This is a genomic window from Altericroceibacterium endophyticum, assembly GCF_009827595.1.
Lineage (GTDB): Bacteria > Pseudomonadota > Alphaproteobacteria > Sphingomonadales > Sphingomonadaceae > Altericroceibacterium > Altericroceibacterium endophyticum.
Window position 1 is genome coordinate 115,344 of sequence record NZ_WTYT01000007.1, and the last position, 57,671, is coordinate 173,014.

Here is a 57,671-nt window from a genome sequence, read left to right on the forward strand (position 1 = left end):
ATCGAAGGCCTATGTGCACAATGTGAACCCTGGATTTGCCCGTTACGCTGCCGGTGTACGGATTAAAATCTGACGCATTTTCATGTATCAGGCGGCCGAAGTGATGCACTGTGTGTCACTTCGGCCTAACCTCCTTCTTTCCTATGCCGGAGCCAGAGATGACAAACCATGCCGTGCTTGATCCGCAGGTGCATCGCGCGCTCAGGATCGACGCGCGAAAGTCGGTCATCGGCCTTGGCCGAAACACCATGCTCAGCATGGTTGTGCCGTCCGAATTTCCTGTTCTTGCCAGCGATTACCCGCTCTTGTTTCAGCGATCACCGAGCAGCGGGCGCCTTCAGGCCGTGGCCGTGTTCGGATTTGAGGCGCAGGAGAATCTCTATCTCACAGAGGAGGGGTGGGATGCTCCGGTGCTGCCACTGGCCATTGCCGTGGAGCCATTTCTGATCGCCGCACCAGCCCCCGGCCAGCACAGCGGTCGGGTCGCGCTTGATCTCGACGATCCAAGAGTGCTGAGCCCAGAGGATGCCGGGCATGGCGAAGCCCTGTTCGGCGCAGACGGAACACCATCGCCCTTCTTGCGCCAGCAGATCGACCGTCTGACACAGCTTGATCGCGGTCATCACCAGGCCCGGAGTTTTTACGAGGCACTGGAAGATTATGAGCTGATCGAGCCCCTGACGGTTTCCTCCACTTTCGAAGATGGTCTGTCACGCGATCTGGTCGGGTTTCATACTATTGCAGAGGAAGCGGTTGAGCGCATCGACCAGACGACGCGCGACTGGCTGGAGGAGCGTGGTTACTGGCGAGCTATCACGGCAGCGGCGGCCTCTCTCTCCACCTTTCCCGCTCTGGCCGCGCGCCGCAACGCCAGGCTCACCCATGCTTGATCGGCCAGCAGATCAGGGGCAGCGGGTCGACCAAATGGCTGACATCGCCCCGGTTCGCGAGATTCAAATTTCCGGAAGTGAAGAGCTGGATGCCTTGCTGCGCATGCAGCGTGAGCCCTTCGTGCTGCGCGGTCTGGTATCGGATTGGCCGCTTGTCGCCGCGGGGCGCAGTTCGGATGACGAGGCGCGCTCCTATTTGCTGGCGCATCATCGGGAGCGGCCCGTGACCTATTCGGTCGGCAAGGCCGGCAGTGGAGGGCGGCTGTTCTATGATGAGAATATGGAGGTTGATTTTGCGACCGGGCGAGGGTGGCTTGACGACATTTTTGACCAGATGGCGCAGGCCGGGTCCGATCAGGATGCAGGCGCGGTCTATCTCGCGTCGATCGATTTGCATGATTATTTCGACGGATTGCATGAGGCCAACCATGTCGATCTGGGCGAGCGCAAGCTGATGTCCAGCCTGTGGGTGAGCAGCAGAAGCAGGGTTGCCGCCCATAGTGATTTTCCGGATAATCTCGCTTGCGTGGTCGCGGGGAAACGGCGCTTTATCCTTTTCCCGCCCGACCAGTTCGGCAATCTCTATCCAGGACCGCTCGACAACACACCGGCGGGCCGCCCGATCAGCATGGTCGATTTCCATAATGTGGATTTCGAACGCTTCCCACGCTTTGCCGAGGCGCTCGAACAGGCGCAGATGGTGGAGCTGGAGCCGGGCGATGCCTTATATGTGCCGTCGATGTGGTGGCATCATGTGGAATCGCTCTCTTCCTTTAACGCTATGATCAATTATTGGTGGCGTGACAGTGGCCGCTGGCATGACCAACCGCAAAACGCCTTATTCATGGCATTGCTCACCATTCGCGATCTTCCGCCGGAAGAGCGCGAGCATTGGCGAGCCCAATTCGACCATTACATATTCGATCCCGATCCTGAGCTCGCTGCGCATGTGCCGGCGTCGGCGCGCGGAATTCTTGATCCGCTCACCGATGATACGGCTATGCGTCTGCGCAGTTTTCTATTGCGGCAACTCGGCCGTTGACGTTTTTCTACCTCCGGTTCTCCGGTGCCAAGTTGGAAGGTAAGTAGTCATGTCCAGACGGCGTCAGTCCGTGACGATCCGCCATGTCGCCGCCGATGCCGGTGTCTCGCTGCAAACGGTGAGCCGGGTGATCAACAAGGAAGCGGGCGTCCGGCCCGAGATGCAGCAGCGCGTTCAGGCATCCATCGAGAAGCTGGGCTATGTACCTTCGCTGGCGGCGCAGCGGATGAGCGGATCGCGCTCTTATCTGATTCTGGCCTTGAATGACCGCGAACGCACGATCAGCGATTGGCAAAAGCGTGAGGGCGGCGACTGGGTTGGTCAGATGATGCTGGGGGGATGCACGGCCTGCGCCGAGCATGGCTACCGGATGATTGTCGAACTGATCGATACGAACAGTGCGAATATAGAGCGCGAACTTGCCGGAGCGATTGCGGCCCTGCAGCCCGATGGCGCCATTCTGACACCGCCGCATTCGCAGAATCAGGATATTCTCGATTATCTGCACAAGGCCGGGATCAAGATTGCCCGGATCGGGTCGCAAACACCTGGCCCCGGATTTTGCATCACGATGGATGATGAAGGCGGTGCGCGGCGCGCGACGGAACATTTGCTGACGCTGGGACATCGCCGGATCGGCTTTATCGCCGGGCCGGAGGATTATGAATTGAGCGCCTGGCGTGTGGCGGGGTGGAAGGCCGCGATGGCTGCGGCCGGGCTACCGACCGATGATTTGCTGGTCACTGGGGATTTCACCTATGCCTCCGGCTTGGAAGCGGCCCGCAATCTGCTCGATCATGCGCGGCCCAGCGCAATCATCGCCAGCAATGATCAGATGGCTATTGCCAGTCTGGCGGTGGTGCGCGGACGCGGGCAATCGGTGCCGCAAGATCTCTCGATCGTGAGCTTTGATGATACGCCGATCATTCGCTATGCCACACCGCCCATAACAGCCGTGGCGCAACCCATCGCTGCCGCCACCGAAAAGGCGGCCCGGCTGATCATAGCGGCGTGCGCCAGTAATGCGAAAGGTGATTCCTCGGAATTGGAAATGGCCAATGTGGCGAGCGACCTTGTGCTGCGTGAATCGACCAGAGCGGTGAAAAACTGACGTCACGGCAGCATTCCCGATATTTAACATAAGATATATTATCGGTTTTCAAGGAGTGTAAGCGCCGGTTTGAAAGGAGGCTCCTTCCCGCCCTGATGGGCCAATCGGAGGAGACAAATGGGTCAGAGCGATGTCGACAAAGTTCGGCCCTCGGGAACAAAACCCCGGCCGTGATCGGGGCATGCCCCCAATAGGATTGTTGCCATCACGCCCAACGACGGGCACCAAATCGGTTCAGGGCTCTAACCGTATCTGGTGGAAAGTTCGCCCTCAGACCAGCCCCTATAAAACGGAAGCCCTGTTTCCTTATGTTTTCAGCTCTCATTTTGCCAATAGCCCTGGCGGCAGTGCCTGACCCGACCGCTCAGCAGCATGGGCTCCAAGAGACCGAAGGTACAGCGCAGTCGCAAGAAGCGGCCGGGCCGGAAGGCACCTATCGCGCGGCGGTTAGAGGCACCTCCCGACCGGGCGGATGATCTACCAAGCATCGAACTGAAAACTGACGGCAGCTTTGTGCTCACGCTCGGCGACATGTCGGAATGCGCGAGCTTTTTTGGGACATGGCACCAGCAAGGCGATCGGGTCATTCTCGATACCATCCAAGCCGGACCGCCAATAACATTGGAACACGCATCCCCCCGGACCGACCAACGGCTAAGGCCCGGGCAGAATAATGTGGGCGCGATGGAGCCGACAACCACGGCTCTGTTCAAGCCCGAAAGGCCATGGCTCGCCGAAGCGATGTCGAGCTGGGAGGTCCGGTTTCAGTTCGAAGATGGCGAAACGGTAGACGCGGCGGTTAATCCGGCCACCTTCACGGCTACGGCATTCCGGGCGGGAAAACTGCTCGGGATCAGGGTGAAAGGGAGCATCGGTCATGGCGGCGGGGACGTGACCGATGGAAGGTTGTGTCGAAAGCTGCAGCTTAGAATCCAGCTGGTGAACGACTGGCTCGGGTCGAGAGGCGCCGCTGCGGAAGAATTAGAAGACGTGGCTGCAGCCGCCTGAGTAGCTGACCTTCAGAGCGCCTGATCGGGTCGCTGAAACCGGCCGTTTGTTTATGCGGAGGCTTTGACGGATCCTCGGGCCGTGAACTTTCCGAAAGCTGAGCCGAAAAGTCGACGTTGGGGATAGTGCTCAAAGATCCCAGCCAACGAGGCGCTTCGCCGCCCGAAACTCATTTCCTTGCTAGTCAGCGAGGCCTTGCCCTGCGTTTCGCCACATGCCTCTCCAGCGCCTGATAGAAGGCGTCGAGATCGTCGACGTCGACATCAAGCACTTCGTTCCAGTCGGTCAGGACTTCCTCGATATCCCGCCTAGTGTGGCCAACGGGTGCTGACGTATTGCCGGACTTGGGCAGTTCGACATGGTGCGGCCATTGGTGCCCCGTAAGGTTGTTATAGAACCAGCCCACGAAGGATAGCGCCAGGACATTTGCAAGGATCGGCCAGAGATGACCGAAGTCCCACCCCTGCGTGCTGGCGCCCAGCGCACACAGAAGTGCGCAGGCACCGCCCGGTGGATGCAGACACCGCGCATAAATCATCACGGCGATCGCAGTGCCGACAGCCAAGCTGGCGGCCAGTGCCGCTGAACCAAGCCCAAGCCCAAGGCCGAAGCCGATGCCTATTGCGGCCGATATCAGATTACCGCCGATCACCGACCATGGCTGTGCAAGCGGACTGGCAGGAACTGCAAAGACGAGTACCGCAGATGCGCCGAGCGGGGCCACCAACCATGGCAAACCGGCGGTGTTCGCCCCCAGCAGCAGCTGGGTGAACAGCGCTGCGACCCCGATACCGATCGTTGCTCCCAGCGCTCCCCGCAGCCACCCTAGGTGACCAAGCGCGGACTGTGGCAGGAGAGATGCCGAGCGGGCGATCAATGACTGAAACACTACGGACCTTGCACTGCTACTTTTAACTCGCGTGCGCTCTGGCTTTCCGTTGGAGATTACGCAGCAAAGATTTCATCGGCCGGGCCAAAGAATTCATAGTGAATGCGGGCCGCCGGCACGCCGGATCGTGACAGCGCGGCTACGGCTCCGCGCAGGAACGGCCTGGGCCCGCAGATATAGTAGTCTGCGGAAGCCGGATCGGTATTTGCGATCAGCCACTCATCGGTGATCAGACCAGGGTGATCGAAATCCACGCCCTCCGCCTCGTCATCCAGCGGAGTCTGGTGGAAGTCGGTGACGGTGATCGCCTTGCCTGTTTCGGCCAGATGCCGGACGTGATCGCGCATGGCGTGGGTCATGCGGTCATGCGTCCCGTGGATGTAGTGGACAGGCACCTCCGCCTCCTGCCCGGCGATCGATTCCAGCATCGCAACCATCGGAGTGAGGCCGACACCGCCTGACAACAGCACCACCGGTCGGTCCGGCTTTCCATCAAGGAAGAACTCACCCGCAGGCGGCGCGACCCTGAGGACCGTGCCGGGCGCCCCCTCGTCATGAAGCCAGTTCGAGGCAAGACCCCGGGGCTCACGTTTGACCGAGATGCGATAATTGCTGCCGTTCGGTGCGCAGGAAATCGAGTAGTTGCGTTTTACGGGCGCGGTGCCGGGAATATCGAGCCAGAAGGTCAGGTACTGACCGGGCTTGTGCCTCATGACAGAGCCGCCATCGGCGGGCTTCAGGATGAAAGAGCGAATGACGCTGCTTTCCTCGATCACCTCGTCCACCACGAAATCGCGCCAGCCTGTCCAGCCTCCCTCTGCCGCTTCCTGCTCGGTATAGATCCGCTCTTCGCGGGCGATCAGGATGTTGGCGAGAAACCAGTAGGCTTCGCCCCAGGCCGCGAGAACCTCCTCGGTCGCCGCATCGCCCAGAACGTGCTTGATGGCGCCAAGCAGCGCTTCGGCGACATAGGGATAGTGCTCGGGCAGGATCTGTAGCCCGACATGCTTCTGGGCGATACGTTCCACAGCCGGAGCAAGCGCGGCGAGGTTCTCGATATTGTTCGCATAGGCGAGGATGGCCGTCGCCAGCGCCTTGGGTTGCGAGCTATCTTCCCCGTGATGCGACTGGTTGAACAGGTCGCGGATTTCCGGGTTCTGGAACATCCGCGAATACATTTCGCGAACGATGGTCAGCCCGTGTTCTTCGAGGGCAGGAGCTGTGGCTTTGACGAGCGGGATCGTCCGCTCGCTGAGGTCCTTGGACATCGGCGGTTCCTTCAGGTCTGCATTGTGGTGGAGGTTCGGGTCAGGCGCCAGGCGGCGGCCTGTCGTAAAAATCTATCTGCATTTGCATGGGCCCGCGCAGAGTCACGAAATGCCATTGCTCGGGCTGGAGGACGCCGGCCTCCCCGGGGCGCAGAACGGTTTCGGAAGGAGGATCGAGTAAGGTCAGACCCAGCTCCCCCTCGATGACGCGCACCACGCCCCAGACGCCCGCTTTCGTATTGTGCTTTTTCTGCAGTGCCGCCGGAAGCGTTTCCTCGGTGAATACGGGCGTCGATTTATAGGGCGCGGCGTCCATGTCAGGCGGCCATCCGGATATCGTCGGCATGGTCCGGATAGGGCGCGATGACGGCGTCGGGATCGGCGGCGCCGGACAGTTCGTCGGCGAAACCGTGATTGACGTCGCGGTGATGTGCTTCGTCCGCCCGCACAACGAGGACCACGTCGCGCAAGGTCGCCTCTTGCCGCAGTTTCCAGTAGTGCTTCGCAATGTCCGGGGCTGCGACGTTGGGGCTGCGTCCCTCATCGAGCTCCTTCAGATACATCGTATAGCTGATGACCGCCTCTTCCTCGAAATAGCCGACGACGCGGTGCGCAGTCTTCGCGCTGACGAGATAGAGTGCGAAGAAAGCGAGATAGAACACCCACTGAACGCCAAGGATCACAAGCCGCTCGAAAACGGTGGGCTGGGCGACCTTGATGAAGGTCATCAGGTGCATCCGCTCATTCTCTGCCTCTTCCATCAGCGTGCGGATCCAGTTCCGGTCGTCGCACATGCGGCGAAGGCATTTCAGGTGATTAATCGTCGCTCCCACCATGCCCGGCACGGCCGCCACCGTCTCCAGCACGATGGCGCGGTGCCCGTAGCGCTTGGCAAAGAAAGTGTCCGCGCAGAAACGCAGCGCCTTGGTGAAGCCGAATGCAATCCGGTCCGAAAAGCCCTGCGGCCGGTGGTGGATGGAAAGGTCGACCTTCGGAATATCGCCCATGGTCAGGCTCCCTGAGTTGCGAGCCGGTCATGCCCATTGGCGGGCGCGGCAGGCTCATGAATGACGGATGGAAGTTTGAAGAACAGTGCCAGCTTAAGGCTCTCGGCAATGCGGTTCGCTTTTTCCTGCATCGCCCGGGCCGCCGGCCGCTCGAGCAATTCGGACGTCGTCTGTGCCCAGAGCGCCAGCCAGCGATCGAACATTGCCGGATCGATCCGGTCCGCATGCTTGCGGTGGGCAGGCACCGGCTGCCCCTTATAGCGACCCGTGGTCAGCATCACGGAGGACCAGAAGGCGCATAACTTGTCGAGATGCAGCGGCCAGTCCCCGATCGCGTCGTTGAAGAGCGGACCAAGCACCTCGTCGGCGCGAACTCTCTCGTAAAAACGGTGAACGACCATTTCGATGTCGCTCTCGTCTGGCTGGCTCGTCATTGTTCTGCGACTCCAATCATGCATCTGATGTGCATGTATAACTGGCGCTGGAAAGATGCAAGAGGAATGCATATATAATTCGAGACGCCGCCAGAGGAGCCACGATGCGACTGACGCGATACACAGACTACGCCATGCGCACGCTGCTCTTCTTGGCCGCGAGGCAGGACCGGTTATGCTCTATTGCCGAGATCGCCGCGGCGTATCGGATATCTAAGAACAACCTGATGAAGGTTGTGAACGACCTTACCAGTGCGGGCTATCTGGAAACGGTGAGAGGGCGCCACGGCGGCGTTCGCCTTGCCGGGCCAAGCGCTCAGATAATTGTAGGCGAGGTGATCCGTTATACCGAGGAGGATTTCGACCTCGCTGATTGCGCAAGTTGCGTGATCGCACCGGCCTGCGGATTGACCGGCGCTCTCAACCACGCGGTCGAGGCATTCCTGTCCGTGCTCGATGGCTACACGCTCGAAGACCTGACCCAGAGCAGCGGTAATCTGAGCAAGCTGTTCCTACGACCGGAAGATGGCGAACCGGCTCGGCCCAGCGCGCCCACCGGTTAGCCACTTGGCTTAGCCGTTACCCAGACATGGACGTGAAGGTGGTTGGCCACTGGGGCGGTGGCATACTCCGCCTGAATAGCCGTCATTCTCGTGCAAAACCGCGCCCACTGAAACCTGCCGCACGTTCACGGGGCGGATTGTGGATGAAACTGGGCCGATTGCGGACTGTCCGATTCTGGGATTGAAACAGTTTAAAACCGCCATTCGACGGTCGGCTTTCATCGCCTGGCTCTTAATTCACAACTCAGCGAAGATCCTAGAATAACGTTGATCGCCCCGTTGGTAGGCTGGTCGTTCGCACTCAAACGATTTGCTTTGCACCTCGATCGCCGCCATTTCATCGAGCAAATAGAGACGAAAATCTTCCCCACTCCCACCAGAGATTTGCCATGCGCTCAAGCTCTCATTCCCGTTATGCTGAACGCCGTAAGTATGGGGCTCAACTACTCGCGTTTTGCCCTTGTAATTGAAGGTCAGGAGTAGCCGTTCTTCTATCGCATTGATAATCGTCTGATTCATAAGTCTTCCCTCTTCCAGTCGGAGAATAGCCTTGCAGTTGAAACGAATCAGGGTCCAGAACTTCCGATCATTGAAAGACGTGACGATTGATGTGTGTGCCCACACCGCTCTGATCGGTGGGAACGGCGCTGGTAAGTCCAGTGTCCTAAAAGCTTTGCAAGCCTTCTATTCGACATCGAAGAAGTTGCCTGTAGACGATTTCTACGGCCGCGATGAAGATCTAGAGGTTAGAATTGAGCTGACCTACAACCAGCTCACGCCTCTTGAGGCCGAAAGCTTTGCGAGTAGGGTGCGCAATGACGAGCTGGTCGTTACACGCATTTTTGACCAAACTGCATCGTCGGGGCGATACCATGGCTCGGTTCTTCAAAACCCCGATTTCGTTCCAATCCGAGGACACATCCAAGCAGGTCCTCGCCGGGACGCTTACAGAGATCTGCGCAACAACAACCCAGCTTATGCAGAACTGCCTGCCGTAACGAGCGCAACTCAAGCCGATGAGGCTATGTCAGCGTGGGAGACAAACAATCCCGAAGCCCTACAGTTCCGTTTGGACGATGGTCAGTTTTTCGGGTTCCAAAATGCTAGTAGAGGGGCTTTGCAGCGCCATACCAGCTTCGTATTCGTTTCGGCAGTTAGGGACGCTGCCGTAGATGCGACTGACGGAAAGAGTTCTGCTGTTGGACAGCTTCTTGAGTTGCTCGTCAGGAGTGCGATCCAACAGCGCCAAGAAATACAGGCGTTCAAGCAAGAGATGACGGAGCGCTATCAGGAGCTGGTTTCACCAGAGAATATGCCAGAACTTGGCGTTCTCGCGGAGAATCTCACCCGCGATCTGCGCAATCTCTATCAGGATGCAGCAGTTGGCATGGATTGGCGAGCCGTGGACGAGTTTCCCGTCCCACTCCCGATGGCAGATGTTGAGCTATCCGATGATGGTTTCGGAGCGCCGGTCGATCGTCAAGGGCATGGCCTGCAACGCGCCTTTATCTTCACAATCCTTCAACATTTAGCCCGCTCGACCGTCCTCGCCGGCAGTGAGGTGGAAGAAGAGGTGCCTGACAATGAACAGGCGCCAGTTCCGCAACTCATCTTGGCGATCGAAGAACCTGAACTCTATCAGCATCCCACAAAGCAACGTCATTTAGCGGAAGTTTTACGAGGTTTGAGCAACGGCACGTTGCCGGGTGCCGATGCCCGGACCCAAATTCTATTCGCAACGCACTCACCGTTCTTCGTCTCACTCGGTCATGCAGACGAGATACGCTTGGCTCGAAAGATTGCGGTCGAAGAATGCGAGTTCAAAATCTGCGATCTACAATCACTGTCGCTCGATACGGCCGCAACACGTCTAGAAGCAGCTTGGAAGAAAGAGCCGGGCACTTTCACTGGCGCAACCTTAATGCCTCGTCTGCATATTCTCGGTGCAGAACTGAGTGAGGGATATTTCGCCCAAGGCGTGATCCTCGTCGAAGGAAGAAGTGACAAAGCCGCTCTCGAAGCGACGGCGCGTATATTAGGGGTGAATTTCGCATCTGCGGGCATCGCAGTCTTATCAGCCGAGGGTAAGGAGAACCTAGATCGACCCTACGTTGTATTCTCGGAACTCGGCGTGCCGGTCTACACGATCTGGGATTGTGATGGGCACAAGAACGGAAACAACGCTCGGCCAGCGACGAATTTAGCGCTCGCGCGGCTCTGTAATCCAGAGGGAAACCTAGAAGAGGCGCCCGCAGAAACCGTGGTCAACACAAACTATGCGCACTTCCAAGATTCGTTGGAGCGGACTTTGCAGGAGGAGATCGGAGAGGCGGACCTTCAGCAACATCTCCAAGCAGCATGTGACCCTCTCGAACTGCCCGCAAACGGGGAAACTCAAAAGATCCCAGAAGTGATGTTCCAAACCCTTTCCCTAGCGAGAGAAAACGGAAAAGAATCAGCTACTCTCAACTCCATTGTCCAACGGGCTTGGACGCACCTCACAGGTCAAGATCTCTAGTTCTGGAGGCTAAGTATCCGTTTCACAAACAAATTTGCTAAGTCCGAGCGCTGAGTCTTACAGTTGTGCTTGTCGTCAGCGAGTCCTTCAACCAATTGCGATGTGCGTGCCACTGAGGTGACGAAAAGCTCGCTCCCGGCACGTGAGAAGGATTACTTGCATCCGCTCCGCAGCTTCGGTCAGGATATCACTCATCAGGTCCAGTCTAGCATCGTCGGAATAGGCCAACGGGTCATCGAGTATCAATGATACTGGACGTCCTTTCTCGAGAAGCATATCGGCGAAGGCCAACCGGGTTAGGACGGCGAGTTGCTCCTGAGTTCCGCGGGATAGGTTGGAACATCCTTCCTCGGTTCCTGCCCGCGTGATCGAATGCAGTTGGAGATCTTCTGTGAACGACAGATCACATCCGGGAAGAAGCCTCTCAATATGGCGCTTTGCTCGACGCGCGATTGGTCCAACGTAAGTCTGGGAGGTTTCCAAACGCGCGTGCTCGAGCGTGCCGCGCAACAGCTTTACCGTTGCAGCCTCTTCCGTCACTCGCTCGAATAGCCGTTGGGCAGCATTCGCCTCTTCCTCTGCCCCTGCTGCTGCTTCTGCGAGCCCCTTTCCGCCCTCGGTCTCAATCGTGGCTTCGAGCCGCGCGACTTCCAACTGAAGTTCAGTGGCTTGCGTTCGCGCGGACTCCGCGCGTTTGTCGATCTTCTCGATTTGCCGCTCGATAGTCTCGGGGTCGAGGGACCCGGCGTTCTCCTGAGCCTGCTGCCATGCTACATCGGCAGCGGCCGCTTTCTCGCGCGCGGCAAACAGGCCCGTTTCCATGTTCGCGAAGCGCGGGTCTGCTTCTATTGTAGCGATTTGCTGCTCGGCACTAGCGAGAGTAGAACGTGCCGAGGTTTCTGCTGTGACGAGTGGGCGATTCTTCTCCTCAGCCTTTCGCAGAGCTTCAAGGGCAGCCTGGTGAATGCCATCGGTGGTCGCGAGACCATCCTCAGCATCTTCTAAACGCTTCTCCAATTCAGCTATGTCGGGAATTGTAGCAGGTGCTGCCGTATCGCTCTCGGTAATTGACGCGACGAATTTCCTCAAGGTGTCAGCTCCGGCACCGAGGTCTACAGCCGGCACGGCCTGGGTAATCGCTTCGATCCGGGCATCGAGTGTAGCAATATTCGCTTTCGCATCGCGTGCGGCGTCAACGCGCGTGCGCGCTTCCGAAACATTCGAAATACCGAGCTGAGAGAGTTCCGATGCTAATCGCGCGTTCAAATCGTCCAGCTGCGCTTGCGCACTCGCCGTGCCACGCGGCGGCTTGATAATTAGTTCGGCTCCTCCTCCGAGACCAATCCTAGTGTCCTGGACGATAGTGCGCGGACCATCGCCAAATGCATCCCCGTCGACAGTAATGTGCGGCGCTTCGCCGATCAATTCTATGATGGTGGACCCAGCAGATAGCTCGGCAGAGGCGGTTACGACATCCCGTTCAAGGGATTCCAGCGACTTCATCGTTTGCGACTCAATGCTAGCCGCTTCGATCCTTCTTGATTCTACAAGCTCTGCCTCTAGCTCGATCAGCTTTTCATGTCGTCTTTTCGCGTCAGCAATCGCCGAATGGCGAGTGGCGGTAGAGGTGAGAACCCGGGCATCAGCTAATGCAGATTTAGCAGCTGCGCGGACCTCGCGGGCTGATGATAGTGCCTGCCTTGCGCTCTCTTCCTTTTCCTTCGCATCCTCAACTTCCGCCTCGACTTTAGCCCTTTTCGCATTTGCATCCGCAAGTGCATCAGTGGCTTCCGTCTTCGCTGTTACAGCAGTTTTGTGACGTTCAGCGAACTCGCTAAGTGCATCGGCGTCTGCCTGCGCCGCTGAGCGTTCGGCTTTGCGCTGGCCAAGCATCAACGCGGCTGCCCGAGCCGTTTCGAGCGACTTCACGAGATCGGCGCGCGCCTGCACATCGCGCTCGTCCGCCAATTCACGTTTCAGAACCTTCATGCGCGCTTGTTTTTCGGCAAGCTCGGCGAATGAACGATCCAGCGCTGCGAGATCGGATGTGGCCTGATCCGCTGCCTCTCGCGCCGTTTGCGCAGCATCGCGGGCCGATTTCTGTCGGCCTCCTATCGAACCGCCTGGGGTCCAGTAATCGGCAAATTGCTTGTCCACGGCGGCACGGACTGCGTCATGCGTAGCCCCACCCATGATCGATCCAACTTCCGCTTCCAAGGTCGAGCGCACGCTATTGCGCACGATTTCGCTTGGTGCTCTTACAGAAAGCGCATCACCTTGTCCGACCCAAAGCAAGCCCAGGGCACCATATGAGTCAAGATCCGCATCACGGCTCGTGCTGCGCTCGAATCCCAGCAACGCCTGTAATTGTTCTTCCGCCGCATCGCCTGAAGTGCGCCCTTTCGGCCCACGGACTTCAAGTGCTGGCGATTTGAGGAATTTCTTGGCGACATGCCAACGCTCTCCGTCGATCTGAAATTCAATTTCAACCTCGGGCGCAACATTTTCACCGAAAGGCATGAAGGATTGCGCGAGCTGATTTTTCGTCCCGTGCCGGACGAAAAGGCCCGCACGAAGGGCTTCGAGTAGCGTGGATTTACCGGTTTCATTGGGCTCTATGACAACATTGAGACCGCTTCCGAGACCTTCGACCACCATGGGATCGCGAAACTTCCGAAAGTTGGTCGCGACGATGCGTTCGAGTTGCATGGTCATGAGCCGATTACCTTAGCGTGTTCGACAAAAAGTCGTTCAAGCGCTCTTCGAGCGATCAGGCTTTCCGGCCCGTCCTCTTGGACACGAGTATTGAGCGTCGACGCTGCTGCTCCCAATATCCCCTCGGCGGAGAATGCTGCCAAATCATCGTTGCTGGGCTTCGCTACAAGGTCAGTCGCCGAATAGGAGAAATAGCGGAACCTGTGTGCGAGATCGTCCTCGAGGGCACTCAGCATGGCGACGCGGTCAGTCAGCGTCGTGATGCCGGTCAGCGTCATTCGAACGAGCGTTGTAGCAGGATCGCACTCGTCGAGCAGCTGTGCGCGTTCCGCTTCAAATCCGGCGAAATCGTCCACGCGCCAGTCGCGCTTCAGCCACTGATACTTGCCAGTCCGGAATTCTGTGACGATCGGTTCACCACCTTGTTCGAGTTCGACAAGCAGCGCTTTGCCAGGTTCATCGCGCTGAAATCGGTCAACCTCCGGCGTTCCTGAGTACCAGGTGCGCGAATTTACCTGTAGTAGGCCGTGCCAGTCACCAAGGGCGAGATAGTCGAGTCCGGAGCGTGTGGCGCGATCGGGAGCGATCTGGTTCTTTGTCTCGCCTTGAGCACCAAAATCTACGATTGACCCATGTGCCAGTCCTATGCGTAGAATTGCCCCGGGGGTTTCCATTGTGTCGAAGGACTCGGTCGGATCGTCGTTCTGGTGGCGATGAACCAGTGGTGCTGGCAGTAGCCAAACGCCGTCGTCGAGTTCACATGGTTGAGCCTCCGGTATCAAGCTCACATTGCCTGGTAGACGCGCTTCGATCCGGTCCCATAAACCTCCGGCTCTGACGAAATCGTGATTTCCGGGCAGCAGCCACCACTTGCATGGATGCCGTTCCATTCGGGAGAGAGCCTGGACGATTGTTCGCGGGTCTGGACCTTCGGTGTCGAAGACGTCACCTGCGACGAAAATATGCGTTACTGAATGCTCACTTGCCATCTGCCCGATGGTGTCAATGGCATCAAAGCGCGCGTCCGTGAGGGCGCTGCGCACTTCGGGTTCAGCCCAAGCAAAGGGCTTTCCTAATTGCCAGTCGGCGGTGTGAATAAAACGAAACACCTTATCCCCTAATTCCCTGTCGTTACCTGAGGTCGGCTATCCGCGCCCACAAATCAATCCGCTTCCGTGACCTAGTCTCCCTTATTCTGCTCAGGCAGCTGCGCGACAAGTCAGAAACTCAATCTTTTTGACGCGGTAACTCTTTCTCAAAAGGCTCTTTGACAAAAAGTATGGCGACCAATGCAAGGGATTGAATGCCGCGGCACGCGAAATGGCAGCTTTTGGGATTCAACGCTGATTCGCTTAACGTCCGACAATAGGGCGCGAAGCTGACACGCCAGCTTGCCGTTCAGGATGTCCGCTATCCCAATCGGCATCCCCAAAAGCCGCCGTTCCGGATCGTCCGACCTTGCTGCCCAAGATTTGCTCGCTTGTGGGAGTACGGTAGCCACGTGAGTCTCATTTCGAAACTGCCGAAAGCTGTCTCTTTTCAAAATTGGTTTAACAGAAGATCGATTGATCCGGGCTGTATCGCTAGCGTTGCGCAGCAAGGCATTCGCGCACGCGGTCGAGTGCGCTGCCGACGGGGTCGCTTTCCTCAAGCAAGGCGAAGCTGCCGCTGACCAGATAGGAACAATGGCCGTGTACCGTCGCGATGAGCGATCGGGCAAAGCGCGGCGTTTCGGGGCCGCCGCCGCCGGGGAGGACTGCCCGCACTTCTGTTTCCACGATTGCGGTCAGTTCGACCCGGTGAGAATGCTCGATCTCGCCCAGCACTTCTCCTTCGGCCAGACGATGGTCATAGATCGCCGACCAGATGCGCGGATTTTCGAGCGCGAATTCGAAATAGCCTTCGACCAGCGCCCTGATGCGATCTTCCCCTGCGCTTTCGAGCCGCTGGCGGAGGAATTCGGCCCAGATCAGGAAAGTGTGCGAGTTTATGGCGGCGATCAATTGGTCGAGCGAGCCGAACACATTGTAGATCGTACCAACCGAATAACCCGCGCGCTTGGCAACTTCCCTGCCTGAAAATGCGGCAAGGCCCTTCTCTGCCATCAAGGCGTGTCCCTGCGCGATAAACAGCGCGCGCAATTCCTCGCGCGAATGATCTGAGCGTCTCCCCATATGGATCTCTTAAGAGCTAAATTGAACAGTGTCTATTTTTATAATTGAACAGTGTATAATTATGCTTTAAGCCCTCTGTGTCGATTTCTGGAAGGGTATGTATGGAAGCGCTTTTGCTGCTCGGTCTCGTGGGTGCCGTCGCTTATCTCTGGAACCGTGTAGGCGGGCTGGAGCGCAGGCTGCATCAGCTTGAGCACGGCGATCAGACGAATATGGCGGCAAGGGATAAAGCGGCGGTGCGCGAGCGCGCGCCAGCGCCTGCCCCGGCTTCCGGCCATAGCAGTGATCCGGGTGACGTGCGCAGTTCAACACGGGCATCGAATCCGCAGCTGAAACAGCCCTCTCCGCAAACATTCGACAGTGAGGACAGCGCCAGCACTGCCATTCCGGCGCGTGACGCGAAGATTGAGGTCCAGAAAACCTCAGCCAAAGCGAGCCTTCTTGCGTGGCGCCCTTCCTTTGATTTCGAGTATATTTTCGGACGTCTTTTGCCGATCTGGGCCGGCGGGATCACGCTGGCCGTTGCGGGTTTCTTCCTTGTCCGCTGGTCTATCGAAAATGGTTTGCTGAATGAAAGCGTGCGCGTGTCGCTCGGCTTTATCTTTGGTGCCGTGCTGCTGGCCGGTGCCGAGCTGGCGCACCGGTTCAGCGCAAAACTGGCGGATGCACGCGTCAGGCAGGCGCTGGCCGGGGCCGGTCTCGCAACGCTCTATGCCAGCTTCTATCTGGCCGGGTCATTCTATGGCCTGATCCATGGCGGCATCGCCTTTGCCGGGCTGGCAGGCGTCACCGCGCTCGCCATTGCACTATCATACCGTTTTGGTCTGCCGAGCGCGGTCCTTGGCTTGCTCGGCGGCTTTGCTGCCCCGGCTCTGGCCGGGGCCGCCGAGCCCAACTTGCCCCTGCTGGCAACCTATCTGGCGCTGATGACGGGCGGCCTCGTCTATACCGGACGCCGCCAGAACCGCAGCTGGCTGGGCCTTGCCGCATTGGGCGGCGGCCTGGGCTGGGGAGCGTTGATGCTGATCAGCGGGCCAGTCGATTCCCTCGGCATCCTTGCCATAGGCGGCTATCTGGTGCTGGTCGGCACCATGCTGCCTGCCCTGATGGGACAGGGCCTGTTCGGACGCCTTGGCCGGCTCGCGGCTTGCACGTTGGCGACGCTGCAGATCGCGGCTCTGGTGGATAGCAGCGGCTATTCCATGCTGGCATGGGGCGCCTATATCCTGCTCGCCGCCGCCATTGCCGTGCTGGGCTGGCGCAATCAGCGCCTGCGTGAAGCGGGAGGGATCGCTGCCGCGCTTTCCGCCTGTTTGATCGCCGCATGGCCTGACTCTGGGCCTGACGCTGCCGGGACCGCGCTGGCCGCCGTCTCCGCCGCGATGGCGGCTATCTTCATCGGCACGCCGCTGCTGCGGATCATGCGGGATGAAGCGGCCGAGATCGATTGGGGGCAGCTGGCGCTCTACCCCATCTCGCTGATTGCTGCGCTTTGCTGGCAATTGGGCATCGCCTTGCCGGAAGGGCAAAACGGTATCATCGCCTCCGCTGGGTTGGCATTGGCGCTCGCGCCGGCCGCCGCTGCCTGGATCAAATGGCCCAAAGATCAGGAACCGCTGGCGCTGTGGACCATGGTGGCCTTTGCTTCCTGCTCAGCCTTGTTGCTGCTGGCCGGGTTGCTTCTCGTGCCCGGTTGGGCCGCCCCCGTGGTCGTGGCCCTGATCGCCTCGGCTGCCTTCCTGCTGCTGCGACAACAGCGCATGTATGGCGCCGACATCCTCCTGGGCGGCCTCGCCGTAATCGGAGCGATCCTGCAACTGTCCACCGCCGGAAGCGAAGAGTTTTTTCGTCTTGTCGGCGATACGGGAAGCTGGGGCCTCAGCCGCGATACTCTGCGCGCATTCAGCGCCGCGGTGCCCTTCATGCTGCTGGTCATGCGGAAGCCGAAGCGCCGTGCATGGCAGGCCGCGCAAGTGCTGAGCGTGATTTTCCTCTATGGCGCATTGGCGCAATCCGTGCCCGATAGCTGGCTGCCGACGATGGTTGCCGGCGGGGTGCTGGCGCTTGCCTGGCGGATGCCATGGCGCGCTGCGCATGCCGGGGCGATCGGCATTGCGACGCTGTGGGCGCTTCCGGCGCTGGGCATTTGGGGCTTTGCCGGATTTGAGGCGCTCTCGGGCGAGCCGATGATGGATTTCAGCTCGAATACGCGGCATTTCCTGATCCGAACCCTTGCGCCGCTGGTCGCCGCATGGATCGGCTCGCTCCTCCTGTCGCGGCGCTTCCTGCCTGAATGGCGAAAGGGTGGATGGATCATCGGCGGCGGACTGGCCGTCATTATGCTCCACATCCTGTACAAAGCCGTCTTCGCCATCACCGACCTCGAGAGTTTCGTGGCACTGGGAATGGCGGAGCGCACGCTCTGGCAAGCTGCCATCGCGGGGGGCGCGATTGCGTGTCTCACCTTGCGCGAAACATTCCTCCATCAACGGATCGTGGGGGCCAGTCTGGCGCTCCTCGCTTTGGCGCATTTTGTCTGCTTCACCCTTATGCTGCACAATCCGCTGTGGGACACGCAGGCGGTCGGCACTTTGCCGATCGTGAACCTGCTGCTGCCAGCCTATGGCATGGCCATCGGAGCACTGGTGGTATTGCGGGGTAGCGTGGGGCGGGCCAGCACGGGGCGCGGCATACCGGATGCGGTGGCGCAAAAAGCACGGCCGTTCGCCGATGCGGCGATCATGTTCCTCCTCGCTATGCTGTTTCTGTCCGAACTGCGCCAGATATTCTCCGGCACGATCCTGACATATTCGGCCATGACGCAGCAGGAGGATTTGCTGCGCTCCCTGCTTTCCATTGCGCTGGCACTCGCCTATCTGGGCTGGGGCGCGTGGCGCCAGCAGCGCAGCTGGCGGATTGGATCGCTGGTGCTGATGCTGCTGGCCGTATCGAAAGTGTTTCTGTTCGATGCCGCCGGGCTGGAAGGGCTGGCCCGGATCGCATCCTTCATGGCGCTGGGCCTGTGCCTTATCGGCATTGGCTGGTTCTACAGCCGTCAGCTCAAATTTGCCGGCACCAGTGACAAGGAGCCTCGCTGAGCCGGAACGGGAGGAGGCCGCTCCTCCTCCTCTCCGCCTCACCCGGTGTCGCAGGACTGTCATCGAAGGTGACTAGCGCAGCGCAATCGTCAGTTGAGGATGTGTGTGCTGTTGAAGAGCGAAACCTCTAGCCACGGTGAGTTGGAAGACTGGCCGGCGATCCGGGAGGCTGTGCGCCGTTATGCCCGGACGCGCTGCGGGCGGGCGGATGTGGCCGACGACGTGGCGCAGGAAGTGCTCGCCCGGCTGATTGCCTTGCGTGAGACACAGGCGATTGGCAGTTATCTGGCGCTGGGCTTCCGCATCGCGGACAATCTGATGATCGATGTCAACCGCCGCGAAAGCCGCCATGCGGCCGAGCCAGAGGATCATTGGGTGAGCGATGCACCATCGCTGGATCGTGCGCTGGATTCCCAGCATGCAGTGCAGGTTTTGTCCTCTTGCTTGCGGCGCATGCCCCCCTTGCGGCGTGAAGTTATCATTCGGCGCCGATTGAAGGAGGAAAGCTGCCGCCTCATTGGGGAAGAGCTTGCGATTAGTGTGAAGGCCGTTGAAAAACATATTACCCGTGCGCTTGTGGATCTCCGGCTCGCTTTCGAGCGGGCGGGAATCGAACTGGCAGGAGAATAATCATGCCAGTCGAATTCCGTGAGATTGACCGCAGGGCGGCGATTTGGGTCGAACGCATGAACCGCCCGGTTCAAAGCAGTGAGATGGCGGCCGATTTCGACCGCTGGATCATGAGCGACCCCCGCCATGTTGAAAGTTACGCGAGGATGCAGGCGCTCTGGCAATCGGACGGATTTGATGCGGCATTGGCAGAAGCAGAGGCGCAGCCCACCCTGCCCGCGGCGCCGAATGACAATGACCCGCTTTCTTGGGCAGCGCGCAATCGCATTCTGGGCGGCGGTGTCATCGCGGCGCTGCTGTGTCTGATCATCGCCCTGCCCGTGGCGGGGGTGCTTCTGACCGATACATATCATTATCAGGCCCCCCATGGCGATGTGCTGGAAGTGGCGCTGAAGGATGGATCGACGGTCATGCTCAGCAGCGGGACTGCCATCGATGTGCGGCTGACCCCATGGTCGCGGCAGGTTGATCTGCTCAGCGGAGAAGCATTTTTCGACGTCGCGCATGAGCAGCTCAGGGGCTTTGATGTGGACATGGGCGAGGCGCAGGTGACCGTGCTGGGGACCGCCTTCGATATCGATCGAAGCACTGACGAAACGCTCACCGTCACGGTGTTTCGCGGCGTTGTCGGGGTGGATGTCGGGGCAGGACGGCAATGGCGCCTGCCTGCTGGCAGTGGAATTGAAATTGCCGGGAACAGGGTGCGGAGCCTGCCCGCGCCTATGGGGGACAGCCCCGGTTGGATTGATGGCTGGTATGATGCGGCTAACACGCCGGTAAGCCAGTTGATCGAGCGGCTCAATCGCCGGTCGGAATTGCCGGTCAGGCTGGAAGATGCGGCGCTGGGTGATCTGCAGGTGAGTGGCCGTTTCCAGATTTCCAAACCCGAAGCGGTGCTTGATGCGCTGGCCCTCACCTATGATCTCAATTGGCAAAAGCATGATGATTATTACGCTATCTCCCGGTAAAGGCTGCCATAAATTCCGGCGGCGTCGTGTCATCAAATTTACACATTAAGTACTTGAAAATGTCACAAAAATTATTTGTCGGGTAAAGCGTCATTTCTCCGTCTTCCCCCCGAACTAACATGTTTTCGGGGGTATTTTATGCATCGTTTTAATCGGCTTCGGGCCTGCGCTTCGGCGCTCGCCATTATCTCTGCTGCTGCGGCCAGTGTTACGGGTGCGACTGCTGCGCAGGCAGCCACGACCAGCCAGTATCAATTCACGATTCCGGCGCAGGATCTGGCCCGCGCCTTGCAGCAATATTCGCGTATTACCGGGATGCAGGTTTCCGCCTCCCCCGATGCGCTGCGCGGCAAGCGCAGCCATTCCGTATCGGGCACGATGTCGGCTCAGGCGGCACTGGAGGTTATGGTACGCGGCGCGAATGTGACCACCGAAATGCGCGCCGGGACCATCGTCGTGCGCCCCGCATCATTGGCGAAGCGTCGGGAGACCGCCGATCGCAGCACGCACGCTGCGCAGCGCCCGGCTGCTGGTGAGGCAGGCGATGGCGCCGGCAAGACAGACGAAAATGGCGAGATTGTCGTGCAGGGTTTTATCGAAGCGGTTCAGAAATCGCTGGATGTGAAGCGGAAAAACCGGGTCGTCTCCGACACTGTCTCTGCCGATGACATGGGCAAATTGCCCGCCAATAATGTGTCGGAATCGCTGGCCCGCCTGCCGGGTGTCAATGCGGTGCGCAATGCCACGACCGGGGAAGGCGACCGCATTACCGTGCGCGGACTGTCCACCGAACTCAACAATTACACCATGAACGGGGTGCGCATTGGCGGTGCCGGGTCACGTGATGACAATTTCTTTCGCGGGGTCCGTCTGTCGGTTTTGCCGCCCGATGGCATCAAACAGATCACCGTATTCAAGACGCTGACACCTGATCGTGACGGCGATGCGCTGGGCGGCTCGGTCGATATCGAAACGCCGACCGCCTTCGATCAGGACCCGACCTATGCCCGGCTGTCGCTGGAAGGCGGTTTTCTCGACAAATATGACGACCGCAAATCGGGCCAGATTTCCGGTGCGGTGTCGCGCCAGTTCAACGATCATTGGGGCCTGTTCATCTCGGGCAGTTGGAGCCGCCGCAAATCGCAATTCGAACAGAACGGTGTGGATGGCGATAACCAGCCCGACAGCTGGTATGAAGACAGCGAAACACTGGGCTGGGACCCGAACCGCTTTGTCATGCGGGGGATGAATCTGGGTTTTGGCGAAACCGATGTGAAACGCTGGGGCACCAATGCCAGCCTCGATTTCCGATCTGACAAGCACGATTTCCATCTGCGCGGGCAATATAACACCTATCAGAAGGAAGAATTCCTCAACCGCCTGAATTTCCGCAATGATACGAGCCGGAATTCCGCGCGTCTGGTGCAAATCGACAAGGGCGAAACCGGACTTGCTGCGCCCGGTGACAATGTCGTCGGCACAGACGAGACGCTGGGCCGGATCTATGGCTACACGGTCGATCAGATTGTTGACCAGGATGGTGATGGCATCATCAGCGATGCGGATCGTTCCAAACGTTCCTATTACAATCTCTACGGTAAATCCGGCTCATGGGATCCGCAGGGTTTTCGCCTGCGCCGGTTCTGGGAGGGTTCGCGCGAAACGGGCAATCTGTCCTCGGCCAACATTGGCGGTGTCTCACGTCTGGGACAGATGACGCTCGATTATGACGTCTCCTATTCTCAGTCCAAAGATGATCTGGATGATGGCTATGAGCTGGAATTCCGATCCGACAAATATGGCTGGGTCGGCAATAAGGGCGTGTTGTTCTCCAGCTCCGAAGATTCGCGATTTCCCAAATGGCTGCTGAACGAAGCCGGAATGGAGGGGGTGCAGAACCCCACCGAATATGATTTCAACGGATTGGAAGGCGAAGTCGGCGGGTCGAGCGAGAAATTGTGGCAGGCCCAGTTCAACAATTTGTGGCAGCCGGATTCAGACTGGCTGGAAGCGATAAAATTTGGCGGAAAATATTTCGATTCCCGCCGCGAAACCTTTGAAGGCACCTTCCTCAATCTGGATGCAGAGGGGACATTGGCCGACTTTGCCAGTTTTTATGGCGAGGATATTTCGAGCCTGTTCGGCGGAACATATAGCGGGCCCTATCGACTAGGAACAACGATCGATAATGGCAAGATGCTGGCCGAGCTGCAGCGCGCGGAAGACGGCGAAAGCGCGATCTTTGAGGGTTTTGCAGTCGATCCGTCCAACTCCGTCATGTCCAGTGAAGACAGCTTCACATTCAAGGAACGGGTCTATTCCGGTTATGTCATGGCTACGGCCCGCTTTGGCGATGCGCAGCTGATCGGGGGAGTTCGTGTTGAACATACGCGCAATGACATTGACGCCTGGGTGATGGATCAGGTGCAGGGCGCGCGGTTTTCGTCGGACAGCAGCAGCTTCACCAATATTCTGCCGTCGCTCCACCTCAATTATGACCTGTCCGCCACCACATTGTTGCGCGCTGCCGCATGGACCAGCTTTGCCCGACCGGATATTGCGCGGATGAGCTCGGCCCGCGAATATGGCTATAATGTCGATCCAGATGGTGACGGCGTGCAGAACCCGACCAGCGATTGGGAACTGATTGCGATCGAGCAGGGCAATCCGAATTTGAAACCGCTGCGTTCGGTCAATCTCGATATGTCGCTGGAGCATTATGCCGGTAAGTCAGGGGCGTATTCCGCGGCTGTTTTCTACAAACATATCGATAATTTTCTGTTCCGTTCCTCCTCCAGCAATATTCGCAACGGCACCGTCGGGGTGAATGAATCGCCGGACGGTGTGGTTATATCCATGCCCAATAATGGCGACTGGGCCGAAGTGTATGGCATCGAATTGTCGGGCCAGCAATTGCTCCACTGGTTGCCGGGCATCTTCGGTTCGCTGGGCCTTGGCGGCAATTTGACCTTGCAGCGCTCCAAGGCTGTGACCGGCTTGTCATGGCACCCGGACGGGTACACGTTACCGCTGATGGAAACGCCCGAAACCATCGCCAATCTGCAGGTGTTCTGGGAGCGCGAGGGTTGGGAAATCTACGGCGCGTGGAATTACCAGAGTAAATTCATGGGCGGCATCAATGATTTCGGCAACAATCCCTATGAACAGGATTACTCCTTCGTCGATCTGACCTTCCGCAAGGCGATCCTGAAGAAATCCTCCGTTTCGGTGCAGATCCAGAATCTGTTCGATAGCCATACATATTGGAACACCGTTTCCACCGGCAAGGGTGCGAGCCGCGCTTATATCAAGAATGGCCGCTCGATCACCTTCGGCCTCAACCTCATTTTCTGAACGAGTGACATCATGAAAAAACTGTCTTCTCTCAAGCTGGGGGCGGTGCTGTTTTGCGCTGCCTTGCCCGCCTTCCATGGTGCGCCCGTTATGGCGCAGGATCAGTCCGATCCGATCCTTGCCCCGGCGTCGGTTCTGCCAGAGCGGATTATCCTGAACCTGACTCAGGATACTGCGCATGAAATGGCGATCACCTGGCGTTCTGCCCCCGGCCGATCTGGTCAGGTGCAATATGCCGAGGCCACCGCCGGGCCGGATTATGTGAAAACACCGATGGTGCTGGATGCACTGACCGATGATGCAACCTTTGCCGTGCGTGAAGATCCGGAATTTAGTGCTGCCTATCATTCGGCCACGCTGACCGGGCTCAAACCCGGCACCGTCTATGCCTACCGTGTGGGTGATGGCGCCCATTGGTCGGAATGGTTCCAGTTCCGCACGGGCGAGGCGGAGCCGGAGCCCTTCCGTTTCATCTATCTGGGCGACATGCAGAACAATGTCCTGTCCGAGGCATCGCGGACCTTGCGCATGGCATTCCGTCAGGCGGGTGACGCCGCATTCGTGATCCATGCGGGCGACCTCATCAATCGCCACAATAGCGACATTGAATGGGGCGAATGGTTTGCCTCTGGCGGTTTTCTCTATGCTCAGACGCCGCAAATGCCGACGCCGGGCAATCACGAATATGGCAAGGATAAATCCGCTCGTGCCGGATCTTCGGTAACCGGCCAGTGGCGGCGGCAATTCACGCTGCCGGAAAACGGCCCGGCCGCCATGGCCGATCTTGCCGAAACCAATTGGTACACCGATTATCAGGGCCTGCGGTTGATATCGGTCGATTCCATGCAAGTGGACCGTGATCCTGAAGCGCGCGCGGCGATCATTGGCTGGCTGGACGGCTTGCTGGCGCAAAACCCCAACCACTGGACCGTAATCTTCCTGCACTTCCCGCTGTTTTCGAGCGAGCCGGACCGGGATAATCCCAAAGTCCGCGCCGCGCTCAAACCGCTGATTGATAAATATGGCGTCGATCTGGTGCTGCAGGGCCATGATCATGGCTATGCGCGCGGCGCGATAGGTCCGAATGGTCCAGCGCCGGATGATGCGGGGGCGACCTATGCCGTCTCGGTTGCGGGGCCAAAAATGTACCCCGTGGCACCGCTGCCCTGGGCGCGCAAATCGGCGTCGCATACACAGGCCTATCAGGTGATTGATGTCAGCCAGACGGAGCTTACCTACCGCGCTTTCACCGCGACGGGCGAGGCGCTGGATGAAGTGGTGTTGAAGAAGCCATCGGCCGCATTATCCACGCGTGCTGCGTTCAGACAATTGGGCGGAAAGCGCAATCGCGATTACTTTTTCCGCCCAATTGCAGTAGGGGGCGGCGATGGTTATGGTTCGTCTTTCTCGCCCTGATGATGCGGCGCGCATCATTGAAATCTGGCGCGGCGCGGTGGATGCCACGCATGATTTTCTGACCGCGTCGGACCGGCGCGAACTCGATGAACTGGTCTGCGGTTTCCTGCCGCAGGCGCCGCTGTGGCTGGCGGTGGATGCGCAGGACCGTCCGCTGGCCTTCATGCTGATCGATAACGGGCATATGGAAGCCCTGTTCGTTGATCCGGTGCAGCGCGGGCGGGGTCTGGGCGCCACCCTGGTGCGGCATGGCCTGACCCTCCATCCACAGATGACGACCGATGTGAATGAACAGAATGATCAGGCAATCGGCTTTTATCAGCGCATGGGTTTCATCCCCACCGGCCGTTCCGAGCGCGATACCGAGGGACGTCCCTATCCCCTGATCCACCTGCAATATCGGGGCTGATGACGGCGCTGTTCAGCCTTTGGCGGCCCTGCGCGGTTCAAAACAGCCGATCATCATCTCCATGGCATCCTGCAACAGGGCCGGGAATTCGGGGCTTTCGAAGTTATAAGGCCCCGGCCGGTTGAGCGCGGTGTTGTTCAGCACGCCATACATGATCTGAAAGGCGAAATGGACGCGCCCTTCATCAATGGCGTCCTGATCGATCCCCTCCTCGGCCCGCAGGCGGGTGAGATAGGTATTTGCGAGGCGTTGACTGTTGCGCCGAAACGGGGACCAGGCATCGCTGCATTCCAGGCTGACCCGGAAGGCGGCGCGGAAAAAGTCAATCTGATTGCGGAAACGCTGGACCTGCGAATCGATCAATATGGGCAGGATCTTGTCGAAGGGCGTTTCCTTGATGATCCTTTCCAGCAGGGGCCGTGATTGCGCCGCCGATGCCAGCATGACGGCGCGAAACAAGGTGTTCTTATCGGGGAAGCGGGCATAAAAAGCGCCGGTGGAACAGCCGGTCGCCTGGCACAGATCCAGCACGCTGATTTGCTCAAACGGGATAGTGCGTGCAATTTCGAGCGAGGTGCCGATCAATCGGTCGCGCATCTCGCGGCTGCGCTTCTGCAATGTGGGCGCCACGCCGGCGGCGGCCAGCTCCTCTTCCCAATCCCCGTCACTTGCCCATAAATTGTCCATACTGGCGGACTTGCCGCAGGGAAGATGATCAATCAACCAGGAATCAAAAACCGAATGCGAGTATCATTCGTATTGACATATGTGCCTGCCTACCCATAAAATCGCGCAAGATAAAAAAGTCAGGAGGGAGATGATCATGTCTCACGATCAGAATTCTGACCGGTTCCAGATCGGTCGCCGTAAAATGTTGCAACTCGGCCTGGTGGCGGGTGTTGCCGCTTATGCCCCCGCCCCTCTCTTCGCCCAATCGACTGCTGCTGACGCAAGCGGCGCGAAGCTGGTTCTGCTGGGCACCAAAGGCGGCCCGCGTGTGGGCGGAACCCGCTCCAACCCGGCCAATGCGCTGGTGGTGGACGGCTCCATCTATGTCATCGATACCGGCATGGGCGTCAGCGCCCAATTCGTGAAAGCAGGCCTCGATTTTCGGAAGCTGAAGGCGATTTTCATATCGCATATGCATTCCGACCATGAGCTGGAATTCGGCAATTTCCTGTATAATAACTGGGTCACCAATTCGCTGACCAATCCGATCCATGCCTATGGGCCCAAGGGCATGGACGAGATGGTGCGTGATTATTGGGCGCTGAACCACCTCGATATCGACACCCGCATTGCCGATGAGGGGCGCGTCGACCCCCGTGAATTGGTGCATGGGCACGATCTTCAGTTCGTCCCGCAGCAAGTGATGCAGGATGACAAGGTGCGCGTTTCCGCCCTGCCCACCCCGCATAAGCCGCTGCATAATTTCGCCTATCGCTTCGACACCCCCTATGGCAGCGTCGTCTATTCCGGCGATACGAGCTATTATGAACCGCTGGCAGAATTTGCCAAAGGCGCCGACGTGCTGGTGCATGAAGCGCTCTATGTGCCCGGCGTTGACGCGCTGACCAAGCGAGCCCGCGGCGGTGAAGCGTTCCGCAATCACATTATCAATGCCCATACGACGACCGATGAAGTGGGCAAGATTGCGCAGCTCGCCGGTGTGAAGAAACTCGTCATGAGCCATTTCGTCCCCGGCGACATGGAATGGATCACCGATGATATGTGGCGCGAAGGCGCCGCCCGCCATTATTCGGGCGAGATTATTGTCGGACGCGATTTGCAGGAGATCCCGGTCTCCTGACCGATATTTCTCCGCCGCTTCTCTCCTCTTATCCGGACACACTGATTATGACCGTTCTGCGGACCGGCACGGGTGTCGGCTGCCTGCTATTGGCAGCCTGCATATCCGCCCCATCCATTGCGCAAGAGGCTGGTAACAAGGGCGAAACTGATGTTTCACCTGCCAGTTCTGCGCGCGATAGCGTCCAAAATGACGCATCCACTGAGAGCGCGCCCGTCGAAGAAGCTGCTTCGGTGCCTGCCCCGCTGGCCGCCAATCCGGTGCGTAATCGCGGCAGCTTGCCCGGCGCCTATCCGGCCTCGGCTCAGGGCTGGGGCCCCAAGACCGGTCCTAACCACTACATGGTCCGTTATGCCGAGGATTGGAGCTATCTCGCCAATCCGGATGCAGCGGATGTCCCCTTGCGCGATTTGAAATACATACCGCTGGGTCTGGGCGATGGCAGCTATGTCACGCTGAGCGGTTATGAGAAGCTGCGCTATAATTTCTCTTCCCGTCCTAATATGAACAATGCGCGAGACCGGCATGAAATACAGTCGCGCAGCGAATTTGGCGTGGACGTACATCTGAATGAGAATTTCCGGGTCTATGCCGAACTTGGCACGATGCAGACCTTTGGCCAGAACACCGTGCCCCGGGTTGGTGCGCAGGAAAACGACCTGATCCTGCAGCAGCTTTTCGTCGAGGCTCGCTTCCCGCTCGCTGGCAATGGCAAAGCCGGTGTCATGTTGGGGCGGCAGATGTTTTTTGATGGCCCGAAACCGCTGATTTCCACACGGGAGGCGGCGAATGTACCCCGCAGTCTGAACGGTGTCAGACTGTGGAGCCAATGGGATAATTTCCGCTTCTCCGCCTTTTCGCTGGCCAATACGTCAGAAGATAGCGGCGTCTTGGGAGATGCGGTGAATGTCGGGGAAACGCTGAGCGGTTTTAACTCCAGCATTGTGCTCACCAATGGTGAGCTGGCCGGACAGAAATCGCAGATTTTCCTCGATCCGTTCTATTTCCATTATGTGAATGATAATCGCCGGCAGGCTATTCTGCGTGGGCGCGACCGGCGTGAAACCTATGGCGCGCGTCTGTGGGGCAACGTCGGCCGGTTCAAATTTGACTGGAACGCGATCAAGCAGGACGGCAATTTCGTCGGGCGTAAAGTCGACGCCTACGCGCTCAGTGCCAATCAGAGTGTTGCACTGGCCCCGGGGCGCGGCGCCCCGCGCATAGGCTTTCATGCCGAACTGGCGTCTGGCGGGGGCAGTTATGCGGAAACGGGCGAGATCAAAACGTTCAATCCGATCTATCCCGCCAACATCATCTATACTGATACCAATACGGTAACAGGTTCAAATCTGGCCGGCTTTGCCCCGACCTTCTCTTTTGACCCGCTTGATAAGGTTTCTCTTTATGGAGAGGCGGGATTCTATTGGCGCAGGGATGAGAATGAACCGATCTATCGCACCAATTTTGCCCCCTATACTGGCATCGAACTGGTGGATGGGAAAGAGGTTCTGCAGATCTATCGCGCGCGCATTCGCTGGAAAATCAGCCCCAACATCACCGTGGCGCAGGATATAAATTACAATGTGGCCGGGGATGTGCTGAAACAAGCGGGCTATGGGAATGAACTCTATTCCTCGACCCAGCTGCATCTGCGGTTCTGATACAGGATGGTCTGCGCCCGTTATCCGTATGATCGGCAGATCAGCGATAGCGGGCGCAGTCTTTCTCTGGCCGCGCCTGTCATGACCAACCAGATGACACGTTTGCGCCTGACACTGCGCTCTGTGCCGCTGGGGCTCATCGGCATTTGTACTCTGGTGCAGTTTGCGGCGGGCATCATCCTGCAATCGGTCAGTTTTGCAGGGCCATATTTGCAGCAGGAATGGCAGCTGTCGGAAACCATGCTCGGCATGCTCTTTGCCTCTGTCCTGTGCGGGCTGATGGCGGGCTATATGCTGATCGCGCACATGGCGGACCGGATCGGGCACCGCCGGATGCTGTGTCTGGCGCTGCCCCTTGCCGGATTGGCGACCATCGCCGCCAGCATGATGACCGGCCCCATCGGCTTCATGCTGGCCCGCTTTGTCTCGGGTGCTGCGCTGGGGGCCTGCATCCCCAGTTCGATTGCGCTGGTCACTCAATGGAGCCCGCCCCGTTTCAAGGCACCCTCTGTTCTGCTGATCTATTGCGGTTTTTCGCTGGGCTTCGCGGCGGTGGGTTTTTGCGCGGGATGGTTGATGGAGGCGCAGGGGTGGCGCTTCCTGCTGCAAAGCGCGGGGCTGGCCGCGCTGCCCGTGGCAGCATTGGTGCATCGTATCCGGCCCGATCTGCAGCGCGAAGCGTCCCGTCATTCCAGCCCCTATCAACCCGAGAGAGCGCCCGCCGCGAATTTGCTACGGCCCGAAATCCGTTTCGGCACCATGCTATTCTGGCTGGGCTTTCCGCTGAATCTGGCGGTTTTCTATGCCTTTCAAAGCTGGCTGCCTGTACTCCTCCTCGAACGCGGTTTTGCGATTTCCACCATCGCCAGTGCTGCCGGGACATTCGCCATCGGGGCAACCCTGGCGGCTTTTATCATTGCCTATCTGATGGAGCGGCTTGGCCGTTTCCGCGCGCTGGCCCTGATTTACGCGCTCGGCGCCGTGCCGCTGGCCATCATCGCCTTTGTTCCGCGTGGGGATGCGTTGGCGTTGCATCAGGCCAGCTTGCTGGCCGGGATTTGTATTGGTGGGGGGCAGAAAGGCATCACAGCGGCGGCCGCTACATTCTATAATGACACAGTCCGCGCGGCGGGAATGGGCTGGGCGATGGGCATCGGGCGCATCGGGGCATTTTGTGGCCCTGTCCTGATCGGATTGGTGCATGATTTTGGAGCGTCTCTGGAAGACCCGGCCAAACCGGCCTTGCTGGCCATCGCACTGCCCCTGCCCGTGATGACATATTTGATGATTTTGATGGATCGCCGTTTTGGCAATGGCCGTATCTCTGCCGCGCAGGCACAAAGGGATGGTGCCGGAGAGAATTCAGGCCATGAGCCTGCTAAAAATTCCCAGGAGAGGACATGATGAAAGCCGACCCAAGAGAGATTTTGGCCGAAGAGCCAATGAAGGGCCTGCAGATCATAGCGGTGACGCTATGTATCCTGCTCAATGCGCTGGACGGTTTTGACGTTCTGGCGATCAGTTTTGCCTCCCCCGGGATTGCCGCGGAATGGGGGATCGATCGCGGAGCACTGGGCTTTGTGCTTTCGATGGAGCTGATCGGCATGGCCTTCGGCTCGATTTTCCTGGGCACGGTGGCAGACCGCATTGGCCGCCGCCCGACCATTCTGGGCTGTCTGGTCGTGATGGCAGGCGGCATGGCGTTGGTTCCGCTCGCCACTTCGGTCACGATGCTGTCCGTCATTCGGCTCGGCACCGGGCTGGGGATTGGCGGCATGCTGGCCTGCACCAATGCGATGGTGGCTGAGCTGTCCAACCGTAAAAATCAGGCGCTGGCCGTGATCATCATGGCCGCGGGCTATCCCTTTGGCGCCATTGTTGGCGGTTCCATTGCTTCGGGTCTGCTCGAAACGGGCGGATGGCGCGATGTCTTTGTCTTTGGCGCAATCGTGACGGCGGCGTTTATTCCGCTGGTTCTGTTCTTCCTGCCGGAATCGATCAGTTTTGAAATTGGACGTCAGGCCCCCAATTCGCTTGAGCGCGTCAATCGTACGCTGAAGCGGATGGGCCATACCATGGTCAATGCGCTGCCCGTGATGGAAAAGGATGACAATAGCGGCATCTCGCTCGCCAAGCTGTTCGCCCCGGGGCTGCGTGGGACGACCTTGCTGCTCACCGTTGCCTATTTCTGCCATATCATGACCTTCTATTTCATCCTGAAATGGGTGCCGAAGATCGTCGTCGATATGGGATATGAACCCTCCTCCGCCGGCGGAGTGCTGGTTTGGGCCAATGTCGGTGGTTTGCTGGGGGCGCTGTTCCTCTCCGCCCTGACCCGCAAAATTACGGTTCGCTGGCTGGTGATTGGCGCACTGCTGCTGTCCACCGCAATGGTTACCTATTTTGGACAGGGGCAGACCGGATTGCAGGGGCTTTCCACCGTCGCAGCTATTGCCGGTTTCTGCACCAATGCCGGTGTTGTGGGCCTCTATGCCCTGATCGCACAGGCCTTCCCCACCAAGCTGCGGGCTGGCGGGACCGGTTTCGTCATCGGTCTTGGCCGTGGCGGCGCCGCATTGGGGCCGATCGTGGCGGGCCTGCTCTTCGCCGCCGGCGGATCGCTGGGTCTGGTGGCCTTGCTCATGGGTCTGGGGTCAACCATTGCCGCCATCGCGCTGTTCTGGCTGAAACCGCCGAAAGAAACGCAGCAAGCCGTTTGATTTAAAGACAAAATACAAATCCCCTGCATCAAATTTTCGAACGGAAAACGCGATGTGGGGGATTCTATAGTCTGCCATATTCATCTTCTTATGCAGCGAATGCTGCGCCTTGTTGCGACGAGCCGTTGCAATGCGCCCTTGTGCAACTCTTCCCCGAACATTTAGAAGGCCATTCTATAGGACCCGTATATCAAGAATAATCACTGAAACCCTTAGGAAGTACCATGTTTTCGCATCCCCATTTGCGTCGTTTTTTCCGTCAGGCAGCGTTGATTTCTCCGCTCCTCCTGCTGGCACAGCCGGCCCATGCGCAATTGGGCGGATTGCTGGATTCGGTCAAAGACCGCGTGGAACGGGAAGTGGAACGGCAGGTCACCGGCCGTGAAGACCCGCAATCATCGCGCCGCGGACAGGACCGGAGCAGCTCTGGCCAGTCGCTGCAGATCAATGAAGCATCCGATTTCATCCCCGGTGCGACGACGCTGGTCAGCACGAGTTTTGCCAATGCGCCAAAGGGCGCGATGCCGCCCGAATTCAAAACCAACGGCTCCGGCTCCATCGTGACGGTGGCGGGCAAGCCCGGGCGCTGGCTCGCTCTGCAGCCTTTTGCGACCTATCGGCTGACCGATGAAAACCCCCTGCCACAGCGTTTTACGATCGAATTCGATATGCTGATTGCCGCCGATACGGCGCGTGATGCGGGCGGGTTTTATTTCGGCTTTGGGCGCACCAACAGCGCGCGCAAATATATGATGGATGCGCATAATAATGGCGCTCTGGCTGCGGTGAATATGAATTTTGCCGGCAGCGGCAGTGTCAGCAGCAGCCCCACCGACTATTATCACAGTCTGCCGCTCGATCTGCGCAAATATGCCAATCAGATCATGCATATCTCCATCGCAGTGGATGGAGATATGATGCGGGTCTATCTCGATCAGGAAAAGATCGCTGATGCGCAGCTGTTCGATGACAACAACATCAAATATTTCTTCTTCAGTGCGCCCACCCGCACACGCAATGGGGCCAAGTTGCTCTTCAGCAATTTCACCTTAGCGGAATAATCTGGAGCTGAGTCATCCGGCCCCACCCGCGTCTTTCGTGACGCTGGCCGGGCCGGATGATTGTCTCAGCTGTCCGAAGCCTGATCAGGCAGCACAGTTGCGATAATCGAGGCGTCGAGCGCTTCGTAATCTTTAAGCCCGATCACATCGTATAGTTCTGCACGCGTCTGCATGGCGCCCACCATTTCATGCGCGCCGTCATGCTCGCGGATCGATGCGTAAAGCTGCGCCTGTGCCTTATTCGCCACGCGCAGGGACGAAACCGGCCAGATGACCATGCGGTAGCCCATGTCTTCAAACTCACTCGCGGTGAAGAAAGGGGTTCTGCCAAATTCGGTCATATTGGCGAGCAAAGGCACATCCGGCATGGCATCGGCAAAGGCGCTGAACATGTCGCGCGTCACCAGCGCTTCGGGAAATATCGCCTGCGCCCCGGCATCGACATAAATCCTGGCCCGCTCAACCGCAGCGTCGAAACCCTCGACCCCCGCAGCATCGGTTCGTGCGACGATCACCATATCGCGGCTTGCCTTGCGGGCCGCGGCGATCTTGGTCGCCATTTCCTTCGCCGGAACCAGCGTCTTGCCGTTCAAATGGCCGCATTTCTTCGGCAGCACCTGATCCTCCAGATGCACCGCACCCGCGCCCGCTTCTTCAAACACACGCACCATATGCATGGCGTTGAGCGCCTCGCCATAGCCGGTATCACCATCCACCAGGAGCGGCAGGCCTGAAGCACGGGCGATCTGGCGGATGAAGAAAGCCACTTCGTCCACGGTGATGATGCCCAGATCGGGCAGACCCATCGATGCGGTCATCGCCGCACCGGACAGATAGAGCGCCTCGAAACCCTCGGCCCTGGCCTGCAGGGCGGCCTGGCCATTATGCGCGCCGGGAATACGCAGGATACCGGACCGCTCCAGCAATTGGGCAAAGCGTTTGCCAGCGCTTTCAGCGGGCAATTCATCGGCAACAAGATAGGGCATTGTTACTCTCCTGCCTTTCAGGCGCGCTGGTCGATCGGGACGAAATCGAGATGATCCGGTCCGGTGTAATTGGCCGATGGGCGGATGATCTTGTTATCCTGCCGCTGCTCTATCACATGCGCGGCCCAGCCAGACATGCGGGCGATGACGAATAGAGGCGTGAACATGGCCGTGGGCACGCCCAGCAGATCATAGGATACCGCAGAGAACCAGTCGAGATTGGCGAACATGCGCTTTTCATCCTGCATCACGCTTTCAATTCTCTCGGCAATGGCGAAGCGCCGCTGTGCCCCGGCCTGCTCTGCCAGATCCTGCGCCACGCGCTTGATCACCGCATTGCGCGGATCGGCCACCGTATAGACCGGATGGCCAAAGCCCATGATTACTTCCTTCGCGGCCACGCGGCGGCGAATATCGGCTTCGGCTTCTTCGGGGGTGGAATAGCGTTTCTGAATCTCGAAGGCGACTTCATTGGCACCGCCATGTTTGGGACCGCGCAAGGCGCCAATTGCCCCGGCCACGCAGCTATACATGTCCGAACCCGTGCCGCCGATCACCCGCGCGGTGAAGGTGGAGGCGTTAAATTCATGCTCGGCGTAGAGAATGAGCGAGGTGTGCATCGCCCGAACATGCTGTTCCGAAGGGGCTGTACCATGCAGCATATGCAGGAAATGGCCGCCAATACTGTCATCATCGCTTTCCACATCCACCCGGCGGCCGTGAAAGGCGAAATGATACCAATAGAGCAGGATGGAACCGAGTGAGGCCATCAGCCGGTCGGCAATATCGCGCGCATCGGGCGGTGTATGGCCGGCGGGTTCGGGCAGCACGCAGCCCATCATGGAGACCCCCGAGCGCATCACATCCATCGGATGGGCCGCGGCGGGAATGGCCTCCAGCGCCTTCTTCACGGATTGCGGCAGGCCGCGTAAACTGCGCAATTTCGCTTTATAGGTCGCCAGCTGCGACCGGGTGGGCAATTCGCCATAGACCAGCAGCCAGGCGATTTCTTCAAAGTCGCTGCTCTCGGCCAGATCGAGAATATCATAGCCGCGATAATGCAGATCATTGCCGGTGCGTCCGACGGTGCAGACCGCCGTATTGCCGGCCACGACGCCCGACAGAGCGACGGATTTCTTGGGTTTGAATTCTTTAGCCATAGGTGCCTCCGCGCTCAAAAAATACCCGCCGGGCTGTCTTCACCCAGGCGATCGGCAGGAACGGTGAAGGTCAGCTGCGTGACCTCTTCGGGCGAAAGTGCGGGCAGACGGTCGACCAGCGACAGAAAACGCTCCTGCTCGGCCGGTTCGATGATCCCGTCCGACAACTCGCGGAATTTGCGAATGTAATCGGGCCGGGCAAAGGGGCGCGCACCCGCCGGATGGGCATCGGCAACGGCCAGTTCATCGGTGATGGTCCGGCCATCCTGCATCGTGATGATCACTTTGCCGCCAAAGGCTTTATCGGTGCCCGCCGCGTGATAGCGTTTCGTCCAGGCCGGATCTTCGCAGGTGCTGATCTTGTGCCACAGTGCCACGGTGGAGGGGCGCCGTGCCCTCTCCGGGGCGTAGCTTTTTTCATGGTGCCAGCCACCATCCTCCAGCGCGACGGCAAAGATATACATGATCGAATGGTCGAGCGTTTCGCGGCTCGCATTCGGGTCCATCTTTTGCGGATCATTGGCGCCGGTGCCGATTACATTATGTGTGTGATGGCTGGTTTCGATCAGGATGCTCTTTATCTGCTCCAGATCGCCGATTTCCGGCCCCATCCGCCGCGCCAGATCAATCAGGGCCTGGCTTTGATATTCCGCCGAATATTCCTTGGTATAGGTGTCCAATATGGCGCGTTTGGCCTCGCCCGGTTCGGGCAAAGGCACGTGATACACATGGCCCGGGCCCGAGAGCAGCCAGGCGATAAAGCCGTCTTCACCTTCATAAGCGGGTGATGGCGCGCCCTCCCCGCGCATGGCGCGGTCCACCGCCTCGATCGCCATTTTCCCGGCAAAGCCCGGTGCATAGGCTTTCCAGCTTGAAATCTCGCCCTTGCGAGACTGGCGCGTGGTGGTGGTGGTGTGCAGGGCCTGCTGAATGGCCTGCCATGTCACCTCGGTGGACAGGCCCAGCAAGGCGCCGATGCCGCCCGCCGCGCTGGGGCCAAGATGCGCGATATGGTCGATCTTGTGTTCATGCAGGCAGATCCCCTTGACCAGATCGACCTGCAATTCATAGCCGGCGGCCAGCCCCCGGATCAGCGCCGCGCCATCGCACCCCATGCTTTGCGCAACGGCCAGAACGGGTGGAATATTGTCCCCCGGATGGCTGTAATCCGCGGCCAGAAAAGTATCGTGAAAATCCAGCTCGCGGACAGCCACACCATTGGCCCAGGCCGCCCATTCGGGGCTGACCGTGACCGTGGCGGCGGTTCCAAAGAGCGGTGCGCCGCGATTTGCGCCCCCTGCGGTATGGGCGGAAGGGTGGCCCAGAGCCTGGGCCCGGGCAGAGCGGACCGGGCGGCGCGCCAGCGACGCGGCGGCAACGGCGGCATTGTCGATCACACGGTTGCCGATCATTTCGGCCACATCATCCTCCACCGGCACCGGATCGGTGGCGACAGCGGCCAGTTTCCAGGCGAGCTGATCCTCGCGCTTCAGTGTTTCGGCGGATTTGTAACTGCGCACATCATGCAATTTCATGAAGCCTGCTTCCTTAATGTCCTCTCCTGGAATCAAGGCGCATCTCCGGGGGCATGGAGGGGCTGAAACTCAGCGGCCGCCATGCCTGTGCCAGAAGAGCCGGTGGCACCCGCGTCGTTGCGCGGGCCCTGTCCGGCGATATGCCTTTCATCCTCTGTCACGAGGCTAGGAGCATTGTATGTAGGTTGCAACTGTAACTAACACGCCCGGCTTCACCCGCCTTGAGCTATGGACATCACGCGCAGCGCGACATCGCATAATGCTTGGCAGGAGGGATTTTTTGCGAACGATTACTAATAGCATTGCAGTGGCATTCTATTTGGTTTAGCTGGGCCTCAATTCAGATTCCGATGAAATGGGGCCTTTCCAATGATCTCGAAATTCAACTGGTTCGCAGGCGCCGCTCTTTGCACATTTGCCATGCCCGCCGCCGCGCAAAGCGTGGCGAATGACGATATGCAGCGCGCGGAAACGGGGACTTCGTCCGGCACTTCCGAGGCACAGGATGATGAGATCATCGTCAACGGCCGCTATACCCTGCCCGATGCCATCGACACAGCCACCGGACTGGGCCTGACCATCCGGGAAACGCCGCAATCGGTCAGCATCATGACGGCGCAGCGGATTCGCGACCAGAATTTGATCAGCGTGGCCGAAGTCCTGGTCAACAGCGTTGGCGTCGCCGTCAATGAAGTGGATGATGTCCGCAATAATTTCTACGCCCGCGGTTTTGAGATCCGCAACACCCAGATAGACGGTGTGCCTGCGGCATGGACGCTGGCGGGGTCCAATGGCGAAACCAATATCGACGTATCGATCTATGAACGGGTCGAAATCGTTCGCGGCGCAACCGGGCTGCTGTCGGGTGCGGGCGATCCCTCAGCCTCGGTCAATCTGGTGCGCAAACATGCCGATGCCAGGGAACTGACCGGCTATGTCACGGCCAGCGGGGGCAGTTGGGACACATTTCGCGCTTCGGCTGATATCGGCGGGGCGCTGACCGACGATGGCAGCATCCGTCTGCGTGCGGTGGGCCGTTATGAGCAGGGCGAAAGCTATATCGACCTGTATGATAATGAAAAATTCGTTCTTTATGGCGTGGTCGATGCCGATCTTACCGACAGCACATTGGTGCGCGCGGGGATCAGCCATCAGGAAGGCAAGCCCGACGGTGCGCTGTGGGGCGCCTTGCCGACATTCTACACCGATGGCAGCGTGACGGATTTTGAACGCTCGCAAAGTGTGGCGGCGGACTGGACGCATTGGAACACCACCAACCAGAACATCTTTGCGACGATCGAACAGCAAATTGGCGATAATTGGGGCATTACCGCGAATTATAACCGGCTGAAAAACACCAATGATAGCGAGCTGCTCTATCTTTACGGCCAGGTGGATAAGGCCACTGGAACCATCGCCTCCAGCAATCCCTATAAAGCCGATGGCGTCAGCGTTCAGAACAGCTTCGACGGACAGCTGAAGGGTTTCCTGTCGCTGTTCGGGCGCGAACATGAAGTTGTGATCGGCGCGCTGCACAGTGTGCTGAAACGCCATACGGACAATTATGTGGCGCCCTCCCCCTGGCCAACCGATGTGTCCTTCGTCGGCGCTGGCGGGGCAGATTTCGATGAGCCTGTTTGGGGCACGGATGCGGTGCGCAACGAAGATGAGCGGATCGAACAGACCGGTTATTACGGTGCCATGCGGCTTAACCTGGCTGACCCGCTCAAGGTCATTCTGGGCGGGCGTCTGGCAAGCTGGGAACAGCAAGGCATCGCCTGGGGCGTGACCAGTGATTACGGCGATGACGACGTCTTCATTCCCTATGTCGGCGCCCTGTATGACATTACCCCCAATCACCGGCTTTATGCGAGCTTCACCAAGATCTTCCAGCCTCAGAACCTGCGGGACCGCAATCTGGACCTGCTCGACCCGCTGGACGGCAAAGCCTATGAAATTGGCCTGAAAAGCGCCTTCTTCGACAATGCGCTGCAGGCCAGTGTTGCCCTCTTCCGGATTGAGCAGGAGAATGTCGGACAGGCTGATATCATGGTCACCCCGCCCGATGGCGGATTGCCGCAGCAGACCTATTTCGCCGCCGAAGGCGTGACGAGCAAAGGCTTTGAAGTGGAATTGACCGGGCAGCCGCTGCCCGGTTGGAATATCAATGCCAGCTACAGCCAGTTCGATGCCGATGATGCGGACGGTTTTGAAGTGAATACCGATCAACCGCGTAAATTGCTGAAGATATTCACCACCTATGACGTCCCCGGCACGCTTGAGGGGCTGACGCTTGGCGGCGGTGTGAACTATCGCAGCAAAGCCTATTCCGAAGGCAGCAATCCGGTGACCACAGAACCGTTCCGTTTCCAGCAGGACGGCTTCGCGCTGGTCAATCTGATGGCGCGCTATGCGGTGAGTGATGCCTTCCAGATTCAGGGCAATATCGAAAATCTGTTCGACACCACATATTACAGCCAGATGGGCTTTTTCGAACAATATCGGTACGGCGCACCGCGCAACTTCACGATCAGCGCGAATTACGCATTTTAGGATTTGCCGGGCCGGCGTGGCGGGCGCATGTTCCGCTTCGGCCCCTTATCTAATTGAAGGATTGCGGCCGGGCGGGATTCGTCCGGCCACATTTCTATGGCGAGCAGAACAGCCAGATTAAGCCATTTATCCCACATTATTGCTATATTGAAAAATGTGGGATAAAACGCCGCCATGTCTGTTATTCAGCCCTTTTCCGCCGAGCAGGAACGTGCGCTCATCAATTTGCGGCAACGCTATGAAGCGTGGATCGATGCCGAGCGGGAATTGTTCCGATTGCCGTATGATCTGCGGCGCAAGACTGTTGGTGCCTATGAATATCTCTACGAAATATTGGACAGGTCGGGCAATGGCACCAGTCTGGGCGCATGGGATGATGACAAACAGGAGCGCTTCGATAGCTATCGCGCGGCGAAGCAATCGGCCAAACAGCGCCGAGATGGGGCCAGCGACACTCTGAGCGAAAGCAGCCGGATTGCGCGTGCTTTGCGGCTGCCGCTCTTATCGGCGGATGCGGGGCCGATCCTGCGCGAGGCCGATCGGCGCGAATTGCTGGGCAGTCATTTGCTGGTGGTGGGCACCAATGCCATGGCCGCCTATGCGATTGAGGCGGCCGGCAGCTTTATCGGGGTGCCGGATGAAACCGAAGATTTCGATCTTGCTTGGGCGGCGGATGAGGCTGGCGATGAAGCGCTGGTCTGGGAGATGCTGAAGGCGGTTGATCCGACTTTTGCCGTCAATTCGGAACGCGATTTTCAGGCACGCAATGCCAAGGCTTATGAAGTGGAATTGCTGGTCGCCCCTTCCCGCGCCGCCACGCTCGCCATGACGGACCGGCCCAAACCCGTGCCGCTGCCGGAACAGGAATGGCTGCTTCCCGGACGCCGGGTGGATCAGGTCGTCCCCTGCCGGGATGGCACGCCCGCGCGCATCATTGCCCCCGATCCGCGCTGGTTCGCGCTGCATAAATTATGGCTGGGCGCGCAGGATAAACGCAATCCGCTGAAACGCCGCAAGGATCTCACGCAGGGCAAGGCCTTGCTTGATACGATCAGCGAGGCGATGCCGCTCTATAAATTGGACGATGCCTTTGCCAGCCAGCTGCCGGCAGAATTGGCGCCGATTTTTGCCGATTGGCAATCAACACACGACCAGAAAAACTGACCACGCGGCTATCGCAGATAGGGACGGATTGCATCCAAGGCCTGGCTTGAGCCGGCAAGGCTGAATTTGTGTGACTTACCGTCGAAGCTGACTTCGACCCATTGGGCTGCGCGGATATTCTGCACGAAGCGGTTGGTCATGCCCATGCCGGCGGTGGTGTAATTGTCGAACAGAACGTCACTCATCCCGCTGGCAGCGAAATCATAGGCTTGGCCATTGGAGAAACTGATCTTCACGTCGGCGCCCTTTGTCGGCACCTGACCGCCCAGAGTGACTGAAACGCTGCAATTATCGAAGCTGCAAGACCCGCCTTCTCCCAGAGAATTGACCATATCCGAACGCGTGATCCAGATTTCATTGCCGCGTACCCGGCGCGGGCTGACCTCGCCAGTTGCATTCGTGTAGGTCCAGAATTCTGCACCACCTTCCAGAGACGCCTCGAAATACCATCCATCCGCAGCAGCCGGAGAGGCCGCGGCAAGAAGCAGGGCGGTAAACAGAAATTTTATCACTTCATATCCTCGTCAATTACGGGCGGATAACCTTGAGCGCAGCGGTATAGTGTCAGGCAGATATAACCAGAAATGTCAGGTAGCCTGCATAACAGGTCAGGAGCAAAAAGCCTGCAAGGCGTGATATGTGGCGGCTGAAGACGACAAAGCCCAGAATGGCAAAAGCCGACAGGACCATCACCCCCAGATCCACCGGCAGCATATCCGCCGGCAGCGACCCCGGCGCCAGCGTCATGGTGGAGCCGCCAATGAAGAGGATGTTGTAAACATTCGACCCTGCAACATTGCCAAAGGCCAGCTCGGATTCCCCTTTGCGCACGGCCACGATTGCGGTCACCAATTCGGGCAGTGACGTGCCGATTGCCACCACGGTGAGGCCGATCACCGTCTCGCTCATCCCGACAAGCTCCGCCAGATCGATCGCGCCGGACACCAGCATCTGCCCGCCGCCGATCAGGACAGCTAGGCCCAGCAGGGTGAGCAGCACCGGACCGACCCAGCCAGTAGGCACTTCCTCTGTCTCGATCCCAAGGGCATCGGCACTTTGCGCATGGCGGCGTCCGCTGCGCAGGCAATAGAACAGATAGACAAACATCGCGGCCAGCATGGCGAGGCCAATCGCCAGATCCGCCATACGCGTTGCCGCCAGAGTGAAGAGCATCAGTGCCGCGCCGCAGCCGACCAGCGGATCACGCAGCGCGCGGCCCGGCGGAATGATGATCGGCGCGACAATAGCAGCGCCGCCCAGAATCAGCAGGCTGTTGGCAATGTTCGATCCGGCTATATTGCCCCAGGCGATGGCGGGCGATCCGGCCAGAACGGCCTCCACGCTCGTCACCAATTCGGGCATCGAAGTGCCGAAACCGACCACCACCAACCCTATGACCAAGGGGGACAGCCGCGCCTTCAGCGCCAGCCCGGTGGCCCCGCGGACCAGCAGCTCCCCGCCGCCAACCAGCGCGGCCAAGCCGGCGACCACCAGAATTATCGAAAGGATCATGCGGGTTCTTTGGCCTCATTCCGGCCGGCAAAGAACAGGATCGCAAAACCGGCCAGTCCGGCGATGATCGATCCGCCCAGCACGCCAACCCGTACCAGATCCTGCAGTGCGGGATCATCAAAGGCCAGACCGCCGATAAACAGGCTCATCGTGAAGCCAATGCCGCACAGGAAAGCGAGGCCGACAATATGGCTCCACCCGGCCCCTTCGGGCATGGGCGACAAGCCGCCGCGCACCGCCGCGAAGATCGCGCCAAAGATGCCGACTTGCTTACCGATCAGCAGGCCCAGCGCAATGCCCAGCGGGAGCGGGGAAACCAGCGCATCACCGGACATTCCGCCCAGCGCCACACCGGCATTGAAGAAACCGAATAGCGGGATGATGCCAAAGGCAATCCACGGGTGAAGCCCATGTTCGAGCCTGTGCAGCGGGGAATGCCCGCCACTTTCGTCCGCAGTTGCGGACGGCGTCTGGGTAGCCGCCTTGTGCACGGGCTTGGGTTTGAGCGGAATGGTCAGCGCCACCGCCACACCGGCCAGCGTTGCGTGCACGCCCGAGGCCAGCACCGCAGCCCAGATGGCGAGGCCGACAATGCCGTAAATGCCCAGATGCCGCACACCGGCGCGGTTACAGAGAATCAGCACGGCGATGCCAGCAAAAGCGAGGCCCAGCGGGACCAGCGCCAGCTCCGCCGTATAGAACAGCGCAATGATCAGCACTGCCACCAGATCATCGATCACCGCAATCGCCGTCAGCAGAATTTTCAGCGACGCCGGGGCCCGGCTGCCGAGCAGTGCCAGCACACCCAGCGCGAAGGCGATGTCGGTCGCGGCCGGAATGGCCCAGCCCCGCACCAGAGCAGGGTCGCCCCCGGCGATCATCACAAACACGATCGCGGGCACGGCAACGCCCGCGCCCGCCGCTAAAGCGGGCAGGATACGGGCCGTGGGTGTGGATAGTTGCCCTTCCAGAAATTCGCGTTTTATTTCGAGGCCGACCAGCAGGAAGAACAGCGCCATCAAGCCGTCATTGATCCAGTAAGACAGCGTCAGCGGCCCGATATAGCTGGCCTTGGCCGCAAAATATCCATCCGCAAAGGGCGTATTGGCCACGATCATCGCGGCCACCGCCGCACCCATCAACAGGATGCCGCCGGCGGCTTCGATCCGCATGAAATCCCGGAGAGCCTCCAGAATGGCGATCGGTGCTTTTGCTATAGCCTTCATCGTTCGTCAGGGCTCCTTAAACAGGAAGATTACCATGCAGCGGTAGGCGACCATTCTTAAGGTAACGATGTTACCGCTATCTGGTTGCGCAAAGAATTCGTGGATCGGGCCGGCGGCTTCCCCTGTCCGGCCCGGCTACTGCCTGCATGTTGTCCGGATTGCGTTTCAGCCGGGCGAAAAAGGCGCGCGGCCACTATCGAATGCCAGCTTTAAGCGCCTCCCCGGCATCGCCGCTTTCAGCATCGAGCGGCGTTGCTGACTGATTTGCTGCAACATTCGGAATTCGAGCAGATCACGCGCCGCCTGGCCGATGGTGGCGGCATAGTCATCAAGCTTTGCCCGCAGATCATCGCGCAGCGCGTCCATCCGCCGCAACATGCTTCTGCGCCCTGCTTTCCGATCCGTCGTGATCAGATGCAACCGGCTTGCCACTTCAATCGTCAGATCGCGTTCCAACTGTCGGTTCTGAGGCATTGATCGGTCCTTCTCCTGTGTCGTCCAGCAAAAGATGTGACGGCGGCGGGGTAATGTCCAATCGATTGATGATGGTAAAAGTGATAGGTTTTTACTATCATGCTGACCATGCCCAAACTGCGCCAGCTCGAATATCTCGTCGCGCTCGACGATCATGCCACTTTCCGCAAAGCCGCTCAGGCTGTGGGCGTGTCTCAACCCACGCTGACGCAGCAGGTGCAGGCGCTGGAGGCGCGGCTTGGTGCCCAATTGGTGCAGCGCAAATCATCACCGGTCAGCCTGACCCCGATAGGCCGCGAAATCGTCAGCCGTGCGCGGCGCATCCTGCTGGGCATCGATGAAATCCGCAAATTCGCGAGCGAGGACAGTGTCGGCGTTGCCGGGATCGTGCGTCTGGGCATTTCCGCCACGCTGGGCCCCTATCTGATGCCCGAAATCGTCGCCGGATTGCACCGGGATTTTCCCGCCATGCGGCTGCATTTGGTGGAGGGTATGCTGGATGACCAGCTGCCCTTGCTGCGCCGGGGGGCGCTGGATCTCATCATTGCCACCGGCACGGTCCGCAGTCAGGATCTGGAGACGGTTGCGCTGTTTGATGAACCTTTGCGACTGGTGGCGGCACCCGATCATCCGCTGGCCTTGAAATCTGGTCTTTCCTGCGCCGATCTGGCCGGGGCCAAAGTGCTTGGACTGGGCAGCGGCCATGTGTTGCAGCATATGATTGCCGAACAATGCATCCATCATTCGATGGAGCTGCTGGCCGATTACCAAGGCTCCAGCCTCGACAGTCTGTGCCAGATGGTCGCATCGGGAATGGGGATTGCGATATTGCCCGATCTCTATCTGCGCTCTGCCGTTGGCGGGCGCAATGTGGTGCAGCATCTGCAAGTCGGCGGATGGTCGGCCTGCCGCCCGGTCTCGGCCGTGTGGCGCGCCGATGCGGGGCATAAAAGCCATGCTGAAATCGCGCAAAGGATTCGCCAGACCGCACAGGTGCTCTGAATGCCTTGCCTGCGCGCCCAAATCTGCGGGCGGATCGGCCTGATTTCATGAAAATGCCGCAGGACGCACATTGCAATCGCGCGCCCTGCGGCCGGTTCGCTCAGAAACTGGTGCCGATCCGCACGCCATATTCGCGCGGCGCACCATAGAATTCATTCATATTATACTGGCCCACAGCATATTTCTCCTTGGTCAGGTTCGTGCCGTATAATTCGACGAAACTATCCCCCTTCGCCAGCGTCAGCGACGCTGAGACCAAATCGAACGCGGGGAGTTGGTCCGAAACCGGCGAATAAGCCAGATAGGTGAAGCGTTTTGACGTATGGGCAAAATTCACCCGTGGGGTCAGCGTCAGCTCATCATTCAGCCATGCTTCGTAACTGGCGCTGAGATTGACGGTGAATTTGGGCGAATAGAGGTTCGGCCCGCCATCCGTCGTCACGATGGCGCTGCTGTAATCATAGCAGACCGGCGGGTTTGACGGCGTGCCCGCGGGGCATTGCGGGCCCAGAGTGCCACCGGGAATGAGCCGCTGATTGACAAAGGTCAGGCCATCCAGCTTGGAATCCACATAGGCCCCGCTCGCATCGAAGGAAAAACCACCGAATTTGGCCTGAAGCTGCGCCTCCACCCCTTTGATCGTCCCTTCGGAGATATTTTCTACGCCGGTCGTCCCCGTGGCAGGCTGGAGCACTTCGAACTGGAAATCCGAATAATCATTGTAAAAAGCATCGACCTGCAAGCGGATGCGGCGATCGAGCAGGCTGCTTTTCCACCCGATTTCATAATTCCACACGATTTCCGGGCTGAATTCGGAAATCTGCGAATTGAATCCGCCCGGCTTGTATCCGCGCGCAACGAAGGCATAGAGCAAATTGTCGTCATCGACGTCCCAATTGATGGCCGCCTTGCCGGTAACGCGGCCATCCTTATGCGAACCGCCCAGATCGCTGACAATCTGACCATCCGCTGGGAAGCCCGGTATTCCGCGGCCAATCCGCACGAAGCCCTCACCCGTCGCCTTGTAATGCGAATAACGCACACCCAGTTCGAGCTTCACATCCGGCACGATGCGATAGCCCGTCTGGGCGAAAATGCCGGTGGTCGTGCGCTGATTGTCCGGGGTGATATCGGTCGGGAAGCCTGCCTGATTTTCAAAGATCCGCACAGTGATATCATTGCGCTGGAAATAACCGCCAATGATCCAGTCAAAGCGCTGGCCTTCGGGGGAGATCAGGTTGATTTCCTGACTATATTGCCGCTCTCCGGCGAAATAATCCTGCACGATCTCGCCCCCGACACTCACCGGGGCCTGGCTGCCGTCAAAATCGAGAAAGCCGCTGATCCGTTTATATTGATAGCCGGACAGTGAACGCAGCACCGTGCCGCTATCAAATTCCTGCCGCAATTCGAGACTGGTGATGAAAGCCCGTTCATGCAGGCTGGTCGGCGTGTCGTAGCTCAGCGTATAAATATCGCCTTCGCGATAGGGGCCGAACTGCGTGCCGGCGATCGGGCGATAGGCATAGCCACCGGTGCGCCGATCATTGAGCTGCGCCTTCAGCAAGGCCTGGAAAGAACCGGGGTTCCAGCGCAGTCCAACGCGGCCCGCCTTTTCATTGAGCCGTCCCGCATCATTATCAAACGGCCCGACATCTTTGTAAAAACTGTCACGCCGGGTGAAGATACCCGCGGCGCGGAACGCCAGATCGGGCGCCAGCGGCAGGTTGATCGCGCCTTCTGCGCCATAGCGGTCAAGATTGCCCGCTTCGGCCCGAACATAACCGCCCACCCGGTCAAATTCAGGGTTTTGCGAATTGATGAAGATCGCGCCGCCGGTGGAGTTGGAACCGACCAATGTGCCCTGCGGCCCGCGCAGAACTTCGATGCTGGCAAGATCGAAGAAACTGTTGGCCTGCACGATCGGGGGCTGAAACAGCCCGTCGACATAGGTGGCCACGCCCGCCGTGACATTGGGCGAATTGCTGGCCAGCCCGATGCCGCGAATATTCACGGCCTGCGTAATCCCGGCATCAGTGATCGACAAAGCAGGTGCGGCAGCCTCCAGATCGGAAATGTCCGCGATATTCTTCGCCCGCAAATCATCGGCATTGAAGGCGCTGGCGGCAACTGCGACATTTTGCAGATTTTCGGTCCGGCGCTGGGCGGTCACGACGATTTCGTCGAGCCCGCCCATATTCACCACTGGCGGCGCGGCGCTGTCCTGGGCCAAGGCGGGAACCGCCAGAACGCAGCTGACAAGCGCAGTGCTGCTCATCGCAAGAATGCGAAACATACAAACCTCCCAATAGTATTACTTTTTTGTTTTTATGTACTTGGTTTACTTATTCCGGGGACCAGGCCGAGGTTGCCTTCAGAAAGGCAGCGGTCTCGTCTGAAGCGGCCATATTGCCCGGCGGGAAATAGCTCAGCTTCACCACGATGGTTTCGGTCTTGGGGTCGACATAAATATACTGCCCCTGCAACCCGATCGCGGAATAAGCGCCTCCGCCAAAGGTCCACCATTGCATGCCATAGCCGCCTTCACCGTTGCCTTCGGTCGGCGCGGTGGACATCTTGACCCAATCCTCCGGCACGATCTGATGCCCATTCGCGCGGCCGCCCTGCATCATCATCAATCCGACCCGGGCAAAGTCGCGCAAGGTGGCGTTGTAACCCGCGCCATTGAATTCGCGGCCCACACCCGGCGGGCCATCCATGATGAAGAAGCCGTCACTCTCGGCCCCCAGCGGTTCCCACAAGCGCTGTGTCATATAACCGGCCAGCGTGTTGCCGCCGCTTACCTGTTCGAGCAACCAGCCCAGAACCGCGGTATCGAGCGTTCTATATTCGAAGGTTTTACCGGGTGTCTCCACGCGCTTTATGGTCCGCGCCGGATCGGCAAAACGTGCGACATTCTTCACCAGCGCATTGATGTGGTTTTTCGCCGCCGCGCCGGGATGGGCGAAATCATAGCGTTCTTCATAATCCACGCCTGATCGCATTTGCAGAAGCTGGCGAATGGTAACGCCTTCATAGCCGCCGCCCTTGAGTTCCGGCAGATAGGTTTCAATCCGGTCATCGAGCGATTTGATCCGCCCTTCCTGCAACGCGATGCCGACCAGTATGGAGGTCAGCGATTTGGTCATCGACCACCCGATGAAACGGGTCTGCGGATTGGTGTTGTTACGGTAATTTTCGTAAACGATATGGCCGTTTTTCATCACCAGCAGAGCATTGGTATAGGTCCGGTCGAGAAACTGCTTCGGCGTGTAGCTCTGCCCGTCATAGTCATAGGTATAATTCAGCGCATGGTCTTCACGCGGCAGGTGCCAGATGGGGCCGGAGCGTGGCACGCTGCGCGTGGTGAACAAGGTATCCATGCTGCGAAATGTCAGCGCGTTGACATCCGCATCATTCATCACCCAGCGCAATTGCTGGATGGCGATGGGCACGTCCGATTGCGGGTCCTGCGTCAGTTGCGGCGGTAACTCGGTCTGCGCTGTTGCCACGCCCGGTACAGCGCATATGGCCAGCGCGGTCGCCGCCTGCAGGAGCCAGTGATGCATCCTCTTTTTCATATAGTTTCTCCCTTTTATGGAAGAAACTATACGCGCGCTGCGGTCAGCCGATTAGTCCCATTTGGGATATGAAACCCGCTTTTGCAGCGCTGTGGTCGAGCGAACTCTCAATGCGGTTTGCGCCCCGGTGCCGGGCGCACGGGGCCGGCCGAGCGCGTGGGCGGTGTGAGCTGCGTCAGCACGGACTGGCAGATTTGCCGGACCAGATCGGCCTGACGCGGCGATCCGGTCTTGAACAGCGCCTGCTTCAACTGGTTGCGGGCGCTCCCCTCCGCAATGCCGCGCTGCAGGGCATATTCGCGCAAGGTGTGGCCGGAACACAGCGATGATGCCACCCGCGATTCCGCCTGGGTCAGCCCGAAAAGCGGTGCGATAAACTGCGGATCGATGACCGGGCAGCGCCGCGGTTCCTTCAGCAGCAGCAAGTGCCGTAGCTGGCCGTCCGGCTGCCCCTCACCCAGTGGCCGCACCATGATATGCATTTCTTCCGCGCTACCGTGCCCCAGCGCTATGGTGCGGATATTGGCGCGCTCCGGGTCGCCATCATTCCCGCTCACGCGCAGCAATTGATCGAGCCTGTCCGCTTCCGCGCGGTCCTGCAGCAACAGTTTTTCACCAAGGCTGCGCAGGAAATGCGGAGACTGATCCATGATCTGCCGCGCGGCATCATTGGCCCATTCGATCCGCCGCATGCCATCACACACCAGCAGTGGCAGATTGAGCGCGTCGAGAATCTGGTCGCTCTGCTCGCTATCCTGACGGTTTCGCTCCAGCGTTCCGGCCAGTTGCATCGCGCGGTCGAAATGCGGCGCCAGTTCCAGCAGCAATTTGTGATCTTCACGCGTAAAAGCGCGCCCATCGCCATAGGCGCGGTGCAGGATCAGGGCGAAGGGGTGCCCCCCTGCTCCCATCAGGCCCAAGGTGATCGATTCCCCCAGACCGATCTTGCGCAGGCGATCACGCAAAGCGACAAATCTCTGATTATCGCGGGGAATATAATCGCCGTCCTGCAGGATTCTATGCGGCTCCAATCCGCCCGCCTGGTTCAGATCAAGCCGGGGATTGGCGCTGTTATTGACCAAAGCATCATGCTGTGCCGCATGTTCGAGGGAATAGCTGTCACGCACGGCCCAGATCTGGTCCAATACGCCATTCTTGTTGCGAAACATCTGAAAGGCTGCGCTGCGCGCGCCCAGATTGTGGCATAAACGGTCCAGCAGCGCGGGCCATCGCTGAGGCTCCGCCGGACAGGCATACAGATCCAGCAATATATCTGAGACGAATGCAGTCATTCTTCCCACCTTTTTCCAATCCTCCCGGCCGCTGCATTCTTGAATCGATGCCGTCGACCTATGGTGTTCAGACTATTGCCTTTTCGAACGAACTCAAGCTCGGTCATTTACAACGAAACAGGTGTTTTTTGCTGTATTTGTGCGTCGCTTCCCGCGCGGTGCTCAGGACAAAGTTCACACCTGCTTTGCCTCCATCCCTATGGGCCATCTTTAGGGGCGGCGGCGGGGTGGCTGTTTCATGGAGGCGGCAGGTCGATTTTTGGATCGAAAATTGGCGTTATTTGCGCTATCCTGATCCCATAGGGCCGCGCGCCACGCGCGAGAGGCCAGTGATGGAGAGAGACGGAACATGACAACAGATAACCCCAATCTGCATTATGAACTGAAAGATGTGGGCCTGCGCGCACAGGCAACAGCGATCGGGCTGGTACAGCTCTGCAAGGAATTGCAGCTGGCTGGCGTGCTGAGCGATGACGCCGTGGGCCGGATCAAGACCGCCATTGCGGACGAGATTGCCCTGACAGCCCCGCGGTCGATCCGCCGGGATGCTTTCCGTCAGGATGTCTGCACCCGGTTGGATGAGATTTTTTCGGGGGGCAAAGATCTCGGCACTGGCGAAGGGCTGGCATACCGCACTGAAAATGCCGAACCCGTGGGCTGACACCTAAGCTTCGGGCCGCGCTGGGGAATAGCGCGGCACCGACACCGGGTTGATCGGGGTGACAGCCGATCATATCTATGGGGGAGCCAGATAAGGAGAACCGACGTGAACAACAGGATCAACAAGCAAATCTGTTCTTTCCTGTTGAATAATGTGGTTCTCTATTTTGGCTCTTCTCACTCTCGACGCGCTGTCGGCGCGCACAGCTGATCGACGCACCCTATTTCGTGATCTGACCCTTTTCCTCGATACAGAAAGGGTTGGGCTGGTCGGGCGCAATGGCTCCGGCAAATCGACACTTCTGCGCATGATCGCAGGACAAAGTGACACCTATTCTGGCACCATCAGCCTGTCGGGTTCGGCCGGCTTGCTGCAGCAGGAATTGCCGGCAAGCTGGACCCTTGGCGAGGCGCTGGGCATCGCTCGTCCGGCCGAAACACTGCGCCGCATTCTTTCCGGGAACGGCACCGCTGATGATTTCGCCAGCGCTGACTGGAATCTGGAAGAGCGCATGGCGCACGCGCTTGAGCTGGTGGGCCTCCCGCAAATGCCGCTTGAAAGGCGCCTTGGCACTTTGTCCGGCGGCGAACGGACACGCATCGGCGTTGCGCGCTTGCAGATGGAAAAGCCTGACCTGCTGCTGCTGGACGAGCCGACCAACAATCTCGACGCGGCAGGACGCAGCATGGTCGGGAAATTGATCCGCGAGTGGCGCGGCGGCGTGCTTGTCGCCAGCCATGATCGTGATCTGCTGGAAAATATGGACCGTATCGTCGAGCTTACCCCCATCGGAATACGCAGCTTTGGCGGTGGCTGGTCAGACTTTGAACAGGCGCGCGAAAGGGAAAGAGATCGGGTGGCCGAAGACAAGTCGCGCGCCGCGTCGGCCCTTCGTCAGGCAGAGCGCGCGGCTCAGGCGCGAGTGGAAGCCAAGGCACGACGGGACAAGGCAGGCCGCGCCTTCGCCGCGCGGAAATCGGAACCGAAGATCCTGCTCGATGCCCGGGCAGAGCGAGCGGAAAATAGCGGCAGAAGGGAACGCTGGGTCACAGACCGCATCATTAACGACGCCAGGAAACGTCAGGATGAGGCGCGGGCAAAATCCGAAATCGTGACGCCAATAAGGATCGAGGTGCCCAAAAGTGGATTGCCGAAAGGCGCGCGCGTGCTGGCGCTGGAGGGTGTCGAGGCCGAGAATGGCGCAAAGCGGCTTGGCCCATGGAGCCTGCATGTCGAGGGGCCGGAGCGGATAGCCATAGAAGGGGCGAATGGCGCAGGAAAGACAACCCTGCTGAAGATAGCCGCCGGGCTGCTTGCCCCCGTCAAAGGCCGGGTCTGGCGGAGCGAGGGCGGGATTGCCTTGCTGGACCAGCATGCCGGGATGCTCGATAGCGAGGCCAGCGTCGTCGATAATATCCGTGCCTTCCACCCGGAACTCGACGCGGAAAGTGCCTTCGCTCTCTGTGCCCGCTTCGCCTTTAGAAATGACGCGGCGCGCAAGCTCGTCGGCACGCTTTCAGGCGGCGAAAAGCTGCGCGCCAATCTGGCCGTTACGCTTGGCGGTATGGCTGCGCCGTGGTTGCTCATGCTGGATGAACCGACCAATCATCTCGACATAGAAACCGTCGAGCTGCTGGAAAATGCTCTGCGGGATTTCGATGGCGCCCTGATTGTCGTCAGCCACGACCGGTCTTTTCTGCACAGGATCGGAATCGAGCGGGTCGTGGAGCTTTAATCCGTGCGCCTTGGTCGCTGGCTGAATCTCTTGGCCTCTCCTCAGTCCGGCAATGCGGCCAGAATGCGGTCGGGTGTCATCGGGAAATGGTGGAGCCGCGCCCCGCAGGCATTGTAGATCGCGTTGGCGATGGCGGCGGCCCCGCCGCACATTCCCAGTTCCCCAATCCCTTTCGCCTGAATCGGGCTGGCAACCGGATCGCGCTCCTCGACCATCAGCACCTCAACCTCGCCAATATCGCGGTGAACCGGCATATGATATTCCGCCAGATCGCAATTGACGAGATGCCCGTCATTCGGGTCGAACATCAAGGATTCGGTCAGTGCCGCCCCGATGCTCCAGGTGATCCCGCCAAGGCATTGCGAGCGCGCCGTCTTTGCGTTGAGCACGCGGCCAAAACCGAATGCGCCGAGCATGCGATCAACGCGGGCCTCACCAGTGAAGCGATTGACCCGTACCTGCGCGAAGAAGGCACCGAAGCCCGATGCGGTGTAGTCATCTGCTATATCGCCCGGCTCATAATGACCCAGCTCGGACAATTCCTTGCCATCCAGCAATTCGACCAGCGAGGGCCCGCTATTGGCGATGCCGTCCTTGAGTGAGAGCTCTTCCTCGCTCGTTCCCACCCGTTCGGCAAGTGTCTTGCGCAAGGCATGGCAGGCCATGAAGGCGGCCGAGCCGATGGAGGCTGCCCCCCAGCTACCGCCCGACCCGGGGCCGCGCGGATTTTGAGTATCGCCAAGCTCAACCATGACCTTATCGACCGGGAGGCCCAGCATCTCGCCGACAATCTGCGCGAGGATCGTATAGGTCCCCGTGCCAATATCAGTCATATCGGTGCGGACCAGCGCGGTACCGTCAGCTATCAAGCTCACGCGAACTTTAGCTTCACTGACATTGTGCACACGGGCTGCACTCGCCATTCCCGTGCCGATCCACCATTCACCCTCTTTATGCTGGCGCGGCGTGCGGGGGCCGCTGTCCCATCCAAAGGCTTCGGCGCCCTGGCGCAGGCATTCGGCTAGTTTATGCGATGAAAAGGGAAGATCTTCTTCGGGATTGCGCTCCGGGATATTGCGCAGGCGCAGCTCGACCGGGTCGATCCCGGCCTCTTCGGCAAGCTGGTCCATTGCGACTTCGAGCGCCGGCATCCCGACCGCCTCCCCCGGTGCCCGCACAGAGCCGGCCGTCATCCGATGAATGCGCGCGACATTGAGCGAGAGCGAGCGATTGTCGCCGCCATAGAGAAAATGCGACGATTGCAGCACGGGTTCGGCGAAGGCTTCGCCCGGCAGGTTGGACACCAGCGCATCATGGCCGAAGCCGGTCAGCCTGCCATCATCATCGCAGGCAAGACGCAGCCGCTGATGGGTCTCGGACCGCCGCATGATACATTGAAACACCTGCTGGCGGCTCATCACCACCCGGACCGGGCGGTCCAGCTGCTTCGCTGCAATCGCGGCGGCTACGGCCTCTTCGCTAATGCCCAGCTTGGAACCGAACCCGCCGCCGACATAAGGTGCGCGGAGACGTACATCCTCCTCCTCGATACCCAGCGCATCGGCCAATTCGGCGATGTTGTAGTTCAGCATCTGGAGCGATGCGTACAAGGTAAGCTTGTCACCCTCCCACTGCGCAATGGCCGCATGCGGTTCCATCGCTGCCGAGGCATGCCCCTCCGTATCGATTGTGACATCGACGCTGTGAGCCGCTTCCGCCATGGCGTGGGCAAGATCGCCCTGATTGACCGTCTGGCCCTCTTTCGCTTCGGACTCCACGGCCTGCGGATCAAGCGGTGCGCCTTCCTCGGCATCATAGGTGATGGTCAGCTGTTTGGCGGCATCGCGCGCCTGTTCGAATGTTTCGGCGACGACCAGCGCAATCGGCTGCCCCCAATAAGAGACGGTTTGCGGTTCCTGCTGCGGCGCCTGGCCCGCTGTTCCTTGAGCGGCGCGCGTGGTCATTCTGGAGTCCTGGATCACCGCCAGCACGCCGGGCATCGCCAGCACGCTCTGCGTGTCGATGGACGATACGGTGCCGCGGGTGATGGTGGCCGTGACCAGAACACCTTCGGCCATATTGGCGGCTTGATATTCGGCGGCATAGGGCGCCGTACCCGTGACTTTGGCCAGACCTTCGACACGCGGCAGAGCTTTTCCAATGACGCCCTGTTTCATGCCGTCGAGCCGGTTGCTCTCGACAGGTCCGTCCTGTTTGAAATGGGCGGTCATATTTCGGTCTCCGTCGCTTCTGCCAGAACGGCGGCAAGGGTCCGCCGCGCGAGGGGAATCTTGAAGTCATTCTCCCCGAACCCCTGCGCATCTTCGAGCAGGAGATCACCCGCTTCATCGAACAGTGCAGCGCTGGGCAGCTTGCCTACCAGCAGCGTCGACAGGCGGGGATCATGCCACGGCTTATGGGCCAGCCCGCCAAAGGCGAGGTCGGCCCGGGCAATCCGGTCGCCCTCCATGGCGATGATCGCCGCGACCGATGTCAGCGCAAAGGCGTAAGACGAACGTTCGCGCACCTTGCGATAGATCTGCTTGCCCTGCACGGGAGGAGGGAGCGTGACCGCCGTGATGATTTCCCCCGGCTCCAGCACATTGTCCCGCCACGGCGTATCCCCCGGGAGGCAATGAAAGTCGCGCACGGGCACGGTGCGTTCACTTTCGTCCTCAGCCAGAATGTGGACTGCGGCGTCCAGCGCGCTCATCGCCACGGCCATGTCCCCGGGGTAGGTCGCGATACATTCCGTGCTGGTCCCAAGGACAGCATGGAGCCGCGCCACACCTTCAATCGCGCCGCACCCTGAGCCGGGCTCCCGCTTGTTGCAGGGTTGATCGATATTAGTGAAATAATAGCAGCGCGTACGCTGGCAGAGATTGCCGCCGGTGGTGGCTTTATTGCGCAATTGCTGCGTTGCGCCGGCGAGGATGGCCCGGGCCAGCACCGGATAATCGGCCCGGATACGCGGATGATTGGCAGCTGCCGTATTGGTGACAAGCGCGCCTATACGCAGCGTGCCATCCGTATTTTCGGTGATTTCGCCCAGACCAAGGCGATTAATATCGACGAGCCGATCGGGCGTTTCCACCTGCAGCTTCATCAGATCGAGCAGGTTCGTGCCGCCCGCGATGGCAAGCGCTTCGGTATCCTGGCTCAACTGCGCGGCGTGAACCAGGCTTTCGGGGCGGGTGTATTGGAATGGCTTCATACCGCCTTCTCCTTGGCGACATCCCGGATCGCGGCGAGAATATTGGCATAGGCTCCGCAGCGGCACAGATTGCCGCTCATGCGCTCGCGAATTTCCTCGTCGGAGATTTGTATCTCACCCTCGAGAGTGTCGCTGGCATCGCTCGGCATGCCGTGTGCGATTTCATCGAGCATGGCGGTCGCGGCACAGATCTGGCCCGGCGTACAATATCCGCATTGATAGCCGTCATGTTCAACAAAGGCCTTCTGCAAGGCGGAGGGGGCACCCGGCGTACCGATACCTTCAATCGTCGTCACGGTATCGCCATCATGCATCACCGCAAGGGCTAGGCAGCTGTTGATACGCATGCCGTTGACGATCACTGTACAGGCGCCGCATTGGCCGTGATCGCACCCTTTCTTGGTGCCGGTTAAACCGACTTCCTGCCGCAGGAAATCGAGCAGCGAGACGCGCGGATCGTCTGGCAGGGGATGTTTCGTGTCATTGACGGTGATGTAATCGGCCAAGGTGTCCTCCATGACCTATCGAACCCACCAATCCTCCGATGTTTCCGGCTGCAAGATAAAAAGCGTCTATAGTCAATCATTTGCAGTCTATGCGCCGCAGATCATCGGGCCGTTTGCGGTCTTATTGCCTCTTTACCGAAATGGACGGCCCACCATATTCATCGGCGATGCTGAAGGAAGAAACGGATCATCTCGCGCGAGGCATCGGGGCCGCTGTTATCCGTATAGGACCCGGTCACAGAACCGCCAGACCACGCATGGCCCGCCCCTTCGATTTCCCAATGTTCGGCAAAACTGCGATTTTCAGCATCGACCAGAGCCGTGGTGCGATAGGATTTGCCACCGGGGCTCACGCCTTCGCCTTCAACCCGGCGCAGCGCAGATATTTCCGGCGATGTGGCCCAGATTGCGTGGATCTGGTCACTGTTTGCCGGATGGACCGTGCTGTCGCGGTTACCGTGGAAGGTGATGATCGGCACGTAGTCGCGATTCTGCCCGCTTTTGCCAGTGGACTTGCCCTGCATCGCGGAAAAGGCGCCGGGCATGCTGGATGCGGAACCGCAGGCGAGCCCTGAATGGATGCCGGCCGCCGCATAAAGTTCAGGATAGCAATATGCCATAATCGAGGCAGCCGCGCCGCCGGCTGACAAACCGGCAACATAGATCCGGCCATGGTCGACCGGGTGCCCCGCCATGATGGCGCGCGTAATTCCGGCGATAAGCGCCGGCTCGCCAGATCCCTTGTTCTGATCGCCTGAGCGGAACCAGTTCCAGCATTTTTGCGCATTCGCAGCGCGCGATTGCTCGGGATAGGCGACGATCAGCCCCAGCTCCTCTGCCAACACATTCATTTGCGTCCCTGCGGCAAAATCAGCTGCCGATTGGGTGCATCCGTGCAACATGATGATCAAAGGGGCGGAAACAGGCAGCGTAGAGGGCACGTACAGCCAATAGTCGAGCGTGCCGTGCTCGGACTTGAAGCTGTACTTCTCCATCGATCCGGGACTGGCGGGCTGCGCGCGGGGCTTGGCTGTCCGGCGGGGCATATCAGGCTGAGCGAGCGCAAGCCCGGCAAATTCAGGCTCCCTCCGACCAGTCTCTCTATCGCCCTCTCCGGTCAGGGAACGGCGAATCAGCGCGGTCGCTCCGCCCAGATCACCGGCCTTGGTGAGAGCCAGGATTTCGCTCATGCTTGTCTTTAACGGAAAGCCCATTGTCGAACTCCTTTATCCGGCCCAAAATTCAAGCCATGCGATCGGGACGTGATTGGGTTGAGCGTATAAGCATCTCACCATCTGCCTGATGGCATATAGATGGGGTGCATTATGCTGCAGTGCAACAATAACATCACCGACTTGGGTGTAAACTGCTGTCAGAATCGCTGTAATGGGGCGGAAAACCGGATTTCTAGCGTTCGACTCTTTACGAACCAGCAAAGCCACTTGGCGATCGAAGCGATGCGGGTGATTGGCGAAGGGAACAGGCCTGCTTGGCCGATTTAAGTGGCAGAAGCAGGTTTTCCTGGCTTGGACTTGCCTGATTTCGGTTGCGCGGGAGTATCACTGGCAGGATCGGCCGGGCAGGACAGCTCCTTTTCTGCGGCCCCACTTTCCGCATTGGCGCGGCAAGCCGCAGCGCGTTTGTCGGCAATCTCTTCATCAATCGATTGCGCGCGTTCCTGCAGGGCCTCGTCTGCCTTGTCGAAACGTTCGTCGAAGCTGGCCTCCTGCTTGCACGCGCTGAGCGCAAGCAGGCTGGCCATTCCACAAAGACTGAGGCCCCACAAATGGCGCGCGCGCATCAATATTTCTTCTTGTAACGCACGCTGACATTGGTGGAGCCGGAACCGCCCGCCTGGCTGAGCACCGACAGGGCCGGCGTCAGGCTGACTTCCAGCTGCGTGGCGGTGAAGCCGCGCGCATCGGTGATGAATTCAATATAGATATCATCGGTCAGATATTGCCCGGCGGCCAGTGACGTGCCGCGTCCTGTCTTATCATCCGACCCCAGAATCCGCAGGCGGTCGATCCCGGTGGCAGAGCGCAATTTGCCCATCGGGTTCAGACCGCCGCCCGATCCGCGCAGCGAATTGAGCGATGCGGCCAGCTGCACAGCCTGCATGGCCGACAGATTACCGACCGAACTGCCGAAGAGAATCCGCGAGACGATTTCGTCCTGCGGCAGACCCGGCGAGCTGGAGAAGGCAATTTGCGGGTCCATCGCGCGGCCACTGACCGAGACATTGACGGTCACATCATCAATATCATCGCTCGCCCGCATATCGATCGTGGGATCGATCGTGGCCCCGCCGGTGAAGCTCACCC

General features: G+C 59.2%; 49 protein-coding genes (2 of these 49 cut by a window edge). 23 read left to right on the plus strand and 26 right to left on the minus strand.

Translation table 11 applies throughout. From position 1 onward, the window contains the following. The 5 genes from GRI91_RS15255 to GRI91_RS15275 form a co-directional block, all read left to right on the plus strand. Positions 1 to 73, plus strand: partial view of a TonB-dependent receptor gene (locus GRI91_RS15255; RefSeq protein WP_160737565.1) — the 3' portion only. The gene continues 2,876 nt to the left of window position 1, outside the view; 73 of the gene's 2,949 nt are visible here — the last part of the coding sequence; the start codon falls outside the window, past its left edge; the stop codon is at positions 71 to 73. 85 nt (positions 74 to 158) lie between these two features. Beyond that, positions 159 to 890 (plus strand): SapC family protein, encoded by a 732-nt coding sequence (locus tag GRI91_RS15260; RefSeq protein WP_160737566.1) that lies wholly within the window; start codon positions 159 to 161, stop codon positions 888 to 890. Further along, the gene (locus tag GRI91_RS15265) at positions 883 to 1,932 is read left to right on the plus strand and encodes a cupin-like domain-containing protein (protein ID WP_237437948.1); all 1,050 of its coding nucleotides are present in this window, start codon (positions 883 to 885) and stop codon (positions 1,930 to 1,932) included. The genes GRI91_RS15260 and GRI91_RS15265 overlap by 8 nt, the downstream gene beginning before the upstream one ends. A gap of 49 nt (positions 1,933 to 1,981) precedes the next feature. After that, on the plus strand, positions 1,982 to 3,043 hold the full coding sequence (locus tag GRI91_RS15270; RefSeq protein ID WP_160737567.1) for a LacI family DNA-binding transcriptional regulator: 1,062 nt from the start codon (positions 1,982 to 1,984) through the stop codon (positions 3,041 to 3,043). A 372-nt stretch (positions 3,044 to 3,415) separates the two neighbouring features. Continuing rightward, positions 3,416 to 4,051: a hypothetical protein gene (locus GRI91_RS15275; RefSeq protein ID WP_160737568.1), complete on the plus strand. Its 636-nt coding sequence runs from the start codon at positions 3,416 to 3,418 to the stop codon at positions 4,049 to 4,051. Positions 4,052 to 4,235: 184 nt separating this feature from the next. Here GRI91_RS15275 and GRI91_RS15280 read toward each other — a convergent pair whose 3' ends face one another. Genes GRI91_RS15280 through GRI91_RS15300 form a run of 5 tightly spaced genes read right to left on the minus strand, consistent with a single transcriptional unit; the run spans position 4,236 to position 7,649 of the window. Next, positions 4,236 to 4,940, minus strand: a complete 705-nt coding sequence (locus GRI91_RS15280) for an HPP family protein (RefSeq protein WP_337190391.1) — start codon at positions 4,938 to 4,940, stop codon at positions 4,236 to 4,238. Positions 4,941 to 4,996: 56 nt separating this feature from the next. After that, positions 4,997 to 6,208 carry an NO-inducible flavohemoprotein gene (gene hmpA, locus GRI91_RS15285; RefSeq protein ID WP_160737569.1) on the minus strand — a complete coding sequence of 404 codons (1,212 nt, stop codon included), beginning with the start codon at positions 6,206 to 6,208 and terminating at the stop codon, positions 4,997 to 4,999. Between the two features lie 40 nt (positions 6,209 to 6,248). Next, on the minus strand, positions 6,249 to 6,524 hold the full coding sequence (locus tag GRI91_RS15290; RefSeq protein WP_160737570.1) for a TehB family protein: 276 nt from the start codon (positions 6,522 to 6,524) through the stop codon (positions 6,249 to 6,251). Between the two features lies 1 nt (position 6,525). After that, complete coding sequence (locus GRI91_RS15295) at positions 6,526 to 7,215, minus strand: alternative oxidase (protein WP_160737571.1); 690 nt, start codon at positions 7,213 to 7,215, stop codon at positions 6,526 to 6,528. A gap of 2 nt (positions 7,216 to 7,217) precedes the next feature. Then, the gene (locus tag GRI91_RS15300; RefSeq protein WP_160737572.1) at positions 7,218 to 7,649 is read right to left on the minus strand and encodes a group III truncated hemoglobin; all 432 of its coding nucleotides are present in this window, start codon (positions 7,647 to 7,649) and stop codon (positions 7,218 to 7,220) included. 104 nt (positions 7,650 to 7,753) lie between these two features. Here GRI91_RS15300 and GRI91_RS15305 point away from each other — a divergent pair, with 104 nt between their 5' ends. Next, positions 7,754 to 8,212 (plus strand): Rrf2 family transcriptional regulator, encoded by a 459-nt coding sequence (locus GRI91_RS15305; RefSeq protein ID WP_160737573.1) that lies wholly within the window; start codon positions 7,754 to 7,756, stop codon positions 8,210 to 8,212. Positions 8,213 to 8,449: 237 nt separating this feature from the next. Here GRI91_RS15305 and GRI91_RS15310 read toward each other — a convergent pair whose 3' ends face one another. Continuing rightward, the gene (locus GRI91_RS15310) at positions 8,450 to 8,731 is read right to left on the minus strand and encodes a WYL domain-containing protein (RefSeq protein ID WP_160737574.1); all 282 of its coding nucleotides are present in this window, start codon (positions 8,729 to 8,731) and stop codon (positions 8,450 to 8,452) included. Between the two features lie 37 nt (positions 8,732 to 8,768). Between GRI91_RS15310 and GRI91_RS15315 the strand changes: the two genes are divergently transcribed. After that, positions 8,769 to 10,730 carry an ATP-dependent nuclease gene (locus GRI91_RS15315; RefSeq protein WP_272917865.1) on the plus strand — a complete coding sequence of 654 codons (1,962 nt, stop codon included), beginning with the start codon at positions 8,769 to 8,771 and terminating at the stop codon, positions 10,728 to 10,730. 87 nt (positions 10,731 to 10,817) lie between these two features. Here the strand turns inward: GRI91_RS15315 and GRI91_RS15320 are convergent, their stop codons facing one another. From GRI91_RS15320 to GRI91_RS15330, 3 genes are all read right to left on the minus strand, one after another. Further along, the gene (locus GRI91_RS15320) at positions 10,818 to 13,445 is read right to left on the minus strand and encodes an AAA family ATPase (RefSeq protein WP_160737576.1); all 2,628 of its coding nucleotides are present in this window, start codon (positions 13,443 to 13,445) and stop codon (positions 10,818 to 10,820) included. Then, the gene (locus GRI91_RS15325; protein ID WP_160737577.1) at positions 13,442 to 14,554 is read right to left on the minus strand and encodes a metallophosphoesterase; all 1,113 of its coding nucleotides are present in this window, start codon (positions 14,552 to 14,554) and stop codon (positions 13,442 to 13,444) included. Before GRI91_RS15325 ends, GRI91_RS15320 begins: the two co-directional genes overlap by 4 nt. Before the next feature lie 474 nt (positions 14,555 to 15,028). Continuing rightward, positions 15,029 to 15,619, minus strand: coding sequence for a TetR/AcrR family transcriptional regulator (locus GRI91_RS15330; protein ID WP_160737578.1), 591 nt, complete (start codon positions 15,617 to 15,619; stop codon positions 15,029 to 15,031). A 101-nt stretch (positions 15,620 to 15,720) separates the two neighbouring features. On the opposite strand from GRI91_RS15330, the gene GRI91_RS15335 reads away from it, so the two are divergent. From GRI91_RS15335 to GRI91_RS15360, 6 genes are all read left to right on the plus strand, one after another. After that, positions 15,721 to 18,717 carry a DUF2339 domain-containing protein gene (locus GRI91_RS15335; protein WP_160737579.1) on the plus strand — a complete coding sequence of 999 codons (2,997 nt, stop codon included), beginning with the start codon at positions 15,721 to 15,723 and terminating at the stop codon, positions 18,715 to 18,717. A gap of 111 nt (positions 18,718 to 18,828) precedes the next feature. Further along, entirely contained in the window at positions 18,829 to 19,347 is a 519-nt protein-coding gene (locus GRI91_RS15340) for an RNA polymerase sigma factor (RefSeq protein ID WP_160737580.1), read from the plus strand. 2 nt (positions 19,348 to 19,349) lie between these two features. Beyond that, the gene (locus GRI91_RS15345; protein ID WP_160737581.1) at positions 19,350 to 20,315 is read left to right on the plus strand and encodes a FecR family protein; all 966 of its coding nucleotides are present in this window, start codon (positions 19,350 to 19,352) and stop codon (positions 20,313 to 20,315) included. Positions 20,316 to 20,453: 138 nt separating this feature from the next. After that, a complete protein-coding gene (locus GRI91_RS15350) occupies positions 20,454 to 23,669 on the plus strand; it encodes a TonB-dependent receptor (protein ID WP_160737582.1) in 3,216 nt (1,071 codons plus the stop codon). A gap of 12 nt (positions 23,670 to 23,681) precedes the next feature. Further along, entirely contained in the window at positions 23,682 to 25,085 is a 1,404-nt protein-coding gene (locus GRI91_RS15355; protein ID WP_160737583.1) for a purple acid phosphatase family protein, read from the plus strand. Next, positions 25,063 to 25,494 (plus strand): acetyltransferase, encoded by a 432-nt coding sequence (locus GRI91_RS15360; protein WP_337190392.1) that lies wholly within the window; start codon positions 25,063 to 25,065, stop codon positions 25,492 to 25,494. Before GRI91_RS15355 ends, GRI91_RS15360 begins: the two co-directional genes overlap by 23 nt. Positions 25,495 to 25,506: 12 nt before the next feature. On the opposite strand, the gene GRI91_RS15365 is transcribed toward GRI91_RS15360, so the two are convergent. Continuing rightward, positions 25,507 to 26,217 carry a TetR/AcrR family transcriptional regulator gene (locus GRI91_RS15365; RefSeq protein ID WP_237437950.1) on the minus strand — a complete coding sequence of 237 codons (711 nt, stop codon included), beginning with the start codon at positions 26,215 to 26,217 and terminating at the stop codon, positions 25,507 to 25,509. A gap of 100 nt (positions 26,218 to 26,317) precedes the next feature. Here GRI91_RS15365 and GRI91_RS15370 point away from each other — a divergent pair, with 100 nt between their 5' ends. The 5 genes from GRI91_RS15370 (at position 26,318) to GRI91_RS15390 (ending at position 32,746) form a co-directional block, all read left to right on the plus strand. Further along, complete coding sequence (locus tag GRI91_RS15370) at positions 26,318 to 27,304, plus strand: MBL fold metallo-hydrolase (RefSeq protein WP_237437951.1); 987 nt, start codon at positions 26,318 to 26,320, stop codon at positions 27,302 to 27,304. A 47-nt stretch (positions 27,305 to 27,351) separates the two neighbouring features. Next, entirely contained in the window at positions 27,352 to 28,965 is a 1,614-nt protein-coding gene (locus GRI91_RS15375) for an alginate export family protein (RefSeq protein WP_160737585.1), read from the plus strand. 6 nt (positions 28,966 to 28,971) lie between these two features. Further along, positions 28,972 to 30,369, plus strand: coding sequence for an MFS transporter (locus GRI91_RS15380; protein WP_160737586.1), 1,398 nt, complete (start codon positions 28,972 to 28,974; stop codon positions 30,367 to 30,369). Then, on the plus strand, positions 30,369 to 31,685 hold the full coding sequence (locus GRI91_RS15385; protein WP_160737631.1) for an MFS transporter: 1,317 nt from the start codon (positions 30,369 to 30,371) through the stop codon (positions 31,683 to 31,685). Before GRI91_RS15380 ends, GRI91_RS15385 begins: the two co-directional genes overlap by 1 nt. Positions 31,686 to 31,909: 224 nt before the next feature. Then, a complete protein-coding gene (locus tag GRI91_RS15390) occupies positions 31,910 to 32,746 on the plus strand; it encodes a hypothetical protein (protein ID WP_160737587.1) in 837 nt (278 codons plus the stop codon). A gap of 65 nt (positions 32,747 to 32,811) precedes the next feature. Here the strand turns inward: GRI91_RS15390 and prpB are convergent, their stop codons facing one another. The 3 genes from prpB to GRI91_RS15405 are packed head-to-tail and all read right to left on the minus strand — an operon-like array spanning position 32,812 to position 36,427. Then, positions 32,812 to 33,732 (minus strand): methylisocitrate lyase, encoded by a 921-nt coding sequence (gene prpB / locus GRI91_RS15395; protein WP_160737588.1) that lies wholly within the window; start codon positions 33,730 to 33,732, stop codon positions 32,812 to 32,814. Positions 33,733 to 33,749: 17 nt separating this feature from the next. Then, entirely contained in the window at positions 33,750 to 34,892 is a 1,143-nt protein-coding gene (gene prpC / locus GRI91_RS15400) for a bifunctional 2-methylcitrate synthase/citrate synthase (RefSeq protein ID WP_160737589.1), read from the minus strand. A 14-nt stretch (positions 34,893 to 34,906) separates the two neighbouring features. Continuing rightward, a complete protein-coding gene (locus GRI91_RS15405; RefSeq protein ID WP_160737590.1) occupies positions 34,907 to 36,427 on the minus strand; it encodes an MmgE/PrpD family protein in 1,521 nt (506 codons plus the stop codon). 369 nt (positions 36,428 to 36,796) lie between these two features. Between GRI91_RS15405 and GRI91_RS15410 the strand changes: the two genes are divergently transcribed. Continuing rightward, on the plus strand, positions 36,797 to 38,980 hold the full coding sequence (locus GRI91_RS15410) for a TonB-dependent siderophore receptor (protein WP_160737591.1): 2,184 nt from the start codon (positions 36,797 to 36,799) through the stop codon (positions 38,978 to 38,980). A 174-nt stretch (positions 38,981 to 39,154) separates the two neighbouring features. Continuing rightward, on the plus strand, positions 39,155 to 40,144 hold the full coding sequence (locus GRI91_RS15415) for a GSU2403 family nucleotidyltransferase fold protein (RefSeq protein ID WP_160737592.1): 990 nt from the start codon (positions 39,155 to 39,157) through the stop codon (positions 40,142 to 40,144). Positions 40,145 to 40,152: 8 nt separating this feature from the next. On the opposite strand, the gene GRI91_RS15420 is transcribed toward GRI91_RS15415, so the two are convergent. The 4 genes from GRI91_RS15420 to GRI91_RS15435 all read right to left on the minus strand — a co-directional run bounded on the left by GRI91_RS15420 (position 40,153) and on the right by GRI91_RS15435 (position 43,356). Continuing rightward, complete coding sequence (locus tag GRI91_RS15420) at positions 40,153 to 40,656, minus strand: hypothetical protein (protein ID WP_202385627.1); 504 nt, start codon at positions 40,654 to 40,656, stop codon at positions 40,153 to 40,155. Between the two features lie 52 nt (positions 40,657 to 40,708). Continuing rightward, on the minus strand, positions 40,709 to 41,656 hold the full coding sequence (locus GRI91_RS15425; protein ID WP_160737593.1) for a calcium/sodium antiporter: 948 nt from the start codon (positions 41,654 to 41,656) through the stop codon (positions 40,709 to 40,711). Then, positions 41,653 to 42,882, minus strand: coding sequence for a Na+/H+ antiporter NhaA (nhaA, locus tag GRI91_RS15430; RefSeq protein ID WP_160737594.1), 1,230 nt, complete (start codon positions 42,880 to 42,882; stop codon positions 41,653 to 41,655). The genes GRI91_RS15425 and nhaA overlap by 4 nt, the downstream gene beginning before the upstream one ends. A gap of 165 nt (positions 42,883 to 43,047) precedes the next feature. Further along, complete coding sequence (locus GRI91_RS15435; RefSeq protein WP_160737595.1) at positions 43,048 to 43,356, minus strand: hypothetical protein; 309 nt, start codon at positions 43,354 to 43,356, stop codon at positions 43,048 to 43,050. A 108-nt stretch (positions 43,357 to 43,464) separates the two neighbouring features. On the opposite strand from GRI91_RS15435, the gene GRI91_RS15440 reads away from it, so the two are divergent. Further along, a complete protein-coding gene (locus GRI91_RS15440; RefSeq protein ID WP_160737596.1) occupies positions 43,465 to 44,358 on the plus strand; it encodes a LysR family transcriptional regulator in 894 nt (297 codons plus the stop codon). Positions 44,359 to 44,458: 100 nt separating this feature from the next. On the opposite strand, the gene GRI91_RS15445 is transcribed toward GRI91_RS15440, so the two are convergent. From GRI91_RS15445 to GRI91_RS15455, 3 genes are all read right to left on the minus strand, one after another. Beyond that, complete coding sequence (locus tag GRI91_RS15445; RefSeq protein WP_160737597.1) at positions 44,459 to 46,654, minus strand: TonB-dependent receptor; 2,196 nt, start codon at positions 46,652 to 46,654, stop codon at positions 44,459 to 44,461. A gap of 49 nt (positions 46,655 to 46,703) precedes the next feature. Further along, positions 46,704 to 47,939 (minus strand): serine hydrolase domain-containing protein, encoded by a 1,236-nt coding sequence (locus GRI91_RS15450; protein WP_237437952.1) that lies wholly within the window; start codon positions 47,937 to 47,939, stop codon positions 46,704 to 46,706. Positions 47,940 to 48,046: 107 nt separating this feature from the next. Continuing rightward, complete coding sequence (locus GRI91_RS15455; protein ID WP_160737598.1) at positions 48,047 to 49,231, minus strand: helix-turn-helix transcriptional regulator; 1,185 nt, start codon at positions 49,229 to 49,231, stop codon at positions 48,047 to 48,049. Between the two features lie 349 nt (positions 49,232 to 49,580). Here GRI91_RS15455 and GRI91_RS15460 point away from each other — a divergent pair, with 349 nt between their 5' ends. Both GRI91_RS15460 and GRI91_RS15465 read left to right on the plus strand, forming a co-directional pair. Beyond that, positions 49,581 to 49,892, plus strand: coding sequence for a hypothetical protein (locus GRI91_RS15460; protein ID WP_160737599.1), 312 nt, complete (start codon positions 49,581 to 49,583; stop codon positions 49,890 to 49,892). 166 nt (positions 49,893 to 50,058) lie between these two features. Then, entirely contained in the window at positions 50,059 to 51,627 is a 1,569-nt protein-coding gene (locus tag GRI91_RS15465) for an ABC-F family ATP-binding cassette domain-containing protein (RefSeq protein WP_337190393.1), read from the plus strand. A gap of 41 nt (positions 51,628 to 51,668) precedes the next feature. Here GRI91_RS15465 and GRI91_RS15470 read toward each other — a convergent pair whose 3' ends face one another. From GRI91_RS15470 to GRI91_RS15495, 6 genes are all read right to left on the minus strand, one after another. Continuing rightward, positions 51,669 to 53,858 carry a xanthine dehydrogenase family protein molybdopterin-binding subunit gene (locus GRI91_RS15470; protein ID WP_160737600.1) on the minus strand — a complete coding sequence of 730 codons (2,190 nt, stop codon included), beginning with the start codon at positions 53,856 to 53,858 and terminating at the stop codon, positions 51,669 to 51,671. Beyond that, entirely contained in the window at positions 53,855 to 54,841 is a 987-nt protein-coding gene (locus GRI91_RS15475) for an FAD binding domain-containing protein (RefSeq protein WP_160737601.1), read from the minus strand. Before GRI91_RS15475 ends, GRI91_RS15470 begins: the two co-directional genes overlap by 4 nt. Then, positions 54,838 to 55,359 (minus strand): 2Fe-2S iron-sulfur cluster-binding protein, encoded by a 522-nt coding sequence (locus GRI91_RS15480; RefSeq protein WP_160737602.1) that lies wholly within the window; start codon positions 55,357 to 55,359, stop codon positions 54,838 to 54,840. The genes GRI91_RS15475 and GRI91_RS15480 overlap by 4 nt, the downstream gene beginning before the upstream one ends. Before the next feature lie 146 nt (positions 55,360 to 55,505). After that, on the minus strand, positions 55,506 to 56,537 hold the full coding sequence (locus GRI91_RS15485) for an extracellular catalytic domain type 1 short-chain-length polyhydroxyalkanoate depolymerase (protein ID WP_202385629.1): 1,032 nt from the start codon (positions 56,535 to 56,537) through the stop codon (positions 55,506 to 55,508). Positions 56,538 to 56,845: 308 nt separating this feature from the next. Then, complete coding sequence (locus GRI91_RS15490) at positions 56,846 to 57,148, minus strand: hypothetical protein (protein ID WP_160737604.1); 303 nt, start codon at positions 57,146 to 57,148, stop codon at positions 56,846 to 56,848. After that, positions 57,148 to 57,671 carry the final stretch of a translocation/assembly module TamB domain-containing protein gene (locus GRI91_RS15495; protein WP_237437953.1) on the minus strand. 3,787 nt of this gene lie beyond the right edge of the window, so only the last 524 of its 4,311 coding nucleotides appear in the window; its start codon lies off the right edge, out of view — the gene reads right to left on this strand; the stop codon is at positions 57,148 to 57,150. The genes GRI91_RS15490 and GRI91_RS15495 overlap by 1 nt, the downstream gene beginning before the upstream one ends.

Coding starts and splice junctions, on each gene's coding strand:
- GRI91_RS15260 (WP_160737566.1), top strand. CDS start 159: ATGACAAACCATGCCGTGCTTGATCCGCAGGTGCATCGCGCGCTCAGG.
- GRI91_RS15265 (WP_237437948.1), top strand. CDS start 883: ATGCTTGATCGGCCAGCAGATCAGGGGCAGCGGGTCGACCAAATGGCT.
- GRI91_RS15270 (WP_160737567.1), top strand. CDS start 1,982: ATGTCCAGACGGCGTCAGTCCGTGACGATCCGCCATGTCGCCGCCGAT.
- GRI91_RS15275 (WP_160737568.1), top strand. CDS start 3,416: ATGGGCTCCAAGAGACCGAAGGTACAGCGCAGTCGCAAGAAGCGGCCG.
- hmpA (WP_160737569.1), bottom strand. CDS start 6,208: ATGTCCAAGGACCTCAGCGAGCGGACGATCCCGCTCGTCAAAGCCACA.
- GRI91_RS15290 (WP_160737570.1), bottom strand. CDS start 6,524: ATGGACGCCGCGCCCTATAAATCGACGCCCGTATTCACCGAGGAAACG.
- GRI91_RS15295 (WP_160737571.1), bottom strand. CDS start 7,215: ATGGGCGATATTCCGAAGGTCGACCTTTCCATCCACCACCGGCCGCAG.
- GRI91_RS15300 (WP_160737572.1), bottom strand. CDS start 7,649: ATGACGAGCCAGCCAGACGAGAGCGACATCGAAATGGTCGTTCACCGT.
- GRI91_RS15305 (WP_160737573.1), top strand. CDS start 7,754: ATGCGACTGACGCGATACACAGACTACGCCATGCGCACGCTGCTCTTC.
- GRI91_RS15310 (WP_160737574.1), bottom strand. CDS start 8,731: ATGAATCAGACGATTATCAATGCGATAGAAGAACGGCTACTCCTGACC.
- GRI91_RS15320 (WP_160737576.1), bottom strand. CDS start 13,445: ATGACCATGCAACTCGAACGCATCGTCGCGACCAACTTTCGGAAGTTT.
- GRI91_RS15330 (WP_160737578.1), bottom strand. CDS start 15,619: ATGGGGAGACGCTCAGATCATTCGCGCGAGGAATTGCGCGCGCTGTTT.
- GRI91_RS15335 (WP_160737579.1), top strand. CDS start 15,721: ATGGAAGCGCTTTTGCTGCTCGGTCTCGTGGGTGCCGTCGCTTATCTC.
- GRI91_RS15345 (WP_160737581.1), top strand. CDS start 19,350: ATGCCAGTCGAATTCCGTGAGATTGACCGCAGGGCGGCGATTTGGGTC.
- GRI91_RS15350 (WP_160737582.1), top strand. CDS start 20,454: ATGCATCGTTTTAATCGGCTTCGGGCCTGCGCTTCGGCGCTCGCCATT.
- GRI91_RS15355 (WP_160737583.1), top strand. CDS start 23,682: ATGAAAAAACTGTCTTCTCTCAAGCTGGGGGCGGTGCTGTTTTGCGCT.
- GRI91_RS15360 (WP_337190392.1), top strand. CDS start 25,063: ATGGTTCGTCTTTCTCGCCCTGATGATGCGGCGCGCATCATTGAAATC.
- GRI91_RS15370 (WP_237437951.1), top strand. CDS start 26,318: ATGTCTCACGATCAGAATTCTGACCGGTTCCAGATCGGTCGCCGTAAA.
- GRI91_RS15375 (WP_160737585.1), top strand. CDS start 27,352: ATGACCGTTCTGCGGACCGGCACGGGTGTCGGCTGCCTGCTATTGGCA.
- GRI91_RS15380 (WP_160737586.1), top strand. CDS start 28,972: ATGGTCTGCGCCCGTTATCCGTATGATCGGCAGATCAGCGATAGCGGG.
- GRI91_RS15385 (WP_160737631.1), top strand. CDS start 30,369: ATGAAAGCCGACCCAAGAGAGATTTTGGCCGAAGAGCCAATGAAGGGC.
- GRI91_RS15390 (WP_160737587.1), top strand. CDS start 31,910: ATGTTTTCGCATCCCCATTTGCGTCGTTTTTTCCGTCAGGCAGCGTTG.
- prpB (WP_160737588.1), bottom strand. CDS start 33,732: ATGCCCTATCTTGTTGCCGATGAATTGCCCGCTGAAAGCGCTGGCAAA.
- prpC (WP_160737589.1), bottom strand. CDS start 34,892: ATGGCTAAAGAATTCAAACCCAAGAAATCCGTCGCTCTGTCGGGCGTC.
- GRI91_RS15405 (WP_160737590.1), bottom strand. CDS start 36,427: ATGAAATTGCATGATGTGCGCAGTTACAAATCCGCCGAAACACTGAAG.
- GRI91_RS15410 (WP_160737591.1), top strand. CDS start 36,797: ATGATCTCGAAATTCAACTGGTTCGCAGGCGCCGCTCTTTGCACATTT.
- GRI91_RS15415 (WP_160737592.1), top strand. CDS start 39,155: ATGTCTGTTATTCAGCCCTTTTCCGCCGAGCAGGAACGTGCGCTCATC.
- GRI91_RS15425 (WP_160737593.1), bottom strand. CDS start 41,656: ATGATCCTTTCGATAATTCTGGTGGTCGCCGGCTTGGCCGCGCTGGTT.
- nhaA (WP_160737594.1), bottom strand. CDS start 42,882: ATGAAGGCTATAGCAAAAGCACCGATCGCCATTCTGGAGGCTCTCCGG.
- GRI91_RS15435 (WP_160737595.1), bottom strand. CDS start 43,356: ATGCCTCAGAACCGACAGTTGGAACGCGATCTGACGATTGAAGTGGCA.
- GRI91_RS15440 (WP_160737596.1), top strand. CDS start 43,465: ATGCCCAAACTGCGCCAGCTCGAATATCTCGTCGCGCTCGACGATCAT.
- GRI91_RS15445 (WP_160737597.1), bottom strand. CDS start 46,654: ATGTTTCGCATTCTTGCGATGAGCAGCACTGCGCTTGTCAGCTGCGTT.
- GRI91_RS15450 (WP_237437952.1), bottom strand. CDS start 47,939: ATGAAAAAGAGGATGCATCACTGGCTCCTGCAGGCGGCGACCGCGCTG.
- GRI91_RS15455 (WP_160737598.1), bottom strand. CDS start 49,231: ATGACTGCATTCGTCTCAGATATATTGCTGGATCTGTATGCCTGTCCG.
- GRI91_RS15460 (WP_160737599.1), top strand. CDS start 49,581: ATGACAACAGATAACCCCAATCTGCATTATGAACTGAAAGATGTGGGC.
- GRI91_RS15470 (WP_160737600.1), bottom strand. CDS start 53,858: ATGACCGCCCATTTCAAACAGGACGGACCTGTCGAGAGCAACCGGCTC.
- GRI91_RS15475 (WP_160737601.1), bottom strand. CDS start 54,841: ATGAAGCCATTCCAATACACCCGCCCCGAAAGCCTGGTTCACGCCGCG.
- GRI91_RS15480 (WP_160737602.1), bottom strand. CDS start 55,359: ATGGAGGACACCTTGGCCGATTACATCACCGTCAATGACACGAAACAT.
- GRI91_RS15485 (WP_202385629.1), bottom strand. CDS start 56,537: ATGAGCGAAATCCTGGCTCTCACCAAGGCCGGTGATCTGGGCGGAGCG.
- GRI91_RS15490 (WP_160737604.1), bottom strand. CDS start 57,148: ATGCGCGCGCGCCATTTGTGGGGCCTCAGTCTTTGTGGAATGGCCAGC.